The organism is Flavonifractor sp. An100, assembly GCF_002161175.1.
Taxonomy (GTDB): Bacteria; Bacillota; Clostridia; order Oscillospirales; family Oscillospiraceae; genus Lawsonibacter.
Genome location: NZ_NFMA01000014.1, coordinates 1 through 57,671, shown reverse-complemented (window position 1 = coordinate 57,671; position 57,671 = coordinate 1). Strand labels below are relative to the sequence as shown.

The 57,671-nt window shown below is 58.7% G+C and carries 52 protein-coding genes, 2 tRNA genes and 1 rRNA gene (1 of these 55 running past the window's edge); 10 read left to right on the top strand and 45 right to left on the bottom strand.

From position 1 onward, the window contains the following. The 8 genes from B5E43_RS09270 to B5E43_RS09235 form a co-directional block, all read right to left on the bottom strand. A protein-coding gene (locus tag B5E43_RS09270) for a V-type ATP synthase subunit K (RefSeq protein ID WP_206406974.1) crosses the window boundary here: on the bottom strand, positions 1-200 show its 5' end (the start). It extends 325 nt beyond the left edge of the window; only the first 200 of its 525 coding nucleotides appear in the window; it begins with the start codon at positions 198-200; its stop codon lies beyond the left edge, outside the window. A gap of 25 nt (positions 201-225) precedes the next feature. Next, on the bottom strand, positions 226-2,196 hold the full coding sequence (locus tag B5E43_RS09265; protein ID WP_164475085.1) for a V-type ATP synthase subunit I: 1,971 nt from the start codon (positions 2,194-2,196) through the stop codon (positions 226-228). Next, a complete protein-coding gene (locus B5E43_RS09260; RefSeq protein ID WP_087396047.1) occupies positions 2,196-2,510 on the bottom strand; it encodes a hypothetical protein in 315 nt (104 codons plus the stop codon). The genes B5E43_RS09265 and B5E43_RS09260 overlap by 1 nt, the downstream gene beginning before the upstream one ends. 297 nt (positions 2,511-2,807) lie before the next feature. Next, on the bottom strand, positions 2,808-3,887 hold the full coding sequence (locus B5E43_RS09255) for a putative glycoside hydrolase (protein WP_087396045.1): 1,080 nt from the start codon (positions 3,885-3,887) through the stop codon (positions 2,808-2,810). Between the two features lie 124 nt (positions 3,888-4,011). Then, positions 4,012-4,746 (bottom strand): 3-oxoacyl-ACP reductase FabG, encoded by a 735-nt coding sequence (gene fabG, locus B5E43_RS09250; RefSeq protein WP_087396043.1) that lies wholly within the window; start codon positions 4,744-4,746, stop codon positions 4,012-4,014. A 73-nt stretch (positions 4,747-4,819) separates the two neighbouring features. After that, positions 4,820-5,803 carry a prephenate dehydratase gene (locus B5E43_RS09245; RefSeq protein ID WP_087396041.1) on the bottom strand — a complete coding sequence of 328 codons (984 nt, stop codon included), beginning with the start codon at positions 5,801-5,803 and terminating at the stop codon, positions 4,820-4,822. Positions 5,804-5,836: 33 nt separating this feature from the next. Then, the gene (locus B5E43_RS09240; RefSeq protein ID WP_087396039.1) at positions 5,837-6,169 is read right to left on the bottom strand and encodes an AzlD domain-containing protein; all 333 of its coding nucleotides are present in this window, start codon (positions 6,167-6,169) and stop codon (positions 5,837-5,839) included. Then, positions 6,160-6,894: an AzlC family ABC transporter permease gene (locus B5E43_RS09235; protein ID WP_087396037.1), complete on the bottom strand. Its 735-nt coding sequence runs from the start codon at positions 6,892-6,894 to the stop codon at positions 6,160-6,162. The genes B5E43_RS09240 and B5E43_RS09235 overlap by 10 nt, the downstream gene beginning before the upstream one ends. Positions 6,895-7,107: 213 nt before the next feature. Between B5E43_RS09235 and B5E43_RS09230 the strand changes: the two genes are divergently transcribed. Next, positions 7,108-8,001, top strand: a complete 894-nt coding sequence (locus B5E43_RS09230) for a YegS/Rv2252/BmrU family lipid kinase (protein ID WP_087396035.1) — start codon at positions 7,108-7,110, stop codon at positions 7,999-8,001. Positions 8,002-8,053: 52 nt separating this feature from the next. Here B5E43_RS09230 and rsfS read toward each other — a convergent pair whose 3' ends face one another. The 13 genes from rsfS to B5E43_RS09165 form a co-directional block, all read right to left on the bottom strand. Further along, positions 8,054-8,413 carry a ribosome silencing factor gene (rsfS, locus tag B5E43_RS09225; RefSeq protein ID WP_087396033.1) on the bottom strand — a complete coding sequence of 120 codons (360 nt, stop codon included), beginning with the start codon at positions 8,411-8,413 and terminating at the stop codon, positions 8,054-8,056. Between the two features lie 32 nt (positions 8,414-8,445). Beyond that, positions 8,446-10,203 (bottom strand): LCP family protein, encoded by a 1,758-nt coding sequence (locus B5E43_RS09220; RefSeq protein WP_158099010.1) that lies wholly within the window; start codon positions 10,201-10,203, stop codon positions 8,446-8,448. A 5-nt stretch (positions 10,204-10,208) separates the two neighbouring features. Next, the gene (nadD, locus tag B5E43_RS09215; RefSeq protein ID WP_087396030.1) at positions 10,209-11,417 is read right to left on the bottom strand and encodes a nicotinate (nicotinamide) nucleotide adenylyltransferase; all 1,209 of its coding nucleotides are present in this window, start codon (positions 11,415-11,417) and stop codon (positions 10,209-10,211) included. Positions 11,418-11,462: 45 nt separating this feature from the next. Next, positions 11,463-11,783: a YhbY family RNA-binding protein gene (locus B5E43_RS09210; protein ID WP_087396028.1), complete on the bottom strand. Its 321-nt coding sequence runs from the start codon at positions 11,781-11,783 to the stop codon at positions 11,463-11,465. A gap of 20 nt (positions 11,784-11,803) precedes the next feature. Next, positions 11,804-12,400 (bottom strand): XTP/dITP diphosphatase, encoded by a 597-nt coding sequence (locus tag B5E43_RS09205; protein WP_087396026.1) that lies wholly within the window; start codon positions 12,398-12,400, stop codon positions 11,804-11,806. Then, positions 12,397-12,687, bottom strand: coding sequence for a hypothetical protein (locus tag B5E43_RS09200; protein ID WP_206406972.1), 291 nt, complete (start codon positions 12,685-12,687; stop codon positions 12,397-12,399). The genes B5E43_RS09205 and B5E43_RS09200 overlap by 4 nt, the downstream gene beginning before the upstream one ends. Before the next feature lie 19 nt (positions 12,688-12,706). Then, positions 12,707-13,420, bottom strand: a complete 714-nt coding sequence (gene rph, locus B5E43_RS09195) for a ribonuclease PH (protein WP_087396024.1) — start codon at positions 13,418-13,420, stop codon at positions 12,707-12,709. 166 nt (positions 13,421-13,586) lie between these two features. Next, on the bottom strand, positions 13,587-14,456 hold the full coding sequence (gene ftsY, locus B5E43_RS09190) for a signal recognition particle-docking protein FtsY (RefSeq protein WP_087396022.1): 870 nt from the start codon (positions 14,454-14,456) through the stop codon (positions 13,587-13,589). Positions 14,457-14,460: 4 nt separating this feature from the next. Next, positions 14,461-14,703: a hypothetical protein gene (locus tag B5E43_RS09185; RefSeq protein ID WP_087396020.1), complete on the bottom strand. Its 243-nt coding sequence runs from the start codon at positions 14,701-14,703 to the stop codon at positions 14,461-14,463. Positions 14,704-14,745: 42 nt separating this feature from the next. Continuing rightward, entirely contained in the window at positions 14,746-15,348 is a 603-nt protein-coding gene (locus B5E43_RS09180; protein ID WP_087396019.1) for a hypothetical protein, read from the bottom strand. A gap of 43 nt (positions 15,349-15,391) precedes the next feature. Next, entirely contained in the window at positions 15,392-18,973 is a 3,582-nt protein-coding gene (smc, locus tag B5E43_RS09175) for a chromosome segregation protein SMC (protein ID WP_087396100.1), read from the bottom strand. Positions 18,974-19,165: 192 nt separating this feature from the next. Next, on the bottom strand, positions 19,166-20,500 hold the full coding sequence (locus B5E43_RS09170) for a hypothetical protein (protein WP_087396017.1): 1,335 nt from the start codon (positions 20,498-20,500) through the stop codon (positions 19,166-19,168). Further along, entirely contained in the window at positions 20,493-20,978 is a 486-nt protein-coding gene (locus tag B5E43_RS09165; RefSeq protein ID WP_087396014.1) for a sigma-70 family RNA polymerase sigma factor, read from the bottom strand. Before B5E43_RS09165 ends, B5E43_RS09170 begins: the two co-directional genes overlap by 8 nt. 199 nt (positions 20,979-21,177) lie before the next feature. On the opposite strand from B5E43_RS09165, the gene B5E43_RS09160 reads away from it, so the two are divergent. After that, entirely contained in the window at positions 21,178-22,077 is a 900-nt protein-coding gene (locus tag B5E43_RS09160; RefSeq protein WP_087396012.1) for a YitT family protein, read from the top strand. Between the two features lie 67 nt (positions 22,078-22,144). Here B5E43_RS09160 and B5E43_RS09155 read toward each other — a convergent pair whose 3' ends face one another. The 6 genes from B5E43_RS09155 to B5E43_RS09130 all read right to left on the bottom strand — a co-directional run bounded on the left by B5E43_RS09155 (position 22,145) and on the right by B5E43_RS09130 (position 25,858). Next, the gene (locus B5E43_RS09155) at positions 22,145-23,104 is read right to left on the bottom strand and encodes a hypothetical protein (protein WP_087396011.1); all 960 of its coding nucleotides are present in this window, start codon (positions 23,102-23,104) and stop codon (positions 22,145-22,147) included. Continuing rightward, positions 23,085-23,591, bottom strand: coding sequence for a sigma-70 family RNA polymerase sigma factor (locus B5E43_RS09150; protein WP_087396008.1), 507 nt, complete (start codon positions 23,589-23,591; stop codon positions 23,085-23,087). The genes B5E43_RS09155 and B5E43_RS09150 overlap by 20 nt, the downstream gene beginning before the upstream one ends. A 124-nt stretch (positions 23,592-23,715) precedes the next feature. Beyond that, complete coding sequence (locus B5E43_RS09145) at positions 23,716-24,021, bottom strand: hypothetical protein (RefSeq protein WP_087396006.1); 306 nt, start codon at positions 24,019-24,021, stop codon at positions 23,716-23,718. A 19-nt stretch (positions 24,022-24,040) separates the two neighbouring features. After that, a complete protein-coding gene (locus B5E43_RS09140) occupies positions 24,041-24,472 on the bottom strand; it encodes a hypothetical protein (RefSeq protein ID WP_087396004.1) in 432 nt (143 codons plus the stop codon). A gap of 25 nt (positions 24,473-24,497) precedes the next feature. After that, positions 24,498-24,803 (bottom strand): DUF2089 family protein, encoded by a 306-nt coding sequence (locus B5E43_RS09135; RefSeq protein WP_087396002.1) that lies wholly within the window; start codon positions 24,801-24,803, stop codon positions 24,498-24,500. Positions 24,804-24,931: 128 nt separating this feature from the next. Continuing rightward, a complete protein-coding gene (locus tag B5E43_RS09130) occupies positions 24,932-25,858 on the bottom strand; it encodes a DMT family transporter (protein WP_242964782.1) in 927 nt (308 codons plus the stop codon). Positions 25,859-25,947: 89 nt separating this feature from the next. Between B5E43_RS09130 and B5E43_RS09125 the strand changes: the two genes are divergently transcribed. Further along, entirely contained in the window at positions 25,948-26,544 is a 597-nt protein-coding gene (locus B5E43_RS09125; RefSeq protein ID WP_087395999.1) for a DNA-3-methyladenine glycosylase, read from the top strand. Between the two features lie 3 nt (positions 26,545-26,547). Beyond that, entirely contained in the window at positions 26,548-27,186 is a 639-nt protein-coding gene (locus B5E43_RS09120) for an HAD family phosphatase (protein WP_087395997.1), read from the top strand. A gap of 88 nt (positions 27,187-27,274) precedes the next feature. On the opposite strand, the gene B5E43_RS09115 is transcribed toward B5E43_RS09120, so the two are convergent. The 5 genes from B5E43_RS09115 to B5E43_RS09095 form a co-directional block, all read right to left on the bottom strand. Then, positions 27,275-29,572, bottom strand: coding sequence for an S-layer homology domain-containing protein (locus B5E43_RS09115; RefSeq protein WP_087395995.1), 2,298 nt, complete (start codon positions 29,570-29,572; stop codon positions 27,275-27,277). Positions 29,573-29,592: 20 nt separating this feature from the next. Continuing rightward, a complete protein-coding gene (locus tag B5E43_RS09110) occupies positions 29,593-30,843 on the bottom strand; it encodes an ABC transporter permease (RefSeq protein ID WP_087395993.1) in 1,251 nt (416 codons plus the stop codon). Then, the gene (locus B5E43_RS09105; RefSeq protein ID WP_087395991.1) at positions 30,840-31,535 is read right to left on the bottom strand and encodes an ABC transporter ATP-binding protein; all 696 of its coding nucleotides are present in this window, start codon (positions 31,533-31,535) and stop codon (positions 30,840-30,842) included. Before B5E43_RS09105 ends, B5E43_RS09110 begins: the two co-directional genes overlap by 4 nt. Positions 31,536-31,546: 11 nt before the next feature. After that, on the bottom strand, positions 31,547-33,235 hold the full coding sequence (locus B5E43_RS09100; RefSeq protein WP_158099009.1) for an HlyD family efflux transporter periplasmic adaptor subunit: 1,689 nt from the start codon (positions 33,233-33,235) through the stop codon (positions 31,547-31,549). Between the two features lie 290 nt (positions 33,236-33,525). Beyond that, positions 33,526-36,096 carry a UvrD-helicase domain-containing protein gene (locus tag B5E43_RS09095; protein WP_087395987.1) on the bottom strand — a complete coding sequence of 857 codons (2,571 nt, stop codon included), beginning with the start codon at positions 36,094-36,096 and terminating at the stop codon, positions 33,526-33,528. Between the two features lie 341 nt (positions 36,097-36,437). Between B5E43_RS09095 and B5E43_RS09090 the strand changes: the two genes are divergently transcribed. Both B5E43_RS09090 and murC read left to right on the top strand, forming a co-directional pair. Beyond that, a complete protein-coding gene (locus tag B5E43_RS09090) occupies positions 36,438-37,073 on the top strand; it encodes a hypothetical protein (RefSeq protein WP_087395985.1) in 636 nt (211 codons plus the stop codon). 169 nt (positions 37,074-37,242) lie between these two features. Continuing rightward, complete coding sequence (gene murC / locus B5E43_RS09085) at positions 37,243-38,616, top strand: UDP-N-acetylmuramate--L-alanine ligase (RefSeq protein ID WP_087395983.1); 1,374 nt, start codon at positions 37,243-37,245, stop codon at positions 38,614-38,616. 79 nt (positions 38,617-38,695) lie between these two features. Here the strand turns inward: murC and B5E43_RS09080 are convergent, their stop codons facing one another. The 4 genes from B5E43_RS09080 to B5E43_RS09065 all read right to left on the bottom strand — a co-directional run bounded on the left by B5E43_RS09080 (position 38,696) and on the right by B5E43_RS09065 (position 41,877). Next, positions 38,696-39,970 (bottom strand): L-serine ammonia-lyase, iron-sulfur-dependent, subunit alpha, encoded by a 1,275-nt coding sequence (locus tag B5E43_RS09080; RefSeq protein ID WP_087395981.1) that lies wholly within the window; start codon positions 39,968-39,970, stop codon positions 38,696-38,698. A 137-nt stretch (positions 39,971-40,107) separates the two neighbouring features. After that, positions 40,108-40,425, bottom strand: coding sequence for a thioredoxin (trxA, locus tag B5E43_RS09075; protein ID WP_087395980.1), 318 nt, complete (start codon positions 40,423-40,425; stop codon positions 40,108-40,110). 17 nt (positions 40,426-40,442) lie between these two features. After that, the gene (locus tag B5E43_RS09070) at positions 40,443-41,297 is read right to left on the bottom strand and encodes an FAD-dependent oxidoreductase (protein WP_087395978.1); all 855 of its coding nucleotides are present in this window, start codon (positions 41,295-41,297) and stop codon (positions 40,443-40,445) included. Positions 41,298-41,376: 79 nt separating this feature from the next. After that, positions 41,377-41,877 carry a pyridoxamine 5'-phosphate oxidase family protein gene (locus tag B5E43_RS09065; protein WP_087396097.1) on the bottom strand — a complete coding sequence of 167 codons (501 nt, stop codon included), beginning with the start codon at positions 41,875-41,877 and terminating at the stop codon, positions 41,377-41,379. A 205-nt stretch (positions 41,878-42,082) separates the two neighbouring features. On the opposite strand from B5E43_RS09065, the gene B5E43_RS09060 reads away from it, so the two are divergent. Next, the gene (locus B5E43_RS09060; protein ID WP_087395976.1) at positions 42,083-43,795 is read left to right on the top strand and encodes a glutamine--tRNA ligase/YqeY domain fusion protein; all 1,713 of its coding nucleotides are present in this window, start codon (positions 42,083-42,085) and stop codon (positions 43,793-43,795) included. Between the two features lie 102 nt (positions 43,796-43,897). On the opposite strand, the gene B5E43_RS09055 is transcribed toward B5E43_RS09060, so the two are convergent. From B5E43_RS09055 to B5E43_RS09040, 4 genes are all read right to left on the bottom strand, one after another. Then, positions 43,898-45,226, bottom strand: a complete 1,329-nt coding sequence (locus B5E43_RS09055; RefSeq protein WP_087395974.1) for a 2-hydroxyacyl-CoA dehydratase — start codon at positions 45,224-45,226, stop codon at positions 43,898-43,900. 32 nt (positions 45,227-45,258) lie between these two features. Further along, on the bottom strand, positions 45,259-48,192 hold the full coding sequence (locus B5E43_RS09050; RefSeq protein ID WP_087395972.1) for an acyl-CoA dehydratase activase: 2,934 nt from the start codon (positions 48,190-48,192) through the stop codon (positions 45,259-45,261). Between the two features lie 266 nt (positions 48,193-48,458). After that, positions 48,459-51,725, bottom strand: a complete 3,267-nt coding sequence (locus B5E43_RS09045) for a M56 family metallopeptidase (RefSeq protein WP_087395970.1) — start codon at positions 51,723-51,725, stop codon at positions 48,459-48,461. Then, entirely contained in the window at positions 51,722-52,102 is a 381-nt protein-coding gene (locus tag B5E43_RS09040) for a BlaI/MecI/CopY family transcriptional regulator (protein WP_087395968.1), read from the bottom strand. Before B5E43_RS09040 ends, B5E43_RS09045 begins: the two co-directional genes overlap by 4 nt. A 207-nt stretch (positions 52,103-52,309) precedes the next feature. On the opposite strand from B5E43_RS09040, the gene B5E43_RS09035 reads away from it, so the two are divergent. The 3 genes from B5E43_RS09035 (at position 52,310) to gltS (ending at position 55,916) form a co-directional block, all read left to right on the top strand. Continuing rightward, positions 52,310-53,635: an ATP-binding protein gene (locus tag B5E43_RS09035; protein ID WP_087395966.1), complete on the top strand. Its 1,326-nt coding sequence runs from the start codon at positions 52,310-52,312 to the stop codon at positions 53,633-53,635. Further along, the gene (locus B5E43_RS09030) at positions 53,616-54,449 is read left to right on the top strand and encodes a DNA-binding domain-containing protein (protein WP_087395964.1); all 834 of its coding nucleotides are present in this window, start codon (positions 53,616-53,618) and stop codon (positions 54,447-54,449) included. Before B5E43_RS09035 ends, B5E43_RS09030 begins: the two co-directional genes overlap by 20 nt. A gap of 222 nt (positions 54,450-54,671) precedes the next feature. Then, positions 54,672-55,916: a sodium/glutamate symporter gene (gene gltS / locus B5E43_RS09025; RefSeq protein WP_087395962.1), complete on the top strand. Its 1,245-nt coding sequence runs from the start codon at positions 54,672-54,674 to the stop codon at positions 55,914-55,916. A 36-nt stretch (positions 55,917-55,952) separates the two neighbouring features. Here the strand turns inward: gltS and B5E43_RS09020 are convergent, their stop codons facing one another. The 5 genes from B5E43_RS09020 to B5E43_RS09000 form a co-directional block, all read right to left on the bottom strand. Continuing rightward, positions 55,953-56,555, bottom strand: a complete 603-nt coding sequence (locus B5E43_RS09020) for an epoxyqueuosine reductase QueH (protein WP_164475083.1) — start codon at positions 56,553-56,555, stop codon at positions 55,953-55,955. Positions 56,556-56,564: 9 nt separating this feature from the next. Next, entirely contained in the window at positions 56,565-57,068 is a 504-nt protein-coding gene (locus tag B5E43_RS09015; protein ID WP_087395960.1) for an SLOG family protein, read from the bottom strand. Positions 57,069-57,195: 127 nt separating this feature from the next. Beyond that, positions 57,196-57,311, bottom strand: a 5S ribosomal RNA gene (gene rrf / locus B5E43_RS09010). A 44-nt stretch (positions 57,312-57,355) separates the two neighbouring features. Continuing rightward, a tRNA-Glu gene (locus tag B5E43_RS09005) sits at positions 57,356-57,430 on the bottom strand. A gap of 3 nt (positions 57,431-57,433) precedes the next feature. After that, positions 57,434-57,509 (bottom strand) — tRNA-Lys (locus B5E43_RS09000). Between the last annotated feature and the right edge of the window lie 162 nt (positions 57,510-57,671).

The window sequence follows — 57,671 nt, the reverse complement described above, 5'->3', positions numbered from 1 at the left end:
ATCATGACCTTACCGAACTTGCTGGGGTCCTCACACAGAAGGCCGGTGCCCGCCTCGCCGGCAATACCGGTACCCTTGGCCGAGCCGATGCCGCTGAGCACCGCCGCCAGGCCAGCGCCCAGAAGGGCCAGGGCCAGGCCGCCGATGCTGCCCAAGAAGGTCAGGCTCTGCTGCAATGCTACCAATTGATTCATGTCCATTGACTCCATAGTGTCGTCCTCCTCGTTATTTGACTATTTCGTAGTATTTTGTATTTAGATCCAGGGGACGGAAGGGTTTTCCGCCGTCCTGGTAGAATTTGTTGAAGTACTCCAGGCACTGCAAACGCAGGTCATGGACGTAACAGCCCAACAGATTCAGCGCAAAGTTCAGGGTATTGCCCACCAGGGAGATGAGGATGAAGATGACAATGTTCCCTGGAATAGCTCCCAGGGTGTTGAACACCTGGGCGATGACCGAACCGGCCAGCATCAGGGCCATGAGACGGGAGTAGGAGAGGATGTCTCCGAAATAGCCCGTCACGTGGTTATAAAGGGAACCGAAAATGCCGGTGATCTTTCCAAAGCCCTTTTGGGTCAGGATGGGTCCAGCCACCACCATCACGCCGCCTACAATGAGCACCAGATTGGTGGTTCCCAGAATGGCCAGGGCCAGACCGGCGAAGACCACCCACCAGGTGACCTCCTCCCAGATGGCATCCATCACCTGGCCATCCCGCAGCTTTTTATAAAAGCTGATGGCCATACCGGTGAGGATCTGGACAAAGCCCAGACACATAGCCCCTACCAGAATCATCATGGTATCGTTGAGGGGGGTGAACAGGGCGGGAAGGGTGATGGGGTTGTCGGGGTTAATGAGCGTAGTCAACTGGGTCAGGAAATCGCCGAAGAAGCCACCGGTGACCGCGCCCATGATAAAGGTGCTCACACCGCACAGCCCCAGCAGGCCGAAGAAGTGGGCCATACCTCCCTTGGGCTTCTTCTTGGTCAGAACCACCACCGAGGCCAGCATCATCAGAAGGCCGTAGCCCATGTCCGCCATCATGATCCCGTAGAACAGGATGAAGAAGGGGGCCATCAGGGGGTTGGGGTCCAGGGAACCATAGGCCGGCAGGGAGTACATCTCAGTAACCATGTTCAGGGGGCGGGTCAGCCAGTTGTTCTTCAGCTGCACCGGCACCTGGGGATACTCCTCCGGGGTGGGATCTTTGACTTCGTAGGCGCAGGGATATTGGGAGAGCTCCTTCTTCAATTCCTCCCAGCGCTGTCCAGGTACCCAGCCCTCCAGATAGAAGGTCAGGTTGGTATCCAGCGTACGTCCTCTGCACTCCTCCCGCTTGGCCTCCGCCTGGGCCCGGTCCGCCAGCTTCTGTAGGGTGGGACGCAGATCGCCCAGCTTGGAGAGCCTCTCCTTTAGCTGAATTTTCTCCTGTTCCAGCGTCTGGTTTTCCTGCTCCAGCCGGCTTATGTTTTCCGCCGCCGTTCCGGTGCACTCCCGCAGGTTGGCCCGGGACCAGCCCAGCTCCTTCAACGTCTGGAGCACCTCCTCCGCCTGGCTGGCGTGGCACACCAACAGGCAGTAGTGGTTATCCCGGTCGGTAGAGGCCAGGGTGAGCTGTGCCAGCTCTCCTGCCTGGCTCACAGCCTCCTCTGCCTGAGGAAAGGGCAGGGCGGCAGGCAGAGTGCCAAATTGGATGGTAACCTGGTCGGTGGAAGTGGTCTCCAGGGGCAGGTCCAGACTGGCCCAGGGAAGTAATGCCGTCCGCTGAGCCGCCAATTTGCTCTGCTCCCCTTCAATGGCATGGACGCGCTGGTCCGTCCCGTTGACCTCCTGCGCCCCTGCCTTTGCCTGGCAGGCCAGCGTAGAGTCAAACAGTTCTTCCTCCCGCAGGGTGGGCTTGGGGCTTAAAAAGCTGCCCTTTGCCGGAGCACTGCGTTTGAGCACCGTCAGGGCTCGTTCCGCCTGAGATTGCTCCTCTCGGGCCTGGGACAGTGCCTTGGCGTCTGGCCGGCTCAGCTGCTGTTCCAGCTGCCGGAGCAATCCCTCTTGCTCCTGTGCTGTGCCGCTATCCCCCTTTAGCTCCACCGACGCTTCATCGATCTCTACACAGCCCAATCGTTGGAGTGTCCGGAGCAAGTTCTCCCGCTCCTCTACCATAGCGATCAGCTGTAGATGTTTCATTTTCACGATGGCCATCAGCGATTCACTACCTTTTCTACGATCAATTCGGCCGCTTGGTCCAGGCGCTGCCTGGCCTGCTGCTTCATGGTCTCACAGGCTTGCCGGGCCTGCTCCATTACCTTTTGGGCGGACTGGGCTGCCTCAGCTTCCGCCTGGGCCATCTGCTGACGGACCTCTCCCTCCGCTTCTGCCCGCGCCTCTTCCAGAGTCCTCTGGGCCGCCCGCTGTGCGATCAGGATTTTTTGCTTACTCTCCGCCTGAGCCGCCTCCCGGCGCTGTTTGGTCTCGGCTTCCACTTGGGTCACCTTTTGGATTTCCTCCATTGCCATAGTTCTCACCACCTTCGCCTCTAACTAGTGTGCACAAAAACTTGTATAGCATTTATTGTATGTGATAATCCCCAGAAATGCAAGGGATATTTTGTTGAACTTTCTTTCTATTTTGGGACACTGTGTCCTCTTGACCCTCATTTTTCATTTTCTTCCATTTTTCGCCTCTCACCTCTCGACATTATCACATCTTTTATACAATGAGATTCATTTTCATTTTATTATATTTTTTTGCCATGAAAGACCACGAGCTTCGAAATGCATTTTTCTGCAATCCGAAGCTCGTAGGCTCTTCCATTATGTCCCAGGTAACAGCCCAAGGGCGTTCCACGTTCCCTGATCATTTGTCTGTAACTGCACAATTTGTAACCGAGCCGATGCATCTTCCCCGGACTCCAACAACTGGGAAACTGCGTTCTCCTCCACCCAGACGCGCTGGGCATACTGCTCCAGGACCGCCCCTGTCAAACCACTGACCGCCCCCTGCTGCTCCACCTGATCCCGAGTAACCTGGAGAGACAGTACCGTCCCATAGGGCTCCACCGCTTGCTCTACCTGGGCTAAAAAGTGCTCCACTGCTGTGGCAAAGGCACCGGAGGCGTAGCTGCCATCAGTTTGAATGGCCTCCAAATTCCCTTGGGTTGGGAATGCCGGACACTCCAGTACAAGTTCATCAAATCCAAGCTGGGCCAACTCTCCGCACAGCCCAGCCAAATAGTCCACGGCCTCCTGGCTGTCCGGGTTCATCCACCGCAGCTTTTGTTCGTCCCGCCAATTCCCGTAGTTGGCCCGCAGGGCCATGCTGTTATGCTGATAGGGCATGGTATTATCCCGGAAACAGCACACCTTGGCAATGGTATAGATCTCACCCTGGTTCCAGGTCTGGAGCGCCTCATTGACTCCAGCCTGAGAGCTGGTTACTCCATCCTGAACCGCTAACGGCAGCTGGGAGGACCAGCCCAGCTGTCCCTGGCTGTCCTTCATTTCCAAAATCAAAGCGTTGGCACCCGCCTGCTCCAGCAGTCCCTGGGCTGTACCGTCCACCACAGCGGATACCGGCAGCTCCTGGGCCTTCATTTCCTGCGAAGTCTGGCTGCCCGCAGGCGGCTCCTCCTGGGTATCCTGACTTCCGGCCGGCGGCTGAATCACCACATTGACATCTTGCTGTTCCTGTGTCTGTTCTTTCTGCTCTCCCGACGCCAGAGGTGTGCGCCATTGCAGACCATTATCTGTAAAAACCAAATAATCCTGCCCGAACACCAGCACACCTACCAACAGGACCACCAACACCCCCAAAACAATGGCGATCCATTTCAGGATATCGGTAACGGTTCTCCGGCCCCGGTAGCTGCTGTATCCCCCACGAAATCGGCCCATGGCAGTCCTCCTTTCTGCTGCGTGCCATAACCATTCGGAATATTATTCCGCATAATAACCATTTGGATACCTTTTGACGCCTATTATACCAGGAAATCCCGGCTTACGCAATCGGATCCTGCCATCAAATCACCATTCCGCCATCCACCCGTAGGATCTGTCCGGTGATAAAGGAGCTGTTATTGTCCGCCAAAAAGAAAATGGCCTCCGCCACCTCTTCCGGCGTCCCAATGCGGCCCAGGGGAGTCTCCTCCCCTAACGTGCCCAGGTCTTCGGCCGTTAAATGGGCATTCATTTCTGTATTGATTACCCCAGGCGCCACGCAGTTGACCCGGATGTGAGAGGGCCCCAACTCCTTGGCCAGCGCCCGGGTCAGGCCCTCCACCCCTGCCTTTGCAGCAGAATAGGCCACCTCGCAGGACCCTCCGGTCTCCCCCCACATGGAGGAGACCGTAACAATGGCCCCACCCTGCCGGCGCACAAACCCAGGGCAGGCGGCCCGAACCGTATAGAATACCCCGTCCAGATCCACACCGATGACCTTGCGCCACTGTTCGTTAGTGGTATCGGTGAGCAGCTGCTGGGGCAGAGCAACCCCGGCACAGCACACCAATGCATCCAGAGGCCCCAACGCCTCCGCTGCCGCCACCAGTGCAGCGGCCTGGTCCGGGTCTGACACGTCCCCTTCCAGTGCCACCGCCTCCACTCCGCTGGCAGACAGCTCCGCCGCCAGCGCCAGGGCCTGCGCGCGGCTGCGGCAATAGTTCAGGGCTACGTTCCAGCCCGCCGCTCCAAAGCGCCGGGCTGCGGCGGCCCCGATTCCCCGGGACGCGCCGGTGATGAGTACATTTTTTGCCATGTCACTTCCCCCTTTTCGGGTCAAAGAGTTTGGCAGAGCATCCGTTCTTCTATCCTCATGCTTCACTTAGGGGTTAAATGCTGTTTTTATAGTTACCCAGTACCCGCAAATAAGAGGTCGCCTGAGACAACTCCTGAAGGGCTGCATCCATCCCCGCTCCTGTCAGACTTCCGCTAAATTCCAGGAAAAACAGATATTCCCAGCTTTTTCCCGGCATGGGTCGGGATTCAATCTTCATCAAATTCAGTCCATGGAGCAGGAATATGGTCAAAATACGCTGCAGGCTGCCCACCCGGTGGGGGACGGACAGTACCACGGCAATTTTATCCGCCTGGGGCCGCAGCTCCATCACCGGGGAGACCACCACAAAGCGGGTGGTATTGTTGCTGTTATGGTTGGTTCCCCGGTACAAAATCTCCAGGCCATACAGCTCTGCCGCCCGCTCCGAGCAAATGGCCGCCTTGGTAATATCCCCAGTCTGGGCCACATACTGGGCACTGCCCGCTGTATCCCCAAAGGGCATCTGCTTCCAGTTGGGGTGCTGGGCCAGGAAGCGGTCGCTTTGGAACAATCCCTGCTCATGGGAATAGACATGGGTGATGGTATCCAGGGTAGCCCCCTTGGGCGCCATCAGGCAGTGCTCTACCTTGACCGTGTCCTCACCCACGATGTATTGCTCATATTGGCTCATCAGCTCGTAGACCTGGCGAATAGCACCGGTGGAGCTGTTTTCAATGGGCAGGACGGCATAGTCCGCCTCTCCCTTACTCACCGCCTCAAAGGCATCCTCAAAGCGCTCCATCCCTCGGCATTGGGCCTGCGTTCCGAAAAAGGCCAAGGCCGCCATCTCGCTGTACGCCCCGGCCACTCCCTGATAGACCACCCGGGGATTCTCCACCGGGGGCCGTGCCGCCGCCATGGCCGCTTTGCACCGCTCATAGCCCGTGCTCTCTGTTCCAGGCCCCGCTTCCAGCTCTAAACGGCGGCGGAGCAGCATCTCCAATTCCTGATCTAAGGTTGTCAGCCGCTGTTGCAGCGGCGCAGTTACTTGTGTCATCGTTGATTTCTCCAAACTTTTCTTGCGTTGTCTTTAAAACACTGCCTGGACCAACACCATATACAGCACAGTGGCCCCAAAAATGGACAGCAGGTCATTCCCCTTCCACAGATGGAGCAACACCGCTGTTCCGCCCGCCAGCAGAGAGGGCGCCCACCCGGCCGGGGTGGCAAAGGATACTCCCTTCAGGCAATAGACGATCAGCATGGCAATGATGGCAGGGGGTAGGACTTGCCCCAGATACATCACTACCTTCGGTGGATGCTCCCCCCGGTCAAAGAGGACAAAGGGCAGCGCCCGGGTCAAAAAGGTGACCAGCGCCATCACAGCGATGGAGGCGATGGCCTGTCCAGTTGTCAGCTGCATGTGCTCGCCTCCCCGTTCTCCTTCTGCCCCTTGCTCGGCACCTCCTGCTGCGTCAGACGAGGCCGCAGCAGCACCAGGGCCAGCACGATCATACCCAGCGCGGGCAGGAGCATTTCTTCCGCCCCCACCAGCAGCAAGCTGATCAGCGTGGCTCCACCGCCCAACAGAGCCGGGAGATGACTGCCCGCCGCACGCCACTGGCCCACTGCGATCACCAGGAACAACGCAGTCATGGCAAAGTCCACCCCTGTGGTGTCAAAGCCCAGGGCAGCTCCAGCCAAAGAGCCTAAAACAGAGCCTAAAATCCAATAGCTATGGTCCAGCATGGCGATGGCCAGATAGTACCGGTGCTCATCCACGCCCTGGGGCGGTTTGGCGGCGCTGAGCAGGGCATAGGTCTCATCGGTAAGGGAAAACATCATATATAGCTTCTGCGGCCCCATTCCTCGGAATTTCTCCAGCATGGACAGTCCATAGACCAGATGGCGGAAATTCACCATTAACGTTAAAAAGGCAACCTGGGGCAGGGATGCCCCCGTGGCCAACAGGGATACACCCAAATATTGTCCCGAGCCGGCATAGATGGTCAGACTCATCAACAGGGCCCACACCACACCATATCCTGCCGACTGGAGCATCAGGCCAAAGGCCATGCCGATGGCCAGGTATCCCATCAGCACCGGTACGGTCACCGGGAAGGCCGCGGCCAAGGTTTTCCGATCCATTTCTCTCACACCTCATTGTAAGCAGTTTGCTTCCACATTTTACTCGTTTTTTCTCCGCTGTGCAACCCCTACGCTTTTTCCCTCTCAATTCTCCGCTTTGGAATTAAGAAAGGTTAAATTTTTGTCCACATACCTTGATTTTTCTTTGCAACTTTCTATAATAATGTCTACTGGAATGGATTTTTACCTGTATTACCCCAAGGAGGAACTGTCTTGAAGCGACTGCTGTTCATCTACAATCCAACTGCCGGGAAAGGAGCTGTGGCTCAAGGGCTCTCACCTGTGCTGAATGTGTTTACCAAAGAGGGTTGGCTGGTCACCACCTACCCTACCCAGGGGATGGGAGACGCCACCCGGGCAGCCCGGGAGCTTAGCCCCCAGTTTGACCGGGTCGTCTGCGCGGGAGGGGACGGCACCCTCAGCGAGACGGTTACCGGTCTGATGGATCTGGAGCATCCCCCTCTGCTGGGCTATATCCCCTTCGGCTCCACCAATGACTGCGCCACCACCCTGGATCTGCCCCGGGTTCCCATCCAGGCCGCTGCCATTGCCGCGGGTAAGGGGGTCCCCCGCGCCAGTGATATTGGCAAGCTCAATGGGAAACCCTTTGTCTATGTGGCCGCCTTCGGCGCTTTCACCCAGGTGGCCTACGAAACCCCGCAGGACATGAAAAACACCTTTGGTCATCTGGCCTATGTAATTGAAGGGATCGCCTCCCTCCCCACCATCACCCCCTACCACCTGAAGGTGGAGTACGACGGCAATGTGCTGGAGGACGACTTTTTCTTCGGTATGGTAAGCAACGCCTACTCCATAGGGGGCATCCGCATTCCCAAAAGTGAGCATGTGGTGCTGGACGACGGGCTGTTTGAGGTGGATTTGATCAAAAAGCCTGTGAGTGTGGCCGATCTGGCCAACGGCTTCCAGACCCTTCTGGGGCCCAACCCCTCCAGCGCCGGGGCGCGCGTCCACTTTCAGGCCTCCCATCTGGTCTTCACCTGTGATAAGCCTATCCCATGGACCATTGACGGAGAGTATGGTGGAGACGACCCAGTCAACGAAGTGGTCAACTGTCCTAACGCTCTGGTGATTCTGAGGGGAAAATAATAAAAAAGCAACGGCCGCGATCAGTGGATCGCGGTCGTTCTTTTTCTTCTCTTTAGTTGGGTTTGAGAACCTCGCCCAGATCCACGGCCTGGGCATCTCCCCAAAGCCGCTCCAAATCATAGAATTTCCGCGCCTCATCCGTAAATACATGGACGACCACGCTGGAAAAGTCCATCAGCAGCCAGGTGCCTCCCCGATGTCCTTCGATGTGGTGGGCCTGTTCCCCATTCTTTTCCATTTCCTCCTCGCAGGCGTCCGACATGGCCTTAATCTGCGTGTTGGAGGTAGCGGTGCAAATCACAAAGTAATCTGCCAGTGTGGTCAGCTCCTCCGTCTTCAGCACCTTGATATCCTGGCCCTTTTTGCTGTCCAGCGCCTTGGCCAGAAGAATCGCCATCTCATAGGAAGTCAATCGTCATTCTCCTTTCGTCGCCGCTCACAGGCTTATGCTGCATAGTCTGTCTCTGACGGGACATAAGCCACCGAGTTTAGTCCCCACTGGTCCTGAGGTGCATTGGGGTCGGGCAGCACCTTATCCGGGTCCAGAAGACTGAAGGGGTCAGTCTCCGCCTGCGTCTCCTCCTTGGGCTGGCCAAACTCCAGATCATCATCACCCTGGGCAGAACTGGAAGACTGAGAAGAATCCCCACCGGAAGCACCGCTGCCGCCCTGGCTGCTCGCTCCACCCTGGGAGCTGCTGCCACTTTGCGAGCCATCGGGTGTCTGGCTGCCGCTGCCACTTTGCGAGCCATCGGGTGTCTGGCTGCCGCTGCCGCTCTGAGAGCCGTCGGGCGTCTGACCGCCGCTGCCGCCCTGGGAACCGTCCGGGTTCTGACTGCTGCTGCCGCCCTGGGAACCGTCAGGATTCTGACCGCTGCTGCTCTGAGAGCCATCGGGTAGCTGAGAGGTATCACCGCTTTGGGAGCTGTCTGGAAGCTGGCCGGCTTCCTCGTCCTCCTTCTGGGAGGACGAGCCGGAACTGCTGCTGGACACCCGTCCCATCTTGGGATCCGCCAGGGTGGCGTTGGTCACACCGTAGCTGCCGTCGCTCTTTTTATACATCAGCTGTAGATCACTGGATTGAATCTGATCCAGATAGGGGTTAATTCCATCATTGAGGATGACCAGCAGTTCATCCTCCACCGCCGTCACCATAGAGGCCCCGTTATACCAGGCATTGGCATAGGGCATGGTGGTAAAGGAAACATCATTTTCTGGATCCATGCCAACCGCCAACTGGGCAAAGGCCAAAATATTGCCGATGGACAGATCGGTCTCCACATTGTCCAGGAAGATCTGGGCCAGAGAGGGGGCTTTGAGCAGCGTGGAGGGCTGGAGACACTGGTCCAGTACCGCAGACAAAAATGCCTGCTGCACCTTGATGCGGGCCACATCGCCGCCGGAGCTGCCTGTATTGTTCTTCCGCCAGCGCACCACCTGCATGGCGTCATCCCCATTCAGCTTGCGATAGCCCGCTTTTTGGTGGATGTGCAGATCCTGGTAGGGGTCGTCATAGTCCATGTCAAAGGGAACGTCAAAGTACACGCCGCCCAGGGCCTCCACCAACTCACCCACGGCATCCCACTCCAGGAAGACATAGAAATCCGGATAAACACCGGTGATCTTGCTGACCTCCTGCTTCAGGGCTGTCATACCCCGGTTCACTCGCTCCGCTTCCGGCAGATCGGAGGAGCCCCGGTTCCGGGCATACACTGAATTGATTCGCTTGCTGGTGGCACTGGTATTGATCATGGTGTCCCGGGGGATGCTCAGAGCCTTGAGCACCTTGTTTTGGGTGTCAAAGGTGAACAGCAGGATGGTATCCGTAGACCCGCTGGCCACGTCCCGGCCTGCCACCAGGAAGGTATAAAAACCGTCTTTACGGCCACTCTTGGCCACATTGGGGAGTTGGGCCCCGTCAAAGGTCACTCCGTCCTCCCCCTCTACCACGGTCCCCTCCCCCTCGGTGGGAAGATTGGGCACAGAGGGCAGGCGAATCCAGGCCCTCAGGCCCAGAAACACTGCGATAATTAAAATGGCAATCACCGTCGCTACTTGGAGAATCCGGTAGCGGATCCGCTGTCCCCGGGTCATACCGGCTACCCAGGCCCGATAACGCTGCCAATACTGTCCCAGGGAGCCCCCCTGCCGGACGGAGGACTCCCGCTTGCCGTGCTTGCTGGTTTGCTTTTGTTCGCTCATCTGTCTCATTCCTCTATGGTCACTCCGTGCTCACGCAGCCAATTCCGCGCCAGCAGTGTTTTTGCATGAATGGGGGCCTTTCGCTCCTCCATCTCTTGAATGGTTGTCTCTACGCCCAACAGCAGTGCCTGGTCCAAATCCCGGTAGCACAGCGCCCGCAAGCGCTCCACCCCGTCAAAATCCCGGTTGGGCTCTATGTAATCGGCCAGATAAATGACCTTTTCCAAGGTGGTCATGTTCTCCTTGGCGGTGGTGTGCCAGAAGATGGCCTCATACACCTCATCAGGTTCTCCAAAAATCGCCCGGGCAATGCATGCCCCTGTCTTGGAATGTAACAGCTTGACTGCCCGTCGCTCCAGCTCGTCCAACTCCACTCCATACTCCCGGCACAGCTGTAGCTGCTCGGGCAGCTCCAAATACTTGGTACAGTCATGGAGGATAGCGGCATGCCGGGCCGGTTCCGGATCGATTCCCCACCGCTGGGCCAGCCGGACCGCCTCTTCCTCCACCCCTATCACATGGGCCACCCGCTTTTGCCGGATCATGGAGTAGGAGCAGGCCCGCAGCTCCGGCAGCGCCAGGTGCTTCAAATCGGCGCTAGTACCGTAGAGCTGGTTGCGCAAGATATAACCGTATATAGCCGGGAGCAGGTATTCCCGCCCCGCTCCTCCAGAGAGCAGCTCCCGCAGCCGGGTGGAGGAAATATCCACCAGGTTGGGAATGGTCACCGTGACAATCTTGGCCCCAAATTCCTGTTTCAGGTAATCCCGCTGGGGGGCAAACAGCTCCTCCCCATCCTGCTCGGTACGGCCAAAGGCACACACCCCCGCCAGATCCAAAATGGCCTTAGGTTCATGCCAGCGGTGGAGAGTCAAAAACATATCCGTCCCCATGAGCAGCCAAAGCTCCGCTTTGGGATACCTTTGATGCAGCTCAGCTAAGGTATCGGAGGTAAAGCTCTTCCCCTGGCGCTGCAGCTCCATATCAGACACCTCCACGATGTTCGGCATGGCCATGGCATCCGCCATGATTTCCACCATAGCCAATCGGTGCTGGGCCGCGGGTGTGCCCTCAGGCAGCGCTTTATGGGGAGGGATTGCCGCAGGGATGAGCAGCAGCTTGTCCAGGCCCAAAACCTGAACGGCATATTTGGCCGCCGCCAGATGCCCCAGATGGGGCGGGTTGAAGGTTCCGCCGTAGATTCCGATTTTCATACAGGCACCACCTTTTTTCTTGTTCCGGTCCCTGCCGGTCTGGCATTAGTTCCGTTTTTTGTCCGGCACCAGCACGATCTTGTCCTTTTTGTCTTTGTTGTGGCTGGGCCGGTAGAGGACAAATTTTGTCCCGATGACCTGCACCACCTCGCTGCGGGTCAGGGGAGCCAGGGCCTCGGCGGCCTCACGGGGGGAGAGCATGGAGTTTTCCAAAACCCGACCCTTAATGAGCTCCCGGGCCTCCAGGGCGTCGTTGGCCTGCTTGACCAGGTTGTCTCCGATGCCGTCCTTCCCCACGATCAAAATGGTGTCGATGGAGTTGGCCAGGCCCCGGAGCTGGGCCCGCTGTTTACTTGTCAGATCCATAGTGTGAAATTCCTCTCTGTTTATTCCTGTTTGAGATAGTCCTCCAGCTTGACCCGGAAGGCCTCCAGGGCCTTGCCCCGGTGGGAGATGGCGTTCTTTTCCTCTGGGGAGAGCTGGGCAAAGGTTTTTTTCAGGGAGGGCAGGAAAAACACCGGATCATAGCCAAATCCCCCTTCCCCCATGGGGGAAAAGGCGATGGTTCCCGGGCACTCCCCCCGGGCGGTAATCACATCCCCATTGGGGAAACAGCAGGTGATCACTGAGACAAACTTGGCCGTCCGGGGCATCTGCCCCCGCATGTTCTCCAGCAGCAGACGGTAGCGGCCCACATCGTCCAAACCCTCGCCGCCGTACCGGGCGGAATAAACGCCCGGGGCCCCGTTCAGCGCGTCCACACACAGCCCGGAGTCATCGGCAATGGCCGGCATCCCGCTGGCCTCCATCACTGCCCGGGCCTTGAGCAGGGAGTTTTCCTCAAAAGTGGTTCCCGTCTCCTCCACCTCGACATCCACTCCTGCCTCCGACTCCGAGCAGACCTCCACCCCCAGTTGGGAGAGGATAGCATTCATTTCCACTAGCTTTTTGGGGTTTTTGCTGGCCAGAACCAGTTGATTCATCCCTGCACCTTCTCTTTCTCTGCCATGTGGTCCAACTTCATGTTCCGCAGGGTAAGGGTGATATCGGTACACACCATCACCAGGTCCAAAATGTACACCGCCACCACGTAGGTTACGTCCCCAGACACAAACTTACCCGCCAGTCCAAAGAGGTAGCCAATCACCACCAAAATCTCAAACTGCAGGCTCTTTCCCTTGGCGGTTCTGGCGTGCAGCGATTTATAGATATTGAAGGGCCAGGACAGGCCGAAGCAGATCAGCATGACCGTTTCAAACAGATGTGCCACCAGTTCTCCCTCCCTTTTCTCAGCCCAAAACCTGTTTTTGGACCGCCTGAAGCTCCCGGATGCCCTTGGCACACAGCTCCACCAGCTGCTGCTGCTCCTCCAGGGTAAAGGGACGGCCCTCGCCGGTACCCTGGATCTCAATGAGACGGCCCTGGCTGTCCATCACGCAGTTGAGGTCCACCATGGCGTGGGAGTCCTCCTCATAGCACAGATCCAGCATGGGCACATCCCCGATGACCCCTGCGGACACCGCCGCCACATAGCCGCTCACCGGTAGCTCGGTGAGCAGGCCCTCCTGCTGCATCTTCCGAAAGGCCAGCATCAGTGCCACAAAGCCCCCGGTGATGGAGGCGGTGCGAGTACCGCCGTCTCCTTGTAAGACGTCGCAGTCCACCGTAATGTTCCAAGGTCCCAATTTTTTCATATCCACTACCGCCCGGAGGGACCGGCCGATGAGCCGCTGAATCTCCGCGCTGCGCCCATTGAGCTTCAGCTTGGAGATGTCCCGGCGGGACCGCTCCCGGTTGGCCCGGGGGAGCATGGAGTATTCAGCAGTGACCCAGCCCTCCCCCTCGGGGACGTGGCGGGGCGGCTTGTCCTCCACGCTGGCAGTGCACAGCACGTGGGTATTACCACAGCGGATGAGGCAGGAGCCCTCCGCAAACTTGTTGATGTTGGGAATGATCTCGATGGGGCGCAGCTGATCGTTGGCCCGTCCGTCAATTCTGGACATACACGACTTCCTCTCCGCAAATTTTTCCCTATTGTATCACAATTCGACCGGGGAATGTATTGACAGGATGTAAATTAAAGGGAGAAATTTTCCTTTTTTGTGTCTGCTTTTTAACCTAACCGGTGATACCGGCAACGAAATCTCCTCGATCACGGCCGATCCGCTCTTAAATGAGCGCCTGGGCAAATTCCCGGGCGTCGAAGGGCTTCAGATCGTCCACGCCCTCTCCCACGCCAGCGTACTTCACAGGCACACCCAGTTCCTTGGCGATGGCAATGGCGATGCCTCCCTTGGCGGTACCGTCCAGCTTGGTCAGGACGATGCCGGTGATGCCGGCAGCCTCCTTAAACTGCTTGGCCTGGATGAGACCGTTTTGTCCCGTGGTGGCGTCTAGCACCAGCAGGGTCTCTCGGGCGCAGCCGGGGCCCTCCCGGTCGATGACCCGGGAGATCTTGTTGAGCTCGTTCATCAGGTTCTGCTTGTTGTGCAGCCGCCCGGCGGTATCCACCAGCACCACATCGGTCTTGCGGGCCTTGGCTGCGGACATGGCGTCATAGACCACGGCGGCGGGGTCCGCCCCTTCGTGCTGCTTGACAATATCCACTCCCGCCCGGTCGCTCCAGATGGTCAGCTGCTCGGCGGCTGCGGCCCGGAAGGTATCGGCAGCGCAGAAGAGGACCTTTTTTCCCTCCCGGCGCAGCTGGGCTCCGATCTTGCCGATGGTGGTGGTCTTGCCCACTCCGTTGACTCCGATGAACAGGATCACCGAAGGGGTGGTGGACAGGTCCAGTCCCGGCTCCCCGGCGTTCAGGGCGTCGGCGATGACCTCCACCATGCAGGAGCGGGCCTGCTCCAGGGTCTTGATCCCCTGGGCGCGCACCCGACGGCGCAGCTCCTCCACCAGCTCTAGGGTGGTGTCCATCCCGGTGTCCGCCAGGATGAGAGACTCCTCCAGCTCGTCGTAGAAGTCGTCGGTAAGCTCCGAGCCGAAGCTGGCAAAAATGTTGATTTTCTTCAGTTTGTCAAAAAAACCCATGTGACTAATCCCTCTTCTTTTCCTTCCAATTCAGCTTGGCTCCACAGATATGGCAATAATCTCCGGGGGCTTTTCCCAACCAGATCCCGCACTTGGGACAGCGAATCCACACCACATTCAGGATCAGCCCTATTACAAGCACCAACAGGCCCACTGCCAGCCCAGGTCCCTCGGGCCAGAGGAGCACCAGCAGAAGACCAAACCCTATGATCAGCAGATCCAGAATCTGTTTTTGCCGCAGTGACATGGAATATACCTTCTTTCTTCCAGTATGACGCTGCACGTCCCCTTAGAACCGGCCGATGTAGGTCTCCTCAGTGGAGCGCAGGCCATCCTGTGTGGAGACCAGTTTGTCCAATTCCTGCTCCCGGCCGTCCAGAATCACCCGGACTCGGATGCCTCGCCAACTCTCCGACTGGGTGGCAAAGCACAGCAGCTGCTCCTCTGGAACAACCTGTGTGCTGTCCTCCGGGGTACGGGCCCGGAGCACCAGAGTGTACTCCCCGTCCTCGTCCCGCTCCTCGGTGGCGGTGATGCTGGCACTGGTGAGAGTCCGGTCCTGGATCGGCAGGTAGAGGACGTACTCGTCCTGGTCCTGGAGATAGAGCCAGAAGGCCTGGTCTGCTCCGGCCTCCTCACCCGCCAGCTGCTCCTCCGCCGCAGACAGCCACCGCTGGATATCCCCGCTCTGCCGCTCCGACTCACTGAGCACCCGCAGGGCATAGGCCGTCTCCTGGCCGCCCTGATTGGTGAGCCACTCCCACTGTGCCTCCGGCTTGGGCATGGCGGCGCCCAGCCCGGCAAATACCAGCTTGATTCCCACAAACAGGAGGATGATGAGGGCAATCAGGCCCAGAATGGGCAGAAGCCCGCTTTTCTGTTTTTCTTCCAATGCAAACCTCCCAGGGTCTGTTCCGTAGAATTTGGTGGGTCCGTCAACGGATGTTCAATTCCTTCTCCACATCGTTGAGGTTGATGGTGAGCATCCGGGACACGCCCTGCTCCTGCATGGTCACGCCGTAGAGGACGTCTGCCTCCTCCATGGTGCCCCGGCGGTGGGTGATGACGATGAACTGGGTCTTGTCCGCCATAGAGCGCATGTACTGGGCGAAGCGGACCACGTTGTTGTCATCCAGGGCAGCCTCGATCTCATCCATCACCACGAAGGGGGTGGGCCGCACCTTCATGATGGCAAAGTACAGCGCAATGGCCACAAAGGCCTTCTCTCCGCCGGAGAGGAGGGTGATGACCTTCAACGCCTTCCCGGGGGGCTGGACCTTGATCTCGATACCACAGCCCAGAATGTCATCCGGGTCCTCCAGCTCCAGGGTGGCCTTGCCCCCTCCAAACAGCTCCAGGAAGGTCTGGCCGAAGGCCTCATTGATGGTCTGGAACTCCCGCTGGAAGATGGTCTTCATCTCCTGGGTGATAGAGGCGATGATGTCCTCCAGCTCCTGCTTGGCTTTGGCCACGTCGTCCCGCTGCTCCGTCAGGTAGGTGTAGCGCTCGTTCACCCGCTGGAACTCCTCAATGGCCCCCACATTCACATTGCCCAGGGCGGAGATGCCCCGCTTGAGCTCGGCGATGCGGCGGCTGGCCTTGGGCACCGACTCGATCTCCACCCGCTGCTGCCGGGCGGCCTCGTGGGAGAGCTCGTAGGTCTCCCACAGCTTGTCCAGCAGCTGCTTTTCCTCCATGGAGGCGGACACCTTCCGCTGCTCCAGCCGGGAGACCTCCCCCTCGATGCGCAGCAGCTCCTCGTTGCGGCTCTGGCTCTCCCGGGTGGCCTTCACCCGCTCCCCTTCCAGCTCCAGTTTTTCCTGGTTGAGACGGGCGACGGCGTCGGTGTCCTTCCGGCACTCCTCCCGCAGGGCAGCGAGGTCCTCCTCCTTCCCGGCGATCTGCCGGGTAAAATCCTCGTTTTTCGCCTGGTAGTCCGCCATCAGGGCCCGGCTCTGGTCCCGGTCCCCGGCGATGCTCTCCTTCAGGCTCACCAGCTCCTCCAGGCCGGACCGGGTGGCCTCCCGCTCCGCCTCCAGGGCGGACTGGGCCGCCGTCAGCTCGGCGGCCTGCTGGGCGATGCGGGCCGACCGCTCCTGGAGATCGGCCTGGCCCTTGGCCTTGCCCTCCGCCTCACTCTTCAAGGCGGCGGCGGCCCCCTCCAGCACCTCGATCCGCGTCCGGGCAGTCTGGGTGTCCTGCTCGATCTGGGCCGACCGGGCCTGAAGCTGCTCCAGCTCGCTGTGCTGGCTCTCCTGCTGCTTCTCCAGGGAGGCCACCACGCTGCGGCAGTGCTCCACCTGAGCCTCCGCCTTCAATACGGCATTCTCCCACTCCCGGAGCTGGCTCTGGGCGGTCTCCAGCTCGTAGGCGGCGGCGGTGGATTCCCGCTCCGCCTCGCTCACCTGCCGCCCCGCCTCCATGAGCTGCTCCTTCAGCCGGGTGCTCTGCTCTCCCAGCCGCTCCAGCTCGTTGGCCCGGCTGAGGATGCCCGCGCTGCGGCTGGCAGAACCGCCGGTCATGGAACCGCCGGGATTGAGTACCTGGCCGTCCAGGGTGACGATACGGAATTTATATCCGTACTTCCGGGCCGCGGCGATGGCGGTGTCCAGGTCCTCCATTACCACCACACGGCCCAGAAGATTGGAAAAAACAGTTTGATATTGGGGCTGGAAGGAGATCAGCTGATCTCCAATGCCCACAAAGCCCGGCTGTCCCTCCAGCTCCTTCGCCTCCCGGAGCTGACCCGGGCGGATGGAGCTGATGGGCAGGATGGTGGCCCGGCCGGCGTCCCGGCGCTTCAAAAATTGGATGACGGCCTTGCCGTCCTCCTCCCGGTCCACCACCAGATTCTGCATGGCGCCTCCCAGGGCGGTCTCGATGGCCACGGTGTAGGAATTGGGCACCTTCAACAGGTCGGCTACCGGGCCGTGAATGTTCTTCAACGTCCCCCGCTGGGCCTCCCCCATCACCAGCTTCACTGCCTTGGAGTAGCCCTCATGAACCTTCTCCATCTCGGTGAGCAGCTTAATCCGGGAGGCCAGGGCATTTTCCTCCATCTGCAGCTTGACCTGCCGGTCCTTGAGCTGCTCCAGCTTCTTCTGCCGGGACTGGGCGCGGAGGGTGTAGCCGCTAATGACGTTTTTGGCTCCGTCCCGCTCCTCCACACTGGTGTTATAGTCCTTCCGGGCCTCCTTGGCCTCCTGGCGGGCCTGCTCCAGGCGCTCCTCCAGCTCGGCACTCTCCCGGCGAACCGTCTCGTCTCGGTCCAGCACCTCCTGGGCGGCGGCGGCCAGAGCGGAGAGGAGAGCCTTGGCCTCGGCGGCGTCGGCGCTCTCCATATATGCCCGCCCCCGCAGCTGTTCCAGCTCTTGGGCCAGGGTGCCCGCTGAGTGGGCGGCCTCCTCCGCCTGGCGGCTCTTCTCCTCCAGGGCCTGCCGTCCGGCGGCCAGCTGTTTCTCGATCTCCTCTAAGCGGCTGCGGCGCTGGTCGATCTGGGCGCTCAAAGAGCCCTCCCGTCCCTGCTGCTGCTCCAGGTCCGCCTGGATCCGCTGGGAGGACTCCAGATTGTGCTGGATATTGCTCTTGAGCACCGCAATGGCCGACTCCAACTCGTTGATGCGGGCTTGCTTGCCCTGCATAGCAAACCGCAGCTGGTCGGCCTCCACGTCCTTCTCCCGCATCTGCTCGGAGTAGCGCTCGGCGGCAACATAGGCCTTCTCCTGGGCGGTCTTCACCTCGTTCTTCTGGCGCACTGCCTCCTGGTAGTCCGCCTCCAGCTTGATGTTCCCCGCCCGAATCCGCTCCAGGGTATCCAGCCACACGGAGATCTCCAGGCCCCGCAGCTCGTCCCGAAGCACCAGATACTTCTTGGCCTTTTCGCTCTGCTGCCGCAGAGGCTCCACCTGCAGCTCCAGCTCGGAAATTTTGTCGTTGACCCGCACCAGATTTTCGTCCGTGCGCTCCAGCTTCCGCTCGGCCTCCTCCTTGCGGTGGCGGTAGCGGGAGATGCCCGCCGCCTCCTCAAAGACCTCCCGGCGGTCAGAGGACTTGACGGACAGGATTTCGTCGATCTTGCCCTGGCCGATGATGGAGTAGCCCTCCCGGCCCAGGCCCGTGTCCATGAACAGCTCGTTGACGTCCTTCAGACGGACGGAGCGGCGGTTGATATAGTACTCACTCTCCCCCGAGCGGTAGTACCGCCGGGTGACCATGACCTCCGACTCCTCCATGTCAAAGATGTGGGTGGTGTTGTCCAGCACCAGGGACACCTCGGCATACCCCGTCTGGCGGCGCTTGGCGGTGCCGCCGAAAATCACGTCCTCCATCTTGCCCCCCCGCAGGGCCCGGGTGGACTGCTCCCCCATGACCCAGCGGATGGCGTCGGAGATATTGGATTTGCCCGACCCGTTGGGGCCCACGATGGCGGTGATGTCCTCGCCAAAGGTGAGCACCGTCTTATCCGGGAAGGACTTGAAGCCCTGGATTTCCAGCGATTTTAAATACAAACGCCACACCTCATTCTCATCTGGTCCGTCCCCCTGGGGCATCCGCCTTAGGGCACAGGAATAGATGATATATTATAGCAAAATTCCCGTTTCATTGCAATCCACAGCCCAAGAAAACTCCTCTAAAATATCCAATCGCAGGCAAACAGGCAGGGCCGGTTCCAATGGAACCGGCCCTCTGTTTCCTTCTGTTATTTTGATTTACGGGTGATTGTCAATGGGGTAGATGGTCCCGGCATCTTCACCCGACACCGAGATATACCACCGTCCCGTCTCCACCCCTACTACTTGCTCCACATCCACAGGCTCCGGGAATGCCCAGTTACCCAGCACATACAGTTCGTTGGGGAGCATCGTCGCCGCCTGTTTCTCGAAATCCTCCAGCCGAGAACCGTCCTGCATACACAGGGCAAAGGGATTGTTCCCCCGGAACTGGGCCTCAATGTCCCCCAACAGCATGGCTCCCAATGGGGAGAGGACCAGGGTATCCGGCAGAATGGCACCCTCCACGTCGGACAGCGCCAACTCCAGAGCGGGCAGGTTTTCCATGGTAAAGGGCAGCTTCCACTCCCCCCGAATGGGCTCTTGGGTACGCAGCGTGCCGTAGGCGTTACTCAGGGTCAGCCGGTCCCGCTCCGAGAGAGGGATCACAAAGGACATGCCGATATACCGCTCCCCCTGCCAGGTAAAATAGGAGTCACCGATCTCTCCCTCCGGCATTACCCCATCCAGCATGGGAGTGACCGAGATCACACCGTCCCCCTCCCTCTCCGTGCGCACCTCATGGGAGAGCCGGAACAACACCTGGAAGGTGCCATCCGGTGCAAAGCCCATAGAGGACAGGCTGGCCAGATCACGGAAGCCCTCCAGCGGCGCCGGGTTCTGCTCCGGAACCAGCACTTCCTCCCCCGTGTCCAGGGTCATGGTCTCCAAATACTCTCCGGGGATCTCTTCAGGCAGAGGGCCGGACAGATCCTGATAGTAGCCAGGCTGCACAGAGGTGACCTCCAGTTCCAGTTTCTCCACCTCCTGGGAACGTTGATACCCCGTCTGGCTGTACCGGAACAGAGCGGCATGGGTCTCCGGGTCGTAGGACACACATTCTCCCTGGCTGCTGATACTTACCTTTCCCCACTGTCTGGGTATATTGCAAGCCATGATAATGGCCTCGTCGGTAAACCGCTCTCCGGTCAGGTCCTCTACCGCAATGTATACGGTGGACCGGTACTGATCACTCAGCGCCGACACCACCTGGAACCGCAGACCCTGGTCCTCATCCGACACCCCCTGGATGGTTTGGCTATAGGGGGCAAAGTTCCCCAGCAGTTGTCCCAGGGCCGTCCGCAGGGCAGGGGAGGCCGCCAGCGCGGATACGGACAGCAGCGCACATAGAGCCGCCGCCACAAGCAGCCGTCCCCCCAGACGTACTACCTTAGAACTAGGTTTCTCCTTCGTCATAGCCTGTATCATCTGTTCCATTTGCTCCTCCTTCAGTTGAATTTGGTCCATCTCATTTCGGTAGTTATATTCAAGCACGCTCTTCCCCTCCCTTCAGCTGCTCCCGCAGCATGGTCCGGGCCCGTACCAGGCGGGTTCTCACCGTTCCTTCCCGCATCTTCAGCACCGACGCCACCTCTGCGATGGACATGCCCTCATAATAAAATAGATGTACCGGCGCCCGATAGCTCTCCGGCAGGGACAACACCGCCCGCAGCACCTCTCCCGCCTGCTCGTCCTCCTCTGGAGCGGCTACCTGCTCCGCCTCCTCCAGGGGACGCTTTCGTCTGCGCCAGGCAGAACGGAACAGGTCCCCGGCACAGTTCAGGGCCACCCGGAACAGCCACGCCCGGCAGTGCTCCTCGTCCTGAAACTCCGGTCCCGTCCGCACCAGACGAAGAAAGGTCTCTTGGGTCACGTCCTCCGCGTCCTCCCGGCTGCCCGTCCGGGCATAGGCCAGCCGGTACACCGCCTGTCCATGCAGCCGCACCAGCCGCTCAGCCTCCGCCCGTTCCATATCCCCGCCTCCTTCCAAAAGCTCTTTCTATATCATACACGTTTTTCCTCTTCCAAAGGTTACATTCTCCTTCCATATTTTTCTCCAAAAAATTAACAACTCTTTTACGCCTATTTTGGTGCAAAAGAGTGGAATATATTTTATTTTTCTGGTATATTGTTTTTAAAAGATTATTATTTTTGAAAAGGAGCCCATTTCATTGAAGAATCTGTTTTCCTCCCTACAGCAAACCCTCTCCCGCCTCAAACCCCTCAACTTTCTCTTTCTCACCCTGGCCGGACTGATCAATGCCTTTGGCGTTACCGTCTTTTTAGCCCCTGTCAACCTCTACGACAGCGGCATCTCCGGTACCTCCATTCTCCTCTCCCAGCTGGCCCCGGAGCCTTTTTCCCTGTCTGTCTTTTTGATTATTCTAAACATTCCCCTGTTTCTCTTCGGCATGAAGAAGCAGGGCGTGCTCTTCACCACCTACGCCATATACGCCGTGGCCATCTACTCCCTGGGCTCCTGGCTCATCACCGATGTGCTCCCCATTGACGTGAGCATCGCCTCCCCCCTGGCTGGCACCGACCTGCTGCTGTGCTCCATCTTCGGCGGCGTCATATCCGGCATTGGCAGCGGCCTGGCCATCAAGTTCGGCGGAGCCATGGACGGCATTGAGGTCATGGCCGTGATCTTTGCCAAGCGCCTGGGCATCTCCGTGGGCACCTTCGTAATGATGTATAACCTTCTGCTTTACATTGTCTGCGGCATTGTCATTGGCAGTTGGATTCTCCCCTTGTACTCCATTGTCACCTACTTCGCCGCGCTGAAGACCCTGGACTTCCTGGTGGAGGGCATTGACCGGTCCAAGGCGGCCATGATCATTACCCTGCGCCCGGAGGAGGTCTGCTCCGCCCTCAGCTCCGCCTTTGAGAGCGGAATGACCCGTATCCCCGCCCGGGGCGGCTTTTCCAACACCGAGCGCACAGTGGTCTATTTTGTGGTCAACCGCTTCCAGGTGGGCCAGATGAAAGAGATCGTCCACGCCATCGATCCCCTGGCCTACATCACCATCACCGAGGTGGCAGACGTCTTTCGGGCTAACGCCGATCAGTAAGTCTTTTCCCTTTCCATAAAGCGGAACACCCGGTCCCTTCCCAGGGACCGGGTGTTTTTCTCTAATATTAGCTCTTGGGTTGATACTCCTTCAGCTGAGACAGCTCCAGGCCGTCCAAAATGGCATGGACCGCTTCTGCTTCCATCTGGGCGCCAGTCATGGTAAAGCTCACATATCCATAGGAGACCTCCGCCCGGAATACCGTTTTCCCACTGGGGGCGGTATCCCACTGGATATCAGCCATGGCTCCATCTGCCGTTTCATACTCCTCCACCTTGTCCAGGCCGGTGGCCACCACGTATTGGTCTCCCGCCTGTCCCACCGGATGGAAGGTCCAGTCCAGGCTGAACTGCCCCTCCCCAGGCCCCTGAAAATCTCCGTAGAACCCCAGATAGCGCAGGTTTCCGGTCTCCCGACTTTTTTGACTGTAGCTGCTCTGGCAGCCTGGGATGGGAGGATAGTCCTCCTCCAGAGCTGCCAGATCCGGCATTACCCCCATGGGCCACAGCTCCAGCAGGTCGGACAGGCGGTCCGCCTTGTACTGCTCCACCACTAGGGCGTCGGTTTGGGCGGCAAACATTTCCCTCCAGCCGTCCTCCGCAGTTCCATAGGCGTGCTCCAATACCTCCTCCCCTTCCCCTTGGTAGAAGGACATACCCGTCTCCAGGTCCACCTCCTGGGCCCCCGGATATTCCGGCAGGCCATCCTGCACACCTACTGCCGCTGTACTTGCCCCTGCCGCTGCCGCTCCCTCGTTGGCGGCCTGACCGGCCTGCTCCAGCGTATCAAAATAGAAAATCCGATTTTGCTTCAGCGTTACCACCGCCGCCCCGGCACAGGCGGTGAGCAGCACCGCTGCTGCCGCCAGCAGCACCGCCTTTCTGATCCGGCGCCGTCCCACCCCTCTGGGAGGCAGGCTCTCCAGCCGTTGGGCTAAAAATGCATCAAATCCCTGGGGCAATGGGAACGTCTCCTCCTGAACTCGCCGGCGCAGGCGTTCCTCCCACTCATAATCTCTGGACACCATATCCGTCCTCCTCTTCCAGCAACTTCCGCAGCCGTTCCCGCCCCCGGTTCAGCCGGGACTTTATTGTCCCCTGGGGAACCCCCAGCGTGCGGGCAATTTGGGCTACGGGCATATCCTCATAGTAGTAAAGGGTGACCGCCAGGCGCTGCTCCTCCGGCAGGCGCAGCACTGCCTGCCACAGGTTCTCCGGCAATTCCTCTTTCTCCGGGACCGCCACCTTCTCCGCCTTTTCCAGCTCCACCAACCGTCTGTCCCGGCGCAGCTGGGCATAGGCACAGTTGACGGTAATTCTTACCAGCCAGCCCTTGGCCGCCTGGTGGTCCCGCAGCTTTTCAAAGCTCTGCCAGGCCAACAGCACCGCCTCCCCCACTGCATCCTGGGCCTGGGCTTCCCCAGGCAGCAGTGCCCGGGCGGAGCGGTACATGCTTCGGCTGTGCTCCTGTACCAGAGCAGCAAATTGGCTTTTGAGCTCCTCATCTCTTCCCACGTGGGTCGCCTCCTTCCTTGTCCGGACACCTTATAGATGCTAAATTGGAGCTATAGGTTCCAGGAAGACAAAAAATTTTTAGAAAAGGGCAGCCGGAAGATTTCTCTTCCGGCTGCCCCTTCCCTTATTCCAACTCCTCCAGCTTCGCCGGGCCAACTCCCGCCCGGGTTTGGCCCTGGTTCTTCCAGTGCCGGACTCCCAGCCACACCAGCAGCAGAGCCACCACGGGCAGACCGCCTTGCACCAGCACCTGGTCCATGCGCAACGGCCAGGCTCCGAATGCCTGGTGATAGCCTAGAACTGTTACGCCTACCACGCTTCCACACAAAACTGGGATTACCACCCCCGCCCAAATGGGCCCCATCCCCGCCACACAGATCTGCAGCGCCAGAATCAAGACAAACATCATCATTGCACTCTCATTGGACATTGTACGCAGGCTCCTTTCCTCATTCCAGATCCTCGATCTTCATCTTCTTCAAATCATCCTGAAAGTCCCGGCGGTTCTTGTAGTGCAGCCAGATGCCGCCAAAGACTATGGTGGGGATATTGCTTACAAAAAACACCCCCGCAATGGCCCCTACTGCCCCCGGGGTCAGAGAGATGTGGTGCTCCTCCTCCCGGTGCTCCTCCTGAATCACCTGGCCATGCTCATCGGTGACAACTAATGTGCTGCCTCCCGTTCCTCCCAGCTGAAAGGCGGTCATGCCAAACACCAGCAGCAGGGACATAAGAAAGGAGAGCACTGGAAGGATCAACCCCAGCCACTTTCCCTTTTTACTCAGCCACACCTGGACTACCACCAGCAGGGCAATGGGCACCAACATGATAAAAATAGCAAAAATCAACGTGATTCCTATGGTAGAAAACATTAGATTCATCTTGTATTCCTCCTTCTCTCCGCCCTTACAGAGGAGCGGCTCCTTTCGTCTTTTTATATTCCGCGATCAGCACCTTGGCGGTATCGAAGTCCAGTCGCTCGCTGACTACCATACGCTTAATGGTGGCGATGTAGGGGTCGGCGGCGGTATCCTCCCCAATTTGAATCTTTTGGATCAGCCGGTCCAGCCGCAGCCGCACCGTGGGGTAGGTCACCCCGTATTGGGCGGCCACCTCCTTCAGCGAACCGGAGGCCAGGATAAACTTTTTGATAAACACCACGTCCTCCTCTTCTAGTCCCGCCATCCACTCCGGAACCACATCCACTGCCATGGGTTTGCCCCCCCTTTCTGTTCTGTGCTTATTATATACTTTAATTTTATTAAGGTCAACCTTTAATTTTATTTTTAATTTTTTGATAAAAAATAAAAGTCCGACAGCTACCGCTGCCGGACTGAGCGTTAAGGTGTGCACTTATTGACGGGCTCCCTCTGAGCTGCGGGAGCGGGCGGACGGTGGAGGAAGGAAAACTTGGTTTCGGAGCACACCACCGCCACAAAGATGAGGGCAAAGCCCATGAGCAGCCGGGGTGTCACCGGGTCGCCATAGAAGAGGACGGAGAAGAGCACCCCAAACACCGACTCCAGAGATAAAATCACAGAGGCGGAGGCGGGGTCGGACCACACCTGGCCCACATTTTGGAAGAGAAGGGCTACGGTGGTGGCCATGACGCACAGATAGGCCAGGGGGAGATAGACCTGGGGGTCAGCCAGGGCCCCCACCGGGAAGGTCTCGGTGAGCGCCCCGCAGATCCAGGCGTACAGGCCGGTGAAGGCAAACTGGAACACGGTGAGCAGGGAGATGTCCTTTCCCGGAGACACCTTGGCCACGGCGGTTATATGGGAGGCATAAAAGACGGCGCACAGCAGGGTGAGCAGGTCGCCGGAATTGATGGTCAATCCCTCATTGAGGGATACCAGCCCCACCCCCGTCACGCACAGTACAGCGGCAATAATGTTATACCGGTCCGACCGGGTCTTGACCACCGCCCAGGTGAGGAAGGGGACGATGACGCAGTACACCGCCGTCAAAAAGGCGTTTTTGGATGGAGTGGTCAAGGCCAGGCCAAAGGTCTGCACCGAGTAGGCCAGAAACAGGAAGCCCCCCATCACCGCTCCACGCCAGATGTAGTCGGGGGTAAACTGCTTCCAGCGTGGGATACACACCAGAGCCAGCAACACTGCTCCAGCGGTAAACCGGATGGCCAGCAGGAAAAACACCGGCAACACATCCAGGGCGTTTTTCATAATAAAGAAGGAGGTACCCCAGATGAGGGCAGCGGCAAAGAGCATGGGCTTTGCCAAAAGGCGCATAGTCTTGGGGGACATGGACATCAACTCCGAATTGCAAAATAGGGGGACGGCGTGGTATCATAGGAACACTTGACCGCTTTTGAAGTACAGGAGGTGGACTCTCTATGGAACCCTTGCCGCGGGACTTTTATGACCGGGACACGGTGGAAGCGGCCCGGGCTCTGCTGGGCTGCCGCTTGGTGCGGGTGCTGCCTGACGGGCGGGAGCTCATTTGCCGCATCACCGAGACGGAGGCCTATGTGGGCCGGATGGACAAGGCCTGCCACGCCTACGGCTACAAACGCACCCCCCGCACCCAGACTCTCTTCGCTCCACCGGGCACCGCCTACATTTACCTCATTTACGGCATGTACCACTGCCTCAACTTTGTCACCGAACCGGAGGGAGAGCCCAGCGCGGTACTGATCCGGGGGGCCAAAGTGATTACAAACGGGGACATTATAGCAGAAAACCGGTTCGGGTGCAAGATGGACCAGCTCACCCCATACCAGCGCAAGCATTTTCTGGACGGGCCCGGCAAGCTCTGCCAGGGGCTGACGCTCACCCGGGCGGAAAATGGTCTGGACCTCACCGACCCCAATAGCGGACTGTATGTCTGCCCCGGCCCCGCCCCGGAGCACATCCAGGTGGGCAAACGCATCGGCATCGACTACGCCCAGGAGGCCATTGACTTCCCCTGGCGGTTTTGGACGGAGGAATAACCCTTGTATTTTTTTGATTTGGACGGCACCCTTCTGGACTCCAACGGCATCTGGCTGGACATCGACATTGCCTTTCTAGGCCGCCACGGAGTGGACCGGGTACCCGAGGACTACACCGACTATGTGACCCATCACGCCTTTTCCGACTCGGCGGAGTACACCCGGACCTACTTTAATCTCCCCCTCACCCCCGAGGAGATCGTGACGGCCTGGCATGACCTGGCCCAGGATGCCTACGCCTCCCAGCTCCCCCTCAAGCCGGGGGTGCTGGACTTTCTGACCCGGGCCAAAAAAGCGGGCAAGCGCTGTGCCCTGCTCACCTCCTGCATGCCCCAGCTGTGTCAGGGGGCGGTGGACCGCCACGGCCTGTCCCCCCTTTTGGAGGAGATCTTCACCACCGCCCGCCTGGGGCTGGAAAAGCGGGACCCGGAACTATACCTCCAGGTGGCAAAGCTGTGCGGAGAGCGGCCGGAGGACTGTATTCTCTTCGATGACTCCCCTGTCTACTGTTCCTCCGCCAAACAGGCGGGCTGGCAGATCTACGGGGTATCCGACCCCATTTTTGAAGACCGGGCGGATGAGATGGTCCAGCTGTGCGGGCCCGGCCGGTTTCCCTTCTCTTTTTCAGCGCTCCTTCCTTAAATTCATGAAACCAGGAAAAACCGTCCGGGGCGGCCCCAAATGGGACCGTCCCGGACGATTTTATATCAAAGAGGGGAACGCAAAAACTTTAGTTGGCCTGGATGACCCGAACCTGCTGGCTGAGAGAGTCCACATAGACCGTCAGGTTGCTGGAAGACGCCTTGCAGGCATCCAGACGCTCCTTACCGGTAGACTGGGTGAACCAGTTGTCCGGGCTGCCCCGGTCGTCAGCCACCTTCCGGTAGCACTCCACATCGTCTGCAACCCGATAGGTCTTGCCAGACACGGTCACATAGGTTTGTCCCTGACTTTCAAAGAAATCAGAGGGCTTAACTCCTGTGACTGCGGTGAGTTCCACAATATCCAGCACGCCGCCATCAGCAGCCATGGCCACGCCGGCAAAGGTGCCCTCCCGGCCAGAATAGCCGGTGCCCTTCAGGTCAATGGTACCGCTGCCCCGGACCAAATTCCAGGTCCGCACACCCACTTCCGGATCGGTGGGACTGGGGCCGATCTTTGTTACCATGATACCGTACTCATAGGCATTTCCAGTTACCGCGTTGAGAACGATAAAGTCCACCATACCAGAAGTATTCAGGTGGTAGGACGCCACCTTATTGGAGGGAATGGAAACCATGTTCAGGTCGCTGATGCTTACCGGGACCATAGCACCACCGCTGCCCACCTGCTCGTAAATCCGCACGCCGTTGGTGACGGTATAGCTGCCCAGCTTCCGGTTCTCCACCTCAAATCCTCCAGAGGGGCTCTTGGCGAGCAAACGGGTGGCACTGATCTTGCCCTTACTGCCAGAGTTCAAGGTTACCAGCTGGTTGGCCAGAGAAGAGGCATTGGATACCTCGCCCTTGAGCTCCAGAGTTCCGCCGTTGGGCAGGAAGACCTGGGCACTTCCCTCGCTGACCATACCCACCGCGTTGGAGCGGACCTTGGTGGGATCGGCCATACCGGCCACCTTTCCGTCCGCGGTGAGCAGCAGCGTCACCTGATTGCCCACGTTGAAGTTGGGCGTCATGGCCCAGGCGCTCTCCAGCACCTCAAACTCATGGCCCAGAGCGGTGATCTTCTCCGGGGCCTTGGAGTTGGGATAGGCGTTCTCCAGCACGCAGGTCAGGCGCAGGTCAGAGACAATCAGAGTGTTGCTCAGGCTGTCATAGGTCACCACATCGTTGTCCTGAATATAGGACAGGGTGATGGGATGGCGGTTCTTTTGTACATTGAAGTTGCTGCCTCCACCGGTGAGGGTATAGAAGGTGGCCTCGCTGGCATTGCCGTTGACCACCACAGCTCCGGCATCGCTGGTCGCTGTGCTGCCGCCGGCATACACCGCCACTACCTTGCCCCGCTCGGTAAACATGGTGATCTGGGAGCCGGAGTAGAGGGAGGTGTGGGCGCTGACATAGTCGGTGCCCTCCGCCTTGTCCGAGGTATACACCGGAGTGTCGCTGGCGATGGTGTACTGCTTTCCTCCGGAGGCCTTCACATAGGTGGGCTGGGCATCGCCGGAGAGGGTAATGGTCACTGCCTCGCTGTCATCGGGGACAAAGGTAATGATCTCCTGCTTGTCATTGAGGACCAGAGAGCCCCGGCGGCCCTGAAGGGCCGTAGGCTCCACATCCTCCGTCTTAGGCAGATAGGTGCCGTCGGAGGTACGCACCGCCCCGTGGGCGCTGCCGTCGTCGGTGTCCACATTGATGGCCAGGAGCACCACATCCTCTTTGGAGGTACCCAGGCTCTTGTAGTAGTCGCTGCCATCCCCCATCTTACAGCCCAGAGCGTTGACAAAGAGCTGGGCTGCCTGGGCGCGGGTCAGGTTGTCGTTGGTCCCGGCCGCAATCCCATCGGTCAGGCCAATGGACTTGGCCAGATTCATGTAGCTCTGGGGCCAAACCGCTCCCGCCTGCTCGCTGGTATATCCCAGCACCCGGATGAGAATGGTCGTGGCCTGGGCCAGGGTGATCTTGGCGTCGGGCTCAAACCGGCCGTCGCCCACCCCGGAGATAAGGGGCAGTTCCTTCTCCCCATCCTTTACCGTCAGGGAAGCGGCGAGATTTACATAGCCCAGACCCCAATGCTCCGCCGTCACGTCGGAGAAAATGGTACGGGTGGCGTGGACGGGCACCTGGTCCCCCTTCTGCAAAAACTTGACCACCATGGCACAAAACTCTGCCCGGGTCAGGTTACCGTTTGGATTAAAGGTGTTTCCACCCACTCCGTCCACCACGCCCATCAGCCGCAGCACATCGGCGTTGATGGAAGTGGCGGTGTCCTTTACATCGGTAAAGGAGGAACTGGCGGCCCCGGCCGGCACAGCCAGAGCGGCGATCAGCGCCGCGGACAGGGCCACGGAAACAATTCGCTTTGTCTTCATCGTTCTCAATCTCCTATTCCTTACTCCGCCCTCAGAGCTACCACCGGCTGTAGACCGGAGGCCTTGATGGCTGGATACATGCCAAAGATAATCCCCAACACCACCGAGAAGAGGAAGGCTCCCACGGTGATGAACGCACTGGGCAGCATGGAGGTCTCTTGCAGCAGCAGTTTGCCGGCGATGAGGGTTCCTACGCAGCCGATGCCAATGCCGATGAGTCCGCCAATGCTACAGATCACCGCCGCCTCAATGAGGAACTGGGTAATAATACTCTTGCGCTCGGCGCCAATGGCCTTTCGGATGCCGATTTCCCTCGTTCGCTCGGTGACGGTGACCAGCATAATGTTCATAATGCCGATGCCGCCCACCAGCAGAGAGATGCCGGCGATGGCCCCCAGCACCAGAGCCTGCATGTTGCTCTGGCTCTTCATATTTTGGGCGTAGCTGTTGTCGCTGTACACCTGGTAGTCCCCGTTTTCGCAGTAGCCCTGGTCGTTTTTGGGGAACATACCACCCAGGAAGGCGTCCAGCCGGGTCATAGCTTCAACGGTAGCTTGGGCACTTTTCGCCTTGACCACATAGCTGTTAATGGTGCTGTTGCCATTCATGGAGCGGTTGAAGGTGTAGGGGATGACAATAATATTATCCAGGTCGGAATAGAGCTCCATAGCCTCGTAGTAGCCCAGCACCAGGAAGGGCTGGCCGTTGAGGGTGATGGTCTCTCCCACCGGGTCCGTGTAGCCGAACAGGGCCTCTTTGGCTCCTGCCCCCAGGACGCAGACCGAATTGGTCTTTTCAATATCCAGATAGGAGATCTCACGTCCGCCGGCCAGGGTGTAATTGTTGCACACCCCAAACTGGTCCGACCCCAACTTTACATGCATCATGGAGTTCCAGTCAAAATTTGGGCCCATGTTCTCCCAGTCATTGACCGCCAAGGTCTTGGCCCCATACTGGATGATAACCTTATTGCCCACCTCTGCGTTGGGGGTAATTCCCGCGATGAGATTGCTCAGGGACAGGCAGTAGTCGTAGAGCTTTTGAGAAGTTTCGTTATTGGTGTCGTAATAGGAGTAGGCGGAGACACTGATTTTATTGTCTCCCATTTTTTCAAAGTACTCCATGTTCTTCCGGTTCTGGCCCTGGACCACCGACACCATGATCACCACCGAGGCTACGCCGATGATGATACCCAGCATGGTCAGGAAGGACCGGGTCTTTTTCATGGAAATGGACTTGAAGGCCATTTTAAAGGCTTGCCATAGATTCATTCCCAATCCACCTCCTGTGGGTGATCGGCGATGATCTTGCCGTCCGACAGCCGCACCACCCGCTTGGCGGTGGAAGCGATGCCGTCGTCATGGGTGATGAGCAGGATGGTCGTCCCGCTCCGGTATAGATCCCGAAGGATCTCCAACACGTGACGGCCCGTTTTGGAGTCCAGAGCGCCGGTGGGCTCGTCGGCCATGATAATGTTGGGGTGGGTGGCAATGGCCCGGGCGATGGCCACCCGCTGCTGCTGGCCGCCAGACATCTCGCTGGGACGGTGGTGGGCCCGGCTGTCCATCCCCACCTTGGCCAGGGCCTCCATGGCAATGTCCTCCCGCTCCCACACCGAAACCCCTTGATAAATGAGGGGCAGGGTCACGTTCTCCAGGGCGTCCAGCTCCTGGATCAGGTTATAGCCCTGGAAAATAAAGCCGATCTCCCGGTTCCGGATGTGGGCCAGCTCCTTGTCCGACAGGGCGGTGACATCGGTGCCGTTTAAGTAGTAGTCCCCGTAGGTGGGGATATCCAGGCAGCCCAGCACATTCATCAGCGTGGATTTGCCCGAGCCCGACTGGCCCACAATGGCCACAAATTCTCCCTTGTCGATTTGCAGGCTCACTCCATCCAGGGCCCGAACCTCGCTTTCTTTCCCTTCGTTATAAATTTTATAGAGGTCGTGTATGTCAATGAGCATATCCACACCCCTTACCAGCTGCTGCCCTGCTCCGTGACCGTGTAGTTGACGAAGACCTCGTCCCCCTCCTGCACGCCGGAGCGGATCTCCACGTTCTGGGTGTCGGAGATGCCGGTCTCTACGATCACCGGGTAGTAGCCCTCCTCCTCGCTGGGGAACTGGCGCTTCTGGCCAGGCTCCACCTCGGGCATCTCCAGCTCGGGCACATCCTCAGGGCGGCTGTCCCGCTTGACAAAGACCACTGCCTTACGGGTGCCGTCGTTCTTATCGCTGAAATACTTCACCGAGCTGGTGGGAACCAGGATACAGTTTTCCGACTCGCTGGTGACGAAGGAATATTGCAGATAGGCGCCCTCGATGAGGCTGCCGTCAAAGTTGTCCACCGTAAGGGTGACCGGGTAGTTGGTCATACCCTGGCCGCTCTGGGCTCCCCCCATGTCGATGGAGGTAACCTGTCCCTGGTACACATTCCCGTTCCAATCCAGGTCCACAAAGCTGCCCGGCTTGATGAAGGAGATGTTCTTGTCATCCACAGTGATGGTCACCAGCATGGTGGTGTTATTGGAGATAATAACCACCGTATCTCCACTCTTTACCTCTGCCCCCTCGGTGAGCGTGCAGGAGGTAACGGTACCATTGATGGGAGCCACCGCGTGGAAATCGCTGAGGGCCTTGACCGCCTCGTCCAGCTTGGTCTGGGCGTTGTTGATCTCCTCCTGCTTGGAACGAATATCCGAGTCAATGGTGGAGGAACCCAAGGTCAACAGGGCCTCTCCCGCAGAGACATTGGCGTAGTTGAGCAGGTTCCCGATGCCGATTACGGGGCCAGCCGCCTTGGTCTCAATGGTGCGGGTCTCATAAAACTCCGTCTTTCCGTTTTCATAGGGGTAGATGGGAGTGCCGTCGGCGGCATAGAGCACCGCGGAGGCATCCATCTCGGCGGTGAGGGTACCGGGGTTGTCAAAGGCAATCACCACTTCAAAGTGGACGGCGCCCTCGGGGGAGATGTAGCTGACCTTGTTGATCTTCTCTACGGTTCCCTCATAGGAGCGCATCACAGCGGGGATAGATACATCCACCTTCTGCCCCACTTTAATTTCATTCTCATAGGCGTAGCTGAAGTACAACGACAGCTTCAGCTTTTTGTCATTGACCAGAGTGGCCACCGGAGTTCCCTTGCTGATATCCTGGTCCATCTGGAACTCCTTGACCTCCTGGAGCTTCCCGGCGAAGGGAGCACGAATGGTCAGGTTGGCCGCGTCCTCCTGAAGGTCGGCCATATCCTTATTCAGGTCCTCCACTTTCTTCCGGGCGTTGGCCACCTCATCCTCCGCCGCCTGGCTATAGATGGTGTACAGAGGGTCACCCGCCATCACGGTTTGACCGCCAGTGATGAGCACCTCCTGCACGGTACCGCCCTGGGTTAGGGTAATGGCTGCCGACTCCTTTGCCTTGGCCGTACCACTGCCAGACACCTTGCTCTGGATGGTGCCGATGGAAGCGGCTTGGGAGAAGATCTCTCCCTCCTCCAGGGTGCTGGTGTTTAAAAATTTATAAAGAGCAAAGCCGCCGCCCGCCAAAACGGCTGCCGCTACTCCCAGCGCGATGAACCGCTTGGCCATCTTTTTCTTGCCCGGTCCCTTTTTCTTGACCGGAGCAGGGGTTGGAGTTGGGGTTTGTGTCGCTGTCACTTCCGCCATGATGGTGTTACCTCCTCGAACTATATCAAACATATTCTGTTCTCTACCACAAGGGACAGGGGTTGCCTGTCCGTCAATCCCATTATATTCGGTGCTTTAGGGGCAATCAATTACAACCTGATTACAAATTTTTAAGATTCTCTTAATTGTACCCCAGGCTTCAAACAGGCATATTTCACTATAAATGTTAGACGAATTTCCCAGTAAAAAAGTTACACGGATTTAGAAATTTTTTTAAAAAAGAGCGGCTCAGGAACTACTCCTGAGCCGCTCTAACGGCCTTTTCCAAATTAAGACAGCTTTTCCATGTGGGCGGCGGCCGATTTCAGCATCAGCCGCTTGGTCCCCACCCCGTCGAAAGCGATCTCCACCAGGGCATCGCCCCCCATTTTCTGGACGGACAGAATCATACCCCGGCCAAAGGCGGTATGGCGCACCGTATCCCCCTTCTGGAAGGCCGGCACAGAAGCCGCTGCCCTCCCCGGGGCCGCCAGTCCTCCACCCAGGGGACGCTTGACTCCCTCGCTTCGGGACACGGTCCGTCCTGCTCCTCCCATGGCCTGAGTAAACCCGCCGTAGGAGGTCTGGCCGCCAGAGGCCCTGCCGCCCTGGGCGGCGGAACGACCGCCATAGCTGTCGTGACCGCTCCAGTTCCGGCGCTCCGTTCCCCCGTAGCCACCGTAGCCCGAGGTCCGGCTGGGCATACCGCCCCAGCTCTCCTCCTCCGGCGCGGAGAAGGGAGAGCGGCCGGTGCGCTCCAGGTGTTCCGGCGGGATCTCCTCCACAAAGCGGGAGGGCCGGTTGGAGCTGGTTCGGCCAAAGAGCATGCGCTGGTTGGCGCAGGTGAGGTAGAGCTTCTCCTTGGCCCGGGTCATGGCCACGTAGCACAGCCGCCGCTCCTCCTCCATCTCCTCCGTCTCCCCAATGGCCCGGATGCCGGGGAAGATGCCCTCCTCGGCCCCCACCACAAATACCACTGGGAACTCCAGCCCCTTGGCCGAGTGCATGGTCATCATCACCACGCAGTCCTGATCGGGGTCGTGGCTGTCCAGGTCGGTGTACAGAGCGATCTCGTCCAAAAATCCCGCCAGGGTAGGCTCGTCCCCCGCGTTTTCCATGTACCCCCGGATGGAGGTGAGCAGCTCCCGCACGTTTTCCAGGCGGGTGCGGTCCTCCACCGTGTTCTTGGCCTCCAGCATGGCCCCGTAGCCGGTACGGAGGATCAGCTCCTCATAAAACTGGTCCAGGGGCAGCTCTGTAAGCAGTCCCGCCAGTTCTCCCATCAGGTTTGTAAAGGCCGCCAGCTTGCCAGCTGAACGCTCCAGCTCCGGGTAGAGCCGGGCGTTGTCGATGACGGCGTACAGGGACGCCCCGTCCCGCCGGGCGATCTCCTGGGCGGCCTCCACCGTCTTCTGCCCGATGCCCCGGGGGGGATTGTTGATGATCCGCTGCAGGCGCAGGTCGTCCTCCGGGTTGTTCAGCACCGCCAGATAGGCCACCATGTCCTTCACCTCGGCCCGGTCAAAGAACCGGGTGCCCCCGATGATCCGGTAGGGGATGCCATTGCGCTTGCAGGCATTTTCCATCTGGTTGGACTGGGCGTTCATCCGGTAGAGGATGGCGTGATCCTTCCACTTCCGCCCCTGGCTGTACCCCTCCAAAATCCGGGCGGCCACATACTGGGCCTCGTCGTTCTCATTCATGGCCGCGTATAGGGTGAGCTTGTCCCCCTCCCCCGCGCGGGTCCACAGTTCCTTTCCCTTCCGGCCCTGGTTGTTCCGGATCACCGCGTTGGAGGCCTCCAGGATATGCCGGGTGGAGCGGTAGTTCTCCTCCAGCCGGATCACCCGGCAGCCGGGGTACTGCTTTTCAAAGGAGAGGATGTTCTCAATGGTGGCCCCCCGGAAGCGGTAGATGGACTGGTCGTCGTCGCCCACCACACAGAAGTTCTCATAGCCTCCGGCCAGGGTGGAGGCCAGGAGATATTGGAGATTATTGGTATCCTGATACTCGTCAATGAGTATATAACGGAATTTTTTCTGATAATATTCCCGAACGTCATCGAATTGTTGGAGTAGACGGACGGTGTGGAGGATGATATCGTCAAAGTCCAGGGCGCTGGCCTCCCACAGCCGCCGCTGATACTCCAGGTAGACCTTGGCAATTTTGCTCAGACGGAAATCCTCTGACTTCTCACACTCCTGGGCGTACTCCTCCGCCAGCTTCATGGCATCCTTGGCCCGGGAGATGTACCCCAGCACCGACCGGGGCGGGAACTGCTTGTCGTCCAGCTCCAAATCCTTCAGGCAGTCCTTCACCACCCGGAGGGAGTCGTCGGTGTCATAGATGGTAAAGGAGGTGGAGAAGCCCAGCTTGTCAATGTCCCGGCGCAAAATCCGCACACAGGCAGAATGGAAGGTGGAGGCCCAGATGTCCTCCGCCGCCGGGCCCAGCATGGCCCCCAGCCGCTCCTTCAGCTCTCCGGCCGCCTTATTGGTAAAGGTAATAGCCAAAATGGTCCAGGGGGCAGCGGGGTCCAAACGGCACAGCCGGTCCCGCCGCTCCCCCTCCTCCGGGGTCAGGGCGCGGCCCTTGGCGCACTCCTCTAAAAAGGTCAGATCCTCTTCCGTCACCCACTCGGGCACCTCCGGACTGTCCGATCCCCGGCCGTAGCGCATCAGGTTGGCGATTCGGCTGATAAGGACGGTGGTCTTTCCGCTGCCCGCCCCTGCCAGCAGCAGCAGGGGACCTTCGGTGGCCAGCACCGCCTTCTGCTGCTCCGGGTTGAGCCGGGTAAACTCCCGGGCAATGGCCCCCCGGCGGGCCGTTACAAATCGAAGCTCCTGTTCGTGGTTCAGCATAGTCTCTCTTCCTGTCTTGTCAATTTCGCAGTGGGGCTATTGTATAACAAAACCGCCGCCCGGGTCAACCGGAGCACGAAAATCAGGCAAAAAATTCCCTCAAAAACCGGGAACCTTTTCCCTCCCTCTCACGTCTATAAAATTGAAGGGACAAGGGAATACTTTTCCTCCTTTCGTCATATGCTGGAAGGGATTTGGGACAGCCCCTGCGCTACCATTCTGTAACCATTTTGGTACCGCCTCGTAATCCTTCCGATAAGATGGTAACACCTGCTTCTGTTATACTGAATGTAAGCTGAAGTTCACACAACCTCACCTGTAGGAAAGGAGGTCTCTCTCCAATGAAAAAATGTTTCCTGACTATGATGATCGCCGCTTTGCTGATCCTGCCCCTGGAAAGCGTAGCTGTGGCCAAGACGCCCAGTGCCACTTCTCCTGAGACCTCTGCCCAGGGAGAGGCTTATGTTCCCGGCGACGTGCCCGCCCAAATCGGCCCCGCCGAGTCCATGACCCCCGCCCTCCACGCCATGGTGATGGCTATGGTCAACCACGGTCTTTCTTCCTATGACCCCTCCAACTCTCAGCTTGGCTGGGAGACCCTGTACAACATGCTCTCCCTCTACGGCCAGCTGGACGAGCGGTCGGAGTATGTGGGCGAGGACCTGCTCCTCCCCCGGGAGACCGTGCAGGACTACGCCGCCGCCCTGCCCATGGCGGAAGTCCTGGGAGACCTGCCCGACGATCTGTCCGACCGGATGGTCTATGACTCCTCCTCCGACAGCTACCGGGTGATCTGCGGCAACGACAGCCTGGCGGAGATCCAGGTCGATCAGACCACCCAGGCAGACGGCGCCGTACACCTGGCCGGCCGCCTGGTCTATGTGGTGGACGGCTCCAGCCTGGCCCAGTTCCAGGCGGTGCTCCAGCCCACCGACAGCATGTTCGGCTATGTGATCGCCTCCATGGAGCTGCTCTGATTCCAGTCTCGCATACATCCGCGCGCCGCTTAAAACGCGGCGCGCTTTTTCGTCCCCCGGTATAAATTCCCCCCATCCGGTCCATATTTTTCGGGAAGTCTTGCACTTCCTTTTTCCCAAAGCTATAATATGGAACAGAGTCCTACCATTGAAACAGAGGTGTCATTTTATGGCCTTTTCCATACAAGATTACATCCGCCCCGACCGGAGAGCCCACCTGGTGGGCATCGGCGGGGTGTCCATGTCCCCCCTGGCGGAGGTGCTCCAGGGCCGGGGCCTGATCGTCACCGGCTCCGATCTGCATGAGAGCGACACCGTGGCCCACCTGCGCACCCTGGGCATCCCGGTGACCATCGGCCACCTGCCCCAGAGCGTGGAGGGGGCTGACTGCGTCATCCGCACCGCCGCCGTCCACGACGACAACCCGGAGATCGCCGCCGCCCTTCAGGCCGGCATCCCCGTGTTTGAGCGGGCCCAGGCCTGGGGCGCCATCATGCGCCACTACCAAAACGCCCTGTGCGTGGCCGGCACCCACGGCAAAACCACCACCACCTCCATGTGTACCCACATCTTCCTGGCCGCTCAGCGGGACCCCTCGGTGATGATTGGAGGCGTACTCCCCGCTCTGGGGGCGGGCCACCGGGTGGGCCATGGGGACACCATTATTTTAGAGAGCTGCGAATACTGCAACTCCTTCCTCTCCTTCTTCCCCACTGTGGCGGTCATCCTCAATGTGGATGCCGACCACCTAGACTTTTTCAAGGACCTGGAGGACATCAAGCACTCCTTCCGCCGCTTTGCCCAGCTGGTGCCCCAGGAGGGCTTTGTGGTGGCGGACGCAGACGACGAAAACACCATGGACGCGTTGAAGGACCTGGACCGCACCGTGGTCACCTTCGGCCTGGAGCAGGGAGACGTCCACGCCGCCAACCTCACCTGGGAGAAGGGCTTCCCCAGCTTCGACGTGATCATCGGGGAAAAACCCTTTGCCCGCGTGGCCCTGTCCGTTCCCGGTATCCACAATGTGGGAAACGCTCTGGCGGCCGCCGCCGCCGCCCACTGTCTGGGCGTCCCCGCCGCCGCCGTGGAGGAGGGCCTTGCCGCCTTCCACGGAGCGGGACGGCGCTTTGAGAAAAAGGGAGAGTACCGCGGGGCCATGGTCTACGACGACTACGCCCACCACCCCCAGGAGCTGCACGCTCTGCTCTCCACGGTCAAGGGTCTGGGCTATAAGCGGGTCATTTGCGCCTTCCAGCCCCACACCTACACCCGCACCCACGAGCTGTTTGACGAATTTGTGCAGGTGCTGAAGCTGCCCGACGTGACGGTGCTGGCGGAGATCTTTGCCGCCCGGGAGCAGAACACCCTGAACATCTCCTCCAACGACCTGGCCCGGCAGATCCCGGGGGCCATCTTCTGCCCCACCCTGGAGGAAGTCACCCAAACCCTCCAAGAGCTTGCCCGGCCCGGGGACCTCATCCTCACGGTAGGAGCCGGGGACATATATCTGGCCGGCGAAGCTCTGGTCAAAGCCGGGGAATAATGCAACCATCTCAATCAAAAACGGAGGCCAATCGGCCTCCGTTTTTTGTATATGGATTTGGAAAATGCTTAGGCTGGGGTTACTCCTCGATCATGATTTTCAGAATCTCCTTGTCGGTCTCCCGCATGCCTTCCCGGCCCAGCTGTCCCACGCTGATGATGGACTGCTCCACGCCCTTCTTCACGATGCCGTCGCCGCCGTAGAACTGCTGGCCGTTGCAGTACATCTCATAGCCGAAGATGCCGCTCTCCACCGCCGAGAGGATCTTGGCCGCACAGGAGGCCTTGGCTCCGTCACAGATAATGCCAGACACCACCGCCAGGGAGTTGACCAGGGTGTGCTTGATGGCGTCATAGGAGCCGTCCTGCAGGTAGGCGATGCCGCAGCCCGCCGCCGTGCCGGCGGTCACTACCCCGCAGTAGGCGGACAGGCGGCCGATGCGGGTCTTCTGGTGGATGGCCAACAGGTTGGACAGCACCAGGGCCCGGTACATCTTCTCCTCCCCGCAGCCCAGCTCCCGGGCGTAGACCACCACGGGGACGCAGGCGGTAATGCCCTGGTTGCCGCTGCCGGAATTGATGATGACGGGCAGCTCGCAGCCGTTCATGCGGGCGTCGGAGCCGGCCGCCGCCATGGCCTTGGCCCGGGTACGGACGGAATCGCCGTTGTACTTCAGCAGGGTGGAGCCCACGTTTGCCCCGTAGTCCCCCAGCAGCCCCTCCTGGGCAATGGCCATGTTGTACTCCACCTGGCGCTGCAGCAGGGGCTTGACCCGCTCCAGCTCCACGCAGTTGGCAAAGTCCAAAATCAGTTCCACCGACAGGAAGGAGCGGTCGGTCAGGCCGTCGGAATCCTCCTCCACCGACTCCGAGCGGAGCACCTGGCCGTTTTTCTCCACGGTGACCACATTGGTGTGGTACTTGCTGATGCGCACCTTGGCGCTCTCCTCGCCCCAGTACACCGTGATGATGATATCAAAAATCAGGGGGGAGTCGGCCAGCTTCACCTCAATGGGGATCTTGTCCAGATACTCCTGAATTTCCTTCTGCTGCTCCGCCGTCACCTGGGCGATGACCTCCAGCTGCTTGCCGGCGTCTCCCGCCACGATGCCCGCGGCGGCGGCGGCGGGAATCCCCTTCAAATGGCCGGTATTGGGCACCACCACGCTCTTTACGTTTTTGATCACATTTCCGCTGGCCTCAATGACCACCCGGTCGGGCAGCTGCCCCAGGGTCTCCCGGGCCACCGCAGCGGCATAGGCGATGGAGATGGGCTCTGTACAGCCCATGGCGGGCAGCAGCTCCTCCTCCAAAATTTGGATACACTTCTCGTAATTCTGATCGTTCCGCTCCATCGTCCAATTCCTCCGTTTTTATCTCTGGATTTTCGTTCTGGCTCCCCGCCTTTGCGGACGCCACAGGGCCGGAGCAGAGATCTCCCTCCGCTCCGGCTGTGTTTGTTGGGTGGCCGCCGGTCATGTCCGGCTTTCCATTATCCGTTTTTGTCCAGCACCTGGGTAAAAGCCCCGGCGGGCATCACGCCCACCTTGCGGTCGATCTCCTCCCCGTTCTTGAAGAAAATCACCGTGGGGATGGACATGACCCCGTAGCGGATGGCCAGTTCCTGCTCCTCATCCACATTGACCTTTCCCACCACGGCCTTGCCGGCGTACTGCTCCGCCAGACCGTCGATCACCGGAGCCAGCATCTTGCAGGGGCCGCACCAGTCCGCCCAAAAGTCCACCATCATCAGCTTGCCCTCGCTCAGGGCCTTGTCAAAGCTCTCTTGATTGAAGTGTGTCATATCCATAATTCCTTTCTTTTTTCTTATTGTTGTTCCTGTTGATCCAGATACTCGCAGGCGGACAGGGCGGCCACATGGCCCTCGCCCACCGCCTTGGCTACCTGAAGAGGACCTCCGGTGCAGTCTCCCGCGGCAAACACGCCCTCCACATTGGTGGCCATGTGCCGGTCGACCTTGATAAAGCCCTCCTCAGTCTCCAGCTGGGGCAGCAGATCGGTGGGGGCCACCGCCTGACGCAGGATAAACACCCCCGCACAGGGCAGCTCCACCCCGTCCGCCTCCAGCGCGGTGACGGTACCCTGGCCCCGGACGGCCAGCTTTCCCGCCTTGACGAAGGGGATGCCCTCCTGCAGCCCCTTGGGCTGGTTGGAGGAGACGTAGGTCACCTGGCAGCCCAGGCTGCTGAGGTAATTGGCCTCCAGAGGAGCATCGGGACTACGCCCCACCACCACCACCGGCTTGCTCCGGTAGAGCATGCCGTCGCAGGTGGCGCAGTAGCTCACCCCCCGCCCCAGGTACTCCTCCTCCCCGGGGTACTTGGCCTGACGGACCACACCGGGAGCCAGGATCAGGGCCCGGCCGTCGTAGACCTGGCTGCCGACGGTGACGTAAAATCCATTGTACACCATAAGGGCAATGGCTCTTCCGGTAACCGTCTCCACTCCCATCGCCTGTGCGTGTTGGGAGAACTCCCGGAGCATCTGCGCCCCGGTGCGACCGGGCATTCCAAGGTAGTTATCCACCCGCTCCGCCCGGGCCAGAGGACTGTCCTCCCAGCGGTTGCCAATGACCAGAACGCTCTTGTCCCGACCACGGGCCGCCACTGCTGCTGCCAGTCCTGCCGGGCCGCTGCCCAGTACGATGATATCGTGTTCCATTGGTTTGGCCTCCTTCGGCTGTTGTTCCCGTCTTTCGAATGTATAATACCTCTTTTTACCGGGCTATACTGTGACCAGGTCACAAAAGGGATGGATGTTTTTTCCGCGTCAGCTCAATGGCTTCTTTGCCTGTTATACAGTTCGGTGTGATTTCCACCAGGGCTACTCGGGAAAACTGGGATTGGATCTCCTTTTCCCGACCCTCCACCTCGTGGGGAGAGTATTTGGCCGCCAAAGCTGCCAGAGCCTGCCGCTTCTCCTTCTCGTCCTCCAGCTGTCTGGCTGTTCCAAAGACGATCACACTGCGAAAATAGGTCGTATACTCCTCCGGGACCACCTGATCCTGGTCCACCACACAAAAGGACACCTTATTATCCTTCCGAATCGCGTCCAATTTATGCCCTTCCTTGGCACAGTGGAAATAGAGCTTTCCATTCTCATACACATAGCTCAAGGGAACCGCATAGGGGTATCCCTCATCCCCCAGCACCGCCAGCACCCCGCTGGTCTGACGTTCCAGCACTTGATCACACTCTTTAGACGTAAGCTCCTGGCGGGAACGACGCATTTGCCGCATGATATGTCTCCCTTCCGGATGGGGCTGTTCCAACCTTCTTTTGTTTATTTTTCAGTATAACACACCAGAGTAGTTCCCGCAATAAGGGCACCACTTCAAAAAGCAGAAAAGACCTTGCCAGGCGCCCATCTCCTGGTGTAAAATAGGGGAGTTAAGATTCCCGCATGGGCTGGATATATGCCCACAAGAGAGACAGGAGGGTCAATCCATGGCTGAAGAAAAAATAAGCGCCAGCCCCGCCTCTGAGGGGCCGGCCCCCAGCCAAAACTTTATTCATGAATTTATCTCGGAGGACATTGCCCCCGGCGGACGCTTTGCCGGTATGCAGGTCCATACCCGTTTCCCACCCGAGCCCAACGGCTATCTCCACATCGGCCACTGCAAGGCCCTAATCATCGACTTCGGTTCGGCGGAAAAGTTCGGCGGCATCTGCAATCTCCGTATGGATGACACCAATCCCGCCAAGGAGGACACCGAGTTTGTGGACGCCATCCAGGAGGACATCCACTGGCTGGGCTTTGACTGGGGCGACCGCTTCTTCTACGGCAGCGACTACTTTGAAAAAACCTATGAGCTGGCCGTGGGCCTGATCAAAAAGGGCCTGGCCTATGTCTGTGAGCTCACCCCCGAACAGTTCCGGGAATACCGGGGCGACGTGGGCACTCCCGCCCGCTCCCCCTGGCGGGACCGCCCCATCGAGGAGAGCCTGGACCTGTTTGAGCGGATGAAAAACGGGGAGTTCCCCGAGGGCAAGTACACCCTGCGGGCCAAGATCGACCTGGCCAGCGGCAACTTCAACATGCGGGACCCGGTGCTCTACCGCATCCGCTACATTGAGCACCACCGCCAGGGCACCAAGTGGTGCATCTTCCCCATGTACGACTTTGCCCACCCCATCCAGGACGCCCTGGAGGGCATCACCCACTCCCTGTGCTCCCTGGAGTATGAGGACCACCGGCCCCTGTACGACTGGGTCATCAACAACACGGACGTGCCCAGCAAGCCCCGGCAGATCGAATTTGCCCGTCTGGGCATCAACTACACCGTCATGTCCAAGCGGAAGCTGCGCAAGCTGGTGGAGGAGCACTATGTCTCCGGCTGGGACGACCCCCGGATGCCCACCCTGTGCGGCCTGCGCCGCCGTGGCTACACCCCCGCCTCCATCCGCAACTTCTGTGACCGCATCGGCGTGGCCAAGAACACCTCCACCGTGGAGTACAGCTTCCTGGAGCACTGCCTGCGGGAGGATCTGAATGACCACGCCCAGCGGGCTATGGCAGTTCTACGTCCCGTGAAACTGACCATCACCAATTACCCCGAGGGACAAAGCGAGACCTTCCAGGTGGAAAATAACCCCAACGACCCGGAGGCCGGCACCCGTCCGGTCACCTTCTCCAAGCACCTGTATGTGGAGGCCGACGACTTCCTGGAGACCCCCATCCCCAAGTATAAGCGCCTGTACCCCAACGGCCCTGAGTGCCGCCTGAAGGGTGCCTACCTCATCACCTGCACCGGATGCGTCAAGGACGAGGCGGGCAACGTGGTGGAGATTCTGGCCACCTATGATCCCCAGAGCAGCGGCGGCAACCCCGCCGACGGCCGGAAGGTGAAGGGCGCCACCATCCACTGGGTGGACGCCGCCACTGCCGTGGACGCCGAGGTGCGGCTGTATGACAACCTCTTTGCCGACGAGGCGCCCGACGCCGGGGACAAGGACTTCCTGGACTGCCTGAATCCGAGCTCTCTGGAGGTGCTCACCGGCTGCAAGCTGGAGGCCTCCCTGGCCGACGCCCAGCCCAGCGACCGCTTCCAGTTCCTCCGCCTGGGCTACTTCTGCGCCGACTCCAAGGACTCCAAGCCAGGCGCCCTGGTCTTTAACCGGGCTGTCTCCCTGAAGGACAGCTTTAAGCCCGGCACCTGATTTCATCCGGATACAACAAGGGCCCCGCAGCGATGCTGCGGGGCCCTCTTTATACAAACGCGCGGTATGGAGGCTTCTCCATACCGCGCGTGTTTGTTCTGATCAGGAGTGGGCGTGGACCAGCTTGGGCACCACGTCGGGCTGGGGAGAGCGCTGGGCTCCCTCCTGCTGGGTCAGGCCCTTGGCGTTGGCCAGCATGAGCTTGATGCGGTTCTCCTGGTTGATCTTGGTGGCACCGGGGTCGTAGTCGATGGCCACCACGTTGCTGTAGGGATAGTCGTCCTTCAGCTTGCGGATCATACCCTTGCCCACGATGTGGTTGGGCAGGCAGCCGAAAGGCTGGGTGCAGACGATGTTGGGGGTGCCGGAGTGAATGAGCTCCAGCATCTCGGCGGTGAGCAGCCAGCCCTCCCCCATCTTGTTGCCATCGCCCAGGTAGCCCTTCACCAGCTCATGGAGCTGACGGAAGGTGCCGGGGGCACGGAAGCGGCCGGATTTCTCCAGAGCCTCGATCATATCCTTCTGGCAGCCCTCGATGTAGGACATGAAGGCCCGGCAGGCAGCCTTCTTGATCCACTTGCCGCCGTAGAGCTCCACATCGGACACCCGGTTGAAGATTTTAAAGATGATAAAGTCGGTCAGTCCGGGCACCACCGGCTCCACCCCCTCGGAGAGGAGGAACTGCTCCAGATTGTTATTGCCCAGAGGAGCGAATTTTACGTAGATCTCGCCTACCACGCCCACCCGGATCTTGGGCTCTCCCGCCACGGGAATGGCGGCGAAGTCGGCGCAGATAGCGTCAAAAATGTCCCGCATTTGCTTGCGGCTCATGCCCTTGCCTGCCTGGAAGCCGTCCACCAGCTTCTGGGACCAGTGGGCAATCATCTGGTCGGTGGCTCCCTTCTCCACCTCATAGGGGCGGACCTGGTTGGCCACGTTGACGATGATATCGCCATACATCATGGCAAACACCGCTTTGCGGATAAAGGGGAGGGTGAGCTGGAAGCCCGGGTTCTTCTCCAGGCCGGACAGGTTCACCGACACCACGGGGATGTAGGCCATGTCCGCCTTCTCCAGAGCCTTCCGGAGCAGGTGGATGTAGTTGCTGGCCCGGCAGCCGCCGCCAGTCTGGGTGATGAGCAGGCCCACCTTGTGGGGGTCGTAGCCCCCGTGCTTCACCGCGTCGATGAGCTGGCCAATGACCAGCAGGGCGGGATAGCAGGTATCGTTGTGGACGTACTTCAGGCCCTCGTCCACGATCCCCCGGTGATTGGTGGTGAGCATATCCACCTTATAGCCCTCGCACTCCAGCAGCTTCTGCATCATACCGAAGTGGACGGGCAGCATCTGGGGCATGAGAAGGGTGTACTCCTCCTTCATCTCCTTGGTAAACAGCAGACGTCCGGTCTCATCATACACAAGTTTCGCCATAGGGATCTCCTTTCCACATGACCCTTGGTGGATCACTGTTTGTTTCTCGCTTCAATGGCGGCCATCAGGCTCCGGATTCGGATCCGGACGGCCCCCAGGTTACTGATATCGTCAATTTTCAACTGGGTATAGAGCTTGCCGCCCTCCTCCAGGATAGAGCGCATCTCGTCGCCGGTGATGGCGTCGATGCCGCAGCCGAAGGACACCAGCTGGATGACCTCCATGTCCTTCTGGGTGCACACATACCGAGCGGCGTTGTACATGCGGGCGTGGTAGGTCCACTGGTTGAGAACGTGGCGGGGTGCCTTACCCTCCAGGTAGGCCACCGCGTCCTCAGTGACCAGGATAAAGCCGTAGGAGGTGATCAGGTCGTTGATGCCGTGGTTGATCTCCGGGTCCATGTGGTAGGGACGGCCGCAGACCACCAGGATGGGCTTGCCCTCCTTCCGGGCCTGGTCGATGTAGGCCCGGCCGGTGGTGTGGATGTCCTCCTTGTAGGCGTCGTAGGCGGCGTAGGCCGCCTTTACCGCCGCAACGGTCTCCCGCTTGGGCACCTGGAACTCGTTGAAAAACCACTCCCCCGCCTTGCGCTCAAAGTCCTTGGGGCGGTGCAGGCCGAAGTAGGGATTGAGATAACGGGTCTGCTTGAGCTCGGGGACGTTGGCGGCCAGCAGCTCGGGGTAGTAGGCCACCACGGGGCAGTTGTAGTTGTTGTCGCTGACGCCCTCGTTGAAGTTGTAGGGCATGCAGGGGTAGAAAATGGCGTCCACCCTCGCCTCCACCAGGGCCTCCACATGGCCGTGGAGGAGCTTGGCGGGGTAGCACACCGTGTCGGAGGGGATGGTGCGCTGTCCCTTCAAATACAGCTTCCGGCTGGACTCGGGAGAGAGCACCACCTCAAAGTTCAGGCGGGTGAACAGCTCGAACCAGAAGGGCAGGTTCTCGTACATATTCAGGCCGAAGGGGATGCCGATCCGTCCCCGGGAGCCGTCCCCCTGGCCCTTGCCGTGGAGGGCACGGAGCTTGTTGTATTTATACCGCATCAGGTCGGGCTGACGGCTGGGCTCCTCCCCCAGGGGGCGGGAGCAGCGGTTGCCGGAGATGAAGCGGCGGCCGCCGTCAAAGGAGTTGACGGTGAGGGAGCAGTGGTTGGTACACAGGCCGCAGGTGGCGGGCTTGGCGGTGTGGGTAAACTTCTCCAGCGCCTGGGCGGACAGCAGGCTGCTGTGGTCCAGATGGAGGTCCCGGGCGGCCAGAGCGGCTCCGAAGGCCCCCATGATGCCCGCGATGGTGGGCCGGGTCACGTTCCGGCCCAGCTCCTGCTCAAAGGCCCGGAGGACCGCGTCATTGTGGAAGGTCCCGCCCTGGACCACGATGTGCTGGCCCAGATCATCAGGAGAAGCGGCGCGGATAACCTTATAGATTGCATTCTTCACGATGGAGGTGGACAGGCCCGCGGAGATATCCTCCACGCTGGCCCCGTCCTTCTGTGCCTGTTTCACCGAGGAGTTCATGAACACCGTACACCGGGAACCTAGATTCACTGGCTTCTTGGTGAACAACCCCAGCTTAGCAAAGTCGGCAATGTTGTAGCCCAGGGCCTTGGCAAAGGTCTCAATAAAAGAACCACAGCCCGAGGAGCAGGCCTCGTTGAGCATGATAGAGTCTACCGCACCATTGCGGATTTTAAAGCACTTCATGTCCTGGCCGCCGATGTCGATGATGAAGTCCACATCGGGCTCAAAGTGGGCGGCAGCCTTGTAGTGGGCCATGGTCTCCACCAGACCCAGATCGCAGGAGAAGGCGTTTTTAATGAGGTCTTCCCCATAGCCAGTGACCGCCGCACCCTTGATTTCAATTCGGTCCCCGCACAGTCCGTAGATGGTTTTCAACTGAGGAAGCACTACGGAGACGGGATTGCCCTGGTTGGACTGGTAGTGGGTGTACAGCAGGCCTCCGTCAGCCGTAATGAGGGCCAGCTTGGTGGTGGTGGAGCCGGCATCAATACCCAGCCAGGCGGGACCGGAATAGGTGTGGATATCCACCTCAGGGGGCTTCTTGGAATTGTGCCGGGCACAGAAGGCGTCGTACTCCTCCTGGCTGTTAAAGAGGGGGGGCATGGTGTCCACCAGAGTGGTGGTGTCCACACTCTCCTCCAGCTTCTTCAAAACCTCCTCAAAGGGGGCAGGCTGGTAATCGGTGGCGCACAGAGCAGCGCCCATGGCGGCAAAGCAGTCCCCATCCTCAGGGAAGATAGCGTGATCACTGTCCAGCTTCAGGGTCTCCACAAACCGCTCCCGCAGCCCCATGAGGAAGTGAAGCGGTCCGCCCAGAAAGACGATCTTGCCCTTCAGTTCCCGGCCCTGGGTCAAGCCGGCCACCGTCTGATCTACCACAGCCTGAAAAATAGAGGCAGCTACGTCCTCCTTCCGTCCGCCCTGGTTCAGAATGGGCTGGATGTCGCTTTTGGCAAACACGCCGCAGCGGGAGGCGATGGGATAAATTTTCTCGTGCTTGAGGGAGAGGGTGTCCAGCTCATTGACGGTTACGTTCATCAAGGTGGCCATCTGGTCAATGAAGGCCCCAGTACCGCCAGCGCAGGAGCCGTTCATCCGCTCCTCCAGAGCGCCGCCGAAGAAAATGATCTTGGCGTCCTCACCGCCTAACTCGATGACGGCGTCGGTATCGGGAATATATGTATTCACCGCCGCGGCGGTGGCATAGACCTCCTGGACAAAATCAATCCCGGCCGCATTGGCCACCCCCAGGCCAGCGGAACCGGTGATGGTGACCTTTATGTTCTGTCCAGAGAGCATGTCGCTGACGGAACGGAGGGTCTGGCAGGCCCGTTCCCGGGTCTTGGAATAGTGGCGCTCATAGGAGCGGAACAACAGCTTATTTTTCTCATCTAGCACCACCACCTTAACGGTAGTGGAGCCGATATCAATGCCAACGCGTAAACTCATGGTAACAAACTCCTGCCTTCGGGGCACATATAGGCGCAATGATACACTTATGTTCTCGTTATATTATGATATCGTTTCAAGGCGGGAAAAACAACGAAATTAACGGTTTCTTAACGCACCCACGGAGAGGAAAAACAGGAATTTAACAGGCGTTTTTCCGTCATTTTTTCCATATGGAACAGATTTTTCCCCTAAATATGACCAATTAGTGAATGCAGAAACGGCCCTGGCGGTTCCCCGCCAGGGCCGTTTAATGAACAATATCCTTATCCTTCCTCTTCCAATAGTCTGGCTGCAAATTCCGCCAGGGTGGGGTATTCCATAACCCCGTCGGCGTAGGCCTGGGCATAGGACTCCTCGTCCAGGGGGTACTCATTGGAATAGGTGACATAGCGTTCCACTCTGCCGTCCCGCTCCAGGGTGATCAGGTGCTTGTAGTAGCCGTACATGTGGTAACGCAGCCGGCCGTCCACCCACGGGCCGCCCGCCCAGGGGGCATTGGCCAGATCGTCCATCACAAAGCCGAAGTCGTAAAGGTAGATGTGAAGTTCTGTCCCCTCCTCCCCGCCGTCCAAGGTGGCCAGGGGGTTGAGCTGGGTGAGCTCCGCATCCAGATAGGCCTCGGGGTGGTCAGGGGTAATCGCCGGGTCCCGTACCTGCTCCAGCTCTTTGGCCAGTACCTGGTCCATACACGCCAGCACCGACTCATTTTGGACGGTGATGGTCTGGCCACTGCCGGCGGCCTGGCGGATGAGATCATAGAGCCCAGGGCAGTTGGTCAGGGTAATGGCCTCGCTGATGCTCACCTGATCTTCCGCCCGCCCGGCCATAAGGGAGATGCTCCACCCCGGAGAAATCAGTACCTCCACCTGCCACAGGCTGTGGTCCAGCCACTCCTCATCGTTGTGCCCCTCCAAGCTCTCCCGGGGCTGGCCGGCGGCCTCACGGATGAACTGAGCCAGTTCCTCCCGGTTTAGGTTGTCCGCCCACCCGTCCGGCAACGCACCCATATCCCAGGGGGTGATGGATAGGATGTCTTCGGTCTGAAGGCCGGCCATAGCGGACAGGACCTTCTCATAGTCAGCGGCCGCATCATTTGACAGGCTGACGTTACCGCCCACCTCGGTGCAGGTCCAGGTATTCCCCTCTACCCGCTCCAGACGGTACTCCCGGGTAAGCACCCACTCGCCTTCCTCATTCTGGTCCAGGCCTGCCCCCGCCATCCAATAGATGGTGTTGGGCTCCACCGGGTCCACGATCAGGGACAGGCGGATGCAGAACTCATCCTCCTCCCCAGGCAGAGTCCGGGTAAAGGTCCAGCTGTCCGCCAAAGCATCGGTAACTGCCCCGGGATCGTTCTCCGGCAGAGCCAGGTATGCTTGGGCTAGGGCCTTTCCAAAGGTTTGGGCCGTTTCGGCGAAGTTTCCGTCACTCTCAAAAATCATCCCTTCGGCCGAGAAGCCCTGGGAAATCTCCACACCCACCTGGTTGGCCACAAAATGGTACCCCTCTCCCGTCTGCCGCAGGGTGGCCACCAGCTGCCTGCCCTGGGCGTCGGGGAAATAATAGCTCGACTCATAGGTGAGATACACCAGGTCCCCCTCTCGGGTACCGCTGGTGACCGTGACAGAGGTGAAGTTGGTGTCCCCATGGTAATGGTAGTAGGCGTCATATTCCGCCAGATAAGTGAAGCTCCCCAGACCATACTGATTGGTCTCATCCAGGGTAAGGCCGGTATACTGAAACAGCGTCTGATCCATCTCTGCCCGGGTGATCTTGGTGCAGGGACAGTCGGGCTCCATCCCGCTGTAGCCCGTCTCCACCACCGCCTGGCGCTCCTGGGGAGTAAGGGCCTCGGATTCCCCGTCCAGGCCGCCCAGGTAGAAGAGTTGGAAGAGGTCGATGTCCTGGGGCTGGTCATAGAGAGAGGCGAAAAACAGATTCTGGATGGCAGTTCCCTTCTCCCCACTGTTGAAAAATTCCTCATTGAACCAGTCGATCTCCTCCTGGGTGAGGGAGGTACGTTCGGAGCTGTTTCGTTCCCTCTGCTGCCGGGCCAGGGTCTCCAGAGCCGTGGTCACGGTATACTCCTTCGGGTAAACCACCACCGGGGTATACCCCTCGGCGTCCCACTGGGCGGGGGCAAGGACATACACGTCCCCATCCCAGGGGCAGAGGAAGTATTGGTGCTCCTCTCCCCTTTGGGTGACCAGGGTGAGGGTGGAGGCATGGATGACTAACTCGCCCCAATCCGCCTCCACCGGGGTAAGCAGATCGTGGACCTTGTCATACAGGAGAGACCGGGCCTCCTCCAGTAGGTCCTCGTCGGTAATGGGATCGGGATATCCCTGGCTGGAATAGAGGGGCGGGGCATATCCAATGGACTGAGCCTGCCGAATCTCCGATTTGAATCCGTTGTAATCGGTGGCCCATCCTTCCGCCGCCCTTCCCCCGGCAAAGGTGAACACCACCGCCAAGGCCGCCAGGGACAGGGCCAGAAACAGGGCGGTCCTTTTGGTCTCCGGCTTCTTCACCAGTAGGGCAATGCGCTGCTGGATGGTGGTCTTCCCTCCGGTCATAGCGGTGGAGCAGGACACCAGATCCCCAGGTCGAAGGGACCGCCGGGCCACCAGCCCCACAAGGGTACGGCCGTAGGGGATACGTTCCGCCTCCCCCAGCCGCTCCACAGTCCCTTCGTCGCAAGCCAGCTCTCCGTCCCGCTTGGAACAGAGGACTGCCAGCCACACCAGGGGGTTATACCAGTGGAGAGCCAGGCACAGGCAGCGCAGGGCGGCCCAGATGTGGTCCTTATGGTGGTAGTGGGTCAGCTCATGGGCCAGCACATGCCGCCGTTCCCCCTCGGACAGTTCGGCTGCCTCGGCAGTCAGGTAGATGGCGGGGTGAAACAGGCCGAAGAGACAGGGAGAGGGTAGTCCCTCCGTCTCATAGACAGGCAGGGGACAGTCTGGAATTTCCAAGGTCTTTCGCATTTTTTCCAAGCGAAGGGCAAACCGCACATTGGGAACAAGAATCAGCAAAAGGGCGGCCAGTACCCCCACCCCCCAAATCAGCTGGAGGATTTCGGCCTGGGTAAAACAATCCAGATAGGTGGTCACTGTCTCCCCGTCCTCCGAGCGCTCCACATACCCCTGAGACCAGGGGCCAGGTCCCTCATACCCCGGTTCCAGGTCCTGGTAGTAGGGGTGGGTGTCGTCAATATTCTGGGTCTGGCCGGGGAACACAGGAACATAGGTGGTCTCCCAGGCGTCAGGTGCGTCGGGCACCGCCTGGGCGGAACTCATCGGAAGGGAAAGGGGCAGCTGGAAGGGCAGCAACAGCCGTACCAACACCACCCCCCACAGGGCATACCGTACCCGACAGGACAGCTTTCCCTTCAGAAAAGCCCCCAAACCCAACACAATTAAGATCAAAACCGATCCGCTCACCGCCCACTCCCCCAGCTGCTGAAGGCTGGGCAACACAGGCAGCAGCCACTGAAACAGAGCGTCTATGGGCATAAAAATGGCGTTCATTTCATCCCCTCCTCCGCCTTGCGCAGGATGTCATACAGCTCCTCAATCTCCGCCCGGGACAGGGCTTTCTCGTCTGCCATGGCCGACACCATCAGTCCCACACTCCCCCGGTACACCTTATCCAAGAAGGACCGGGTCTCCCGGCGTGCGGCCTTATCCCGCTCCAGAGCGGGGGTATAGTGCTTGGCTCGGTCCCGGACCTCTACCGTCACCAGCCCCTTCTCCTCCATCCGCCGCAGGGTGGTGATGGTGGTGCTCTTGGCCCACCCCACCTTGTCCCCCAGGGCAGCCACCAGCTCCATCACCGTCATGGGGCTGCGCTGCCACAGGCAGTCCATCACATACCACTCACTGTTGGTCAATACCTGTTCCTCCATGGGACATCCCTCCTGGTTTACTTTGTAAACCTAGCATAACACATTTGGTCTACTTTGTAAACCTAAAATAAAAACTGTCATTAAATTGTTACTTCTCCAGCGTGGAAAAAAGTGGACCAAATTTAAGGGAATCCCTTGACAAACTGCCCTAGTCTTTTAAGATGGAAGGGGTGTAATAAATTCGTAAATTTCCTGGGAGGTGCGGCCATGGCCTTTCTTTCCTTTCCGGACATGCGGCTCTCCCCCTGGCAGCGGGGAGCGGTCATTGGTCTGGCGGTTGCGCTGACCAGTCAGCTGTATTTTTCGGGGTTGGCGGATGGCTTTCGAGTCTCTGCCTCGGTCATCCTGTATCCCATATTACTGATGACCATGATGCGGGACAGCCACCGTCCCTTTTCCGGTCTGGTCGCTGGATTGTGCGTCATTTTGTTCCGGGTGGCGGGGGATCTGCTTTTGGGGGGAGCCCTTCTTCCCGCTTTGATTCGGGAATATCCAGGTGGGGTCTTCTATCTTTGCTACGACTGCCTGCTCTGCCTGTTGATTCGGGACCGCCGGGCCGTATCTCCTCCTCACCTCTTTTTCTCGCTGTTCACCTGCGACTTTTTGTCCAACTGGCTCAACCTGGCTCTGTCCAGCCTTACCTCCAGCACCGGCTATCCCGTCACCCTTACCACTCTGGCTGGACTGTTTCTAGCTCTGGCCCGCTCCCTGGCCGCTTGCCTGGTTTTGTGGTCCATACAGAACTACCGCCGCCTGCTGCTGCGGGAGGAACACGAGCGGCGTTACCGCCATCTGTTTTTGATGACTGCCAATCTAAAAACCGAGCTGTATTTTCTCAAAAAGGACGCAGAGGATATTGAAGCGGTCATGTCCAACGCCTACCGCCTGTATGAGCGGCTCAGCGGCATCGACGGCGAGGAAGAGAACGCCGCCCTGGCCCTGTCCATTGCCCGGGATGTCCATGAGGTGAAAAAGGACAACCTGCGCATTATTCGCGGAATTGAAGAAGAGGTCGCCGGAGCTTATGACCACCAGTCCATGTCTCTTCGGGACCTGCTCCATATTTTAGAAGTCACCACCCGCCAATTTTTGGGGCAACAGCGGGCGGAAATCCGCCTGGAGTGCCGGTGCCGGGATAATTTTCCCATTCTGGAGCACTATCGGCTGCTATCCATTTTAAAGAATCTGGTCACCAACGCCTTGGAGGCCATTCGGGCCGATAAAGGACGGGGAGTCGTTCGAGTGGATTGCCGACGGGACGGGGACTTCCTTGTGCTCAAGGTGGAGGACAACGGCCCCGGAATTTCCCCCCGCGCTATGGAGTTACTCTTTCAAGTGGGATATTCCACCAAATTTGACCCCGCCACCGGCGACATTAACCGTGGCGTGGGCCTGCCGGCCGTACAGTTTATCGCCCAGGAGCTGGGGGGCGAGGTAGAAGTTCACTCTCAGCTTGGTCAGGGGACCTGCTTTCAGGTCCGTCTGCCTCTGGACGCCGTGACAGGAGGGAATCATGAGGATCTACATCATTGAAGATGACATCTCCGTTATCAGTATCTTGGAGGACATCGTGGAGCGGAATGGTCTGGGAGCCATCTGCGGCGATACCGCAGACGGCCCCGCTGACCTGGACCGTATCCTGGCCATTGATCCCGACCTCATCCTGGTGGATCTCCTCATGCCGGAGCGGGACGGCATACAGGTCGTGCGGGAGCTGCGGGAACGGGGCTGCTCTGCCAAATTCATTATGCTCTCACAGGTATCCTCCAAGGAAATGATTGCCAAGGCCTATTCTGCTGGAATTGAATTTTTCATCCAAAAGCCCATCAATGTGATTGAAGTTGGCCAGGTCGTCCGCAATGTCACGCGTCAAATTGAAAATGAAAAAGCTCTAAATGCTATACAAAATGTCTTTGCTGCCCGGGCCCCCATTCCCCGGGAGGACCCAAATGAACGGGAACGCCGACGCCTAAAGTATATTCTCAGCCAGCTGGGCATGGCCGGAGAAAAGGGTGGACAAGATATCATTGAACTGTGCTTGCTTTTGCTACAGCGGCACCAAACCGCTTCTCAGGTAGGAATCAGCACCCTATGTGCCCAACTAGGTGACTCGCCAAAAACGGTGGAACAGAGAGCCCGGCGGGCTGTGGAACGTGGGCTGAACCACATTGCCAATCTGGGCCTGGAGGACTACAATAACGAGTTCTTTACCCGCTATGCCGCCCGCCTCTTCCCCTTCCAGGAGGTTCGTGCCCAGATGTCCTACCTCCAGGGAAAGGGCCCCGGGGGAAAAGCCAACTTAAAACGCTTTCTGGATGGCTTAATTATTTTGGCCGAGGAGGAGTAACACTCTCTTTCCTATTTGATGTGTGTTCTTATATCTGGTATATCATTCTCTGCGCTGGTCAAACTATATAAATATGTAGCTCTGTCTTTGTAATTTTCTGAAAACTTCTTTTTGGCCTCGTTGGATTTTGAAGGATTTTGACGCTTCCCTGTTAAAATACTAACGAGAAAAGGATCTTCCCGTTCACAGCCAGATTATTACAAAGAAAAGGAGAGATTGTTCATGCCAGAGATTACCCTGAACATGTACCAGACAGCGGCCATCGCTATGCTGCTGTTCGTACTGGGTCGCTATTTGACCAACCGCATCGAATTTCTGCGCAAGTGCTGCATCCCTGCTCCGGTGGTAGGCGGTCTGATCTTCGCCCTGGCCCATCTGGGCCTCTACATGGCCGGTGTAGTGGAGTTTAAATTTGACTCCAACGTCAAGGACTTCTTTATGACCCTGTTCTTCACCAGCGTAGGCTACACCGCCTGCTTCCGCCTACTCAAGCAAGGCAGCAAAAAGGTAATTACCTTCCTGTTGGTGGCCATCGTCATGGTCTTCCTCCAGAACATCCTCAGTTCCATTCTGGCCGGTGTCTTTGATTGGGACCTGCGTCTGGGCCTGTGCACCGGCTCTATCCCCATGGTGGGTGGCCACGGCACTGCCGGCTCCTATGGCCCCATGATGGAGAAGGATCTGGGTATCGCCACTGCTAATGTCATCGCGGTGGCTGCTGCCACCTATGGCTTGGTAGCCGGCTCCCTGATGGGTGGCCCCACTGCCCGCAGCATCATTAATAAGTACAACCTTCATTCCACTGAGAACACTGAAGAGCTCATGGAATTGGAAGATGAGTCCCCCGCCGAGAAGGAGAAGGCTGAGCGAGTCGACACCGAGTCCTTTACCAATGCCGCCATCCTGCTCATCGTAGCCTCCGGCCTGGGCACTCTGCTTACTCTGGCTCTGAATAACATCCACATTGAGATCGGCAACTTTGAGTTTAACTTCACCTTCCCCACCTACATCGGTGCCATGCTCATTGCCGCTATCATTCGTAATTTCTGCGACGCCAAGCACATTATCCTTCCTGCCAAAGCCCTGGATCTGTGGGGTAACGTATCCCTGTCCATCTTCTTGGCCATTGCTCTGATGTCTGTGGCCCTGTGGCAGCTTGCTGACGTAGCTGCCGCCATGATTGTGATGCTCTTGGCTCAGACCGTCCTTATGTTTATCTTTGCCCGCTTCGTAGTATATAACATCATGGGTCGGGACTACGAGGCCGCTGTCATGACCGCCGCCTTCTGTGGCTTCGGTATGGGCGCCACCCCCAACGCCATGGCCAACATGCAGGCTATTACCAAACGTTACGGCCCCGCCCCTCAGGCTTATTTCATCGTTCCCCTAGTGGGTTCCCTGTTCATCGACTTCTTCAATGGCCTCATTATTACCGGTTTCCTCAATATCCTACCTATCTTTGGATAAGCGGAACGTAACTTTTATAAAAACAGCGGGAACGGCTTAAACCGTTCCCGCTGTTTTTGCTTTGGTTTGCTGCTCCTGTTGCTGCGCTCTCCGCTCCTTCTTGCGGCGTTTCGCGCCCATATAACGATCTTCCTCACTGAAAATGCAACCACAGTACTTCTGCATGTAAAATCCATGTTCCCGCGCAAACTCCTGTCCCGCCTGAAACAGGGGCCGGAAGTCCCGATAGAGAAACTCCACCCCATACTTCTCTCCCATAGCCTGCGCGGTAGAACGAATCGCCTCGTGGTTCTGATAAGGGGAGATCAGCAAAGAGGTGGTAAAACTGTCGTAGCCGTTCTCGGCGGCGTAGCGGGCGGTCTCCTCCATTCGCACTCGGTAGCAATAGGCACAGCGTCCGTCAATGTTGTCTGCCACATGGGTAATAAAACTCCGCAGATCATAGGTCCCCCCGATGATCAGCTTCATTCCAATTTCCTTAACATACCCTTCCAATGTGGCTTTTCGGGCTTGATACTCGGTATAAGGGTGAATATTGGGATTGAACCAAAAGCCGGTAACCTGGATTCCTTCTTCCTGCAACAGGGCAATAGGTCGGTTGGCACAGGGTGCGCAGCAAATATGCATCAACGTTTTCATAGCTTTCTATCACTCCACAGGCAATATCTCTTGCTCTAAGCCCTGCTTCATGGCGTAGCTCAAAGTTTGAGCTGTCCCTCCCCCCGGTCCTCCGTCATAGACGACAATAATGCGCTTGGACCGATCCACCATGTAGCGGTTGCGCCGCATCATACAGCCCCGGTTATACCGGTGCTGTACCAGAGTTTCATAGTTGCACTGATCTAAAATCTTCCAATAACGTTGCTGTTCTGCCGCCGGCCAGCCGGAAGCCTGTCCCTCATAGGGACGCGCCCCTTCCAAGGTAATCTCCGGATAGGATTCACGCAGCTTCAAAACGGCCTCAGCAAAGTACAGGTCGGCTCCTCGCGCCATTCCACTAATAAAGTGTCGGTATCCATCCTGAAAGGCCCTCTCTAGTGCATCTGCCAGTTTTCTTTTCAATGCCAGACAACGGGGGTCCTCCTCCTGTTCTCCCCAGGGGAGCTTGTCCGGTCGATGACCAGTAAAGCAACAGGTTGTCTCTCGTTCCATGGATCTCCCCTCCTCATCTCCGGCAGTGCCCTCATTCTAATGGATTCCAAGGGAGAAGTCAATGGAAAAATAGAAAATTTGTTCGACTTTTAGCGACAAAAAATGGACAGCAAATGCTGTCCGCTTGTGTTGGCGTTACCTATTTTCCCGGTCCGTCTCCAGACAAGTATCTTCGGCAGAAATGAGCTTAACTTCCGTGTTCGGAATGGGAACGGGTGGACCCTCATTCTAATCAACACCAACTATTTTAATCGCTTCCGCGACTAAAACCAATATAAAGTTTTCAATGGTGACCCGTACGGGAATCGAACCCATGTTTGCGGCGTGAGAGGCCGCCGTCTTAACCGCTTGACCAACGGGCCATGTGGTGCGCCTTCAGGGATTCGAACCCGGGACCCACTGATTAAGAGTCAGTTGCTCTACCAACTGAGCTAAAGGCGCATACTTTCTTTTGAAAAAGAAAGTATGCAAAGAAAACTTCATTCTCTTTTACTTTCTCTTTCGCCAGAAGGGGGGCGCTTTCTCTACACCCTGAAAACCGAACAGTGAAACAACCTTCCTTCGCTTACAAGCGCCTGCATTCCTTCGAATCATTTAGGTCAA

Coding starts and splice junctions, on each gene's coding strand:
- gltS (WP_087395962.1), top strand. CDS start 54,672: ATGCCAGAGATTACCCTGAACATGTACCAGACAGCGGCCATCGCTATG.
- nadD (WP_087396030.1), bottom strand. CDS start 11,417: ATGAAAATCGGAATCTACGGCGGAACCTTCAACCCGCCCCATCTGGGG.
- rph (WP_087396024.1), bottom strand. CDS start 13,420: ATGTCCAGAATTGACGGACGGGCCAACGATCAGCTGCGCCCCATCGAG.
- B5E43_RS09235 (WP_087396037.1), bottom strand. CDS start 6,894: ATGGATCGGAAAACCTTGGCCGCGGCCTTCCCGGTGACCGTACCGGTG.
- B5E43_RS09040 (WP_087395968.1), bottom strand. CDS start 52,102: ATGGAGGAACAGGTATTGACCAACAGTGAGTGGTATGTGATGGACTGC.
- B5E43_RS09100 (WP_158099009.1), bottom strand. CDS start 33,235: ATGGCGGAAGTGACAGCGACACAAACCCCAACTCCAACCCCTGCTCCG.
- B5E43_RS09140 (WP_087396004.1), bottom strand. CDS start 24,472: ATGAATCTAATGTTTTCTACCATAGGAATCACGTTGATTTTTGCTATT.
- B5E43_RS09070 (WP_087395978.1), bottom strand. CDS start 41,297: ATGGAACACGATATCATCGTACTGGGCAGCGGCCCGGCAGGACTGGCA.
- B5E43_RS09245 (WP_087396041.1), bottom strand. CDS start 5,803: ATGACACAAGTAACTGCGCCGCTGCAACAGCGGCTGACAACCTTAGAT.
- B5E43_RS09205 (WP_087396026.1), bottom strand. CDS start 12,400: ATGAATCAACTGGTTCTGGCCAGCAAAAACCCCAAAAAGCTAGTGGAA.
- B5E43_RS09210 (WP_087396028.1), bottom strand. CDS start 11,783: ATGGATCTGACAAGTAAACAGCGGGCCCAGCTCCGGGGCCTGGCCAAC.
- B5E43_RS09020 (WP_164475083.1), bottom strand. CDS start 56,555: ATGAAAACGTTGATGCATATTTGCTGCGCACCCTGTGCCAACCGACCT.
- trxA (WP_087395980.1), bottom strand. CDS start 40,425: ATGGATATGACACACTTCAATCAAGAGAGCTTTGACAAGGCCCTGAGC.
- B5E43_RS09115 (WP_087395995.1), bottom strand. CDS start 29,572: ATGAAGACAAAGCGAATTGTTTCCGTGGCCCTGTCCGCGGCGCTGATC.
- B5E43_RS09015 (WP_087395960.1), bottom strand. CDS start 57,068: ATGGAACGAGAGACAACCTGTTGCTTTACTGGTCATCGACCGGACAAG.
- B5E43_RS09130 (WP_242964782.1), bottom strand. CDS start 25,858: ATGTCCCCCAAGACTATGCGCCTTTTGGCAAAGCCCATGCTCTTTGCC.
- murC (WP_087395983.1), top strand. CDS start 37,243: ATGGCCTTTTCCATACAAGATTACATCCGCCCCGACCGGAGAGCCCAC.
- B5E43_RS09125 (WP_087395999.1), top strand. CDS start 25,948: ATGGAACCCTTGCCGCGGGACTTTTATGACCGGGACACGGTGGAAGCG.
- B5E43_RS09165 (WP_087396014.1), bottom strand. CDS start 20,978: ATGGAACGGGCGGAGGCTGAGCGGCTGGTGCGGCTGCATGGACAGGCG.
- B5E43_RS09265 (WP_164475085.1), bottom strand. CDS start 2,196: ATGGCCATCGTGAAAATGAAACATCTACAGCTGATCGCTATGGTAGAG.
- B5E43_RS09055 (WP_087395974.1), bottom strand. CDS start 45,226: ATGGCGAAACTTGTGTATGATGAGACCGGACGTCTGCTGTTTACCAAG.
- B5E43_RS09255 (WP_087396045.1), bottom strand. CDS start 3,887: ATGGGCCGATTTCGTGGGGGATACAGCAGCTACCGGGGCCGGAGAACC.
- B5E43_RS09095 (WP_087395987.1), bottom strand. CDS start 36,096: ATGCTGAACCACGAACAGGAGCTTCGATTTGTAACGGCCCGCCGGGGG.
- B5E43_RS09220 (WP_158099010.1), bottom strand. CDS start 10,203: ATGAGCGAACAAAAGCAAACCAGCAAGCACGGCAAGCGGGAGTCCTCC.
- ftsY (WP_087396022.1), bottom strand. CDS start 14,456: ATGGGTTTTTTTGACAAACTGAAGAAAATCAACATTTTTGCCAGCTTC.
- fabG (WP_087396043.1), bottom strand. CDS start 4,746: ATGGCAAAAAATGTACTCATCACCGGCGCGTCCCGGGGAATCGGGGCC.
- B5E43_RS09240 (WP_087396039.1), bottom strand. CDS start 6,169: ATGCAGCTGACAACTGGACAGGCCATCGCCTCCATCGCTGTGATGGCG.
- B5E43_RS09135 (WP_087396002.1), bottom strand. CDS start 24,803: ATGGCAGTGGATGTGGTTCCGGAGTGGATGGCGGGACTAGAAGAGGAG.
- B5E43_RS09155 (WP_087396011.1), bottom strand. CDS start 23,104: ATGGTGTCCAGAGATTATGAGTGGGAGGAACGCCTGCGCCGGCGAGTT.
- B5E43_RS09105 (WP_087395991.1), bottom strand. CDS start 31,535: ATGCTCATTGACATACACGACCTCTATAAAATTTATAACGAAGGGAAA.
- B5E43_RS09185 (WP_087396020.1), bottom strand. CDS start 14,703: ATGTCACTGCGGCAAAAACAGATTCTGGATCTGCTGATCATAGGGTTT.
- B5E43_RS09145 (WP_087396006.1), bottom strand. CDS start 24,021: ATGTCCAATGAGAGTGCAATGATGATGTTTGTCTTGATTCTGGCGCTG.
- B5E43_RS09260 (WP_087396047.1), bottom strand. CDS start 2,510: ATGGCAATGGAGGAAATCCAAAAGGTGACCCAAGTGGAAGCCGAGACC.
- B5E43_RS09080 (WP_087395981.1), bottom strand. CDS start 39,970: ATGGAGCGGAACGATCAGAATTACGAGAAGTGTATCCAAATTTTGGAG.
- B5E43_RS09060 (WP_087395976.1), top strand. CDS start 42,083: ATGGCTGAAGAAAAAATAAGCGCCAGCCCCGCCTCTGAGGGGCCGGCC.
- B5E43_RS09050 (WP_087395972.1), bottom strand. CDS start 48,192: ATGAGTTTACGCGTTGGCATTGATATCGGCTCCACTACCGTTAAGGTG.
- B5E43_RS09110 (WP_087395993.1), bottom strand. CDS start 30,843: ATGAATCTATGGCAAGCCTTTAAAATGGCCTTCAAGTCCATTTCCATG.
- B5E43_RS09045 (WP_087395970.1), bottom strand. CDS start 51,725: ATGAACGCCATTTTTATGCCCATAGACGCTCTGTTTCAGTGGCTGCTG.
- B5E43_RS09035 (WP_087395966.1), top strand. CDS start 52,310: ATGGCCTTTCTTTCCTTTCCGGACATGCGGCTCTCCCCCTGGCAGCGG.
- B5E43_RS09030 (WP_087395964.1), top strand. CDS start 53,616: ATGAGGATCTACATCATTGAAGATGACATCTCCGTTATCAGTATCTTG.
- B5E43_RS09090 (WP_087395985.1), top strand. CDS start 36,438: ATGAAAAAATGTTTCCTGACTATGATGATCGCCGCTTTGCTGATCCTG.